Genomic DNA, 53911 nt, shown 5'->3' on the forward strand with positions numbered 1-53911 from the left:
ATCATCCAGCCCCCGGAGCGCCCACCCCCGGAACCGCCCCCGGACCCACCCACCCTCCCGAAAGCCCCCCACCCCACCCCAGCCCCGCGCAGCGGCCCCCCTCTTTTGCCCCACCCCACGACAAGGCGCACGCTGGGTCCGGAGGAACCCCCATGACCACCCTTGAGGAACAGATCGACATCACCGCCCCCGTCCTCGCCGCCTGGGAGCAGCTCCACCGGGTCCACGAGTACCCCCAGTTCGTCGACGGGGTCCGCAGCGCCCACCCCCGCGGCCGCAACCTCGCCCACCTCGGCGTCCGGATCGGAACCGCCGAGCGGTCCGTGGACACCGAGATCACCGACCGCGGACGGGGCCGGGTGATGGCCTGGCGGACCCTGGACTCCGTCCACCTGAGCGGCGCCTTCGCCCTCCTTCCGCTGGACGCCCGGCACACCCGCCTGCAGATCCGGGTGGAGTACGACCCGGAGGCCGTCCACCGCGAGTTCGGCGGACCACGCGGCTTCGCCCAAGCAGGAGCGATCGAACGCACCGTGCGCGAGGACCTCGAACACTTCCGCGACCTCCTGGAGACCCGCATAGCGACCTCCGACGGCGCTCCCCACGACTCCCCCCACACCCCATAAGAACCACATAAGCCCAGCTCAGCACGGGTGGTGAAGCTGTTCACAGCCCCCCGTCCACCCGACCGTTCCAGTTTCAACCTGTGGCAGACTCGGATGCCATGGACATCGGCCCGGTCACCAGGACGCTCCGCGCGGCGGTCTTCGCCGCGCTGGTCGTGCTGCTCGCCGGGCTCGGCCAGGTACTGGTCACCGGCCGTACGCTGCCGGTCGGAACGATGGGCCTGGCCTCGGCGGCCGTCTTCGTCGTCGCCCTCGCCCTGGCCGGTCGCGAACGCGGCTACCCGGCGATCGCGGCGGCCTTCCTGCCCCTGCAGCTCGGCGTCAGCGCCCTGTTCGACCTGGCCCAGCGCTCCTGCCCCTCGCTGCCGCCCGACGCCGGGCAAGGTCTCCGCCCGCTGCTCTGCGGCGGCGGCTCGCTCGGCGGTTTCCTGCTCGGCCACGGCGTGTCCGAGCAGACCGGCGTCCTGGTCCTCCTTCTCCTGCACACGGTGATCGCACTGGTCGGAGCCTTCTGGCTCCGCCGCGCCGACGCCGCCCTCGCCGGCCTCGCCCAGGCGGTCCGGATGCTCGGCGAGTTCCTGCACCTGCACCTCCCGGCGGCAGCCCGCTGGCTGCGCCTGCTGACCGCGCCCGTCCCAGCCCGTCCGGTGCTCCGGGTGCCGTTCCCCCCGGCCAGCCGCCCGCTGGTCCCGGCCGAGGACGTCGTGGTACGTCCGGCCGTCCGGCGCGGTCCGCCGGTGTTCGCCCTGGCCGTCTGAGCATCCTTCCCTCAGCGGTCGTCTCTCCCTCGCGCCGACCCGATCGCCGGTCGCGCCGACCTTCCGCACGCCCGAAATCAAGGGCGCTCAGAGCACAGGACGACACCCCATGAGCAACACCCGCAAGGCCGACCAGAAGACCAACGCCACCGAGCGGATGCGCTCCGCCCGAGCCCAGGCCGAGCGCTCGGACCGGATCCGCCGCCGGGTGGTGGTCGGCGCCGCCTCCGCCGCCGTGCTAGCCCTCGCGGCCGGCGTCGCCTTCGCCGTCGGCGGCACCTCCGACTCCTCCTCCTCGAACGCCGCCGCGAACGGCCCGCTGGTCGTCCCGGCCAACGCCACCGGCCCGAACGGCACCGTGATCAGCTACGGCAAGGCCGACGCCCCGCACACCCTGGAGGTCTACGAGGACTTCCGCTGCCCGTTCTGCGAGCAGCTGGAGACGACCACCGGCAAGACCATCCAGCAGCTCGCCGACAACGGCACCTACAAGGTCGAGTACCACCTGGCGACGTTCCTGGACAAGAACCTCGGCGGCAAGGGCTCGCGCACCGCGCTGGCCGCCGCCGGCGCCGCGCTGAACGAGGGCGTGGACAAGTTCAAGGCCTTCCACGACGTGCTCTACGCCAACCAGCCCGACGAGCGCAGCGACGCCTTCGGCGACGTCAACCACATCCTGGACCTGGCCGGCCAGGTGCCCGGCCTCAAGACCGACGGCTTCGTCAAGGCCGTCCAGGAGGGCACCTACGCACCGTGGGCGGCCAAGGTGAACGAGGAGTTCAACAAGAGCGACGTCACCGGCACCCCGACCGTCAAGCTCGACGGCAAGAAGCTGGACGTCCTGACCAACGGCAAGGCCGTCTCGCCCGAGCAGTTCACCGCCCTGGTCAAGCAGGTGACCGGGTGACAACCACGCCCGCCCCCGCCCCCACACAAACCTTCCCCGCCGGCCGCCCCTTCGCCTGGCTCCTGCTGATCACCGGCGCAGTCGGCCTGTTCGCCTCGACCGTCCTCACCCTGGACAAGCTCCGGCTCCTCAAGGACCCGTCGTACGTCCCCAGCTGCAACATCAACCCGATCATCAGCTGCGGCTCGATCATGCGCAGCGACCAGGCGGAAGCCTTCGGCTTCCCCAACTCGCTGATCGGCCTGGTGGCGTTCGGGGTGGTGGTCGCGATCGGTGCCGGGCTGCTCGCCGGGGCGTCCTACCGGCGCTGGTTCTGGCTCGGCCTGCAGGCCGGGACGGTGTTCGGAATCGGCTTCGTGACCTGGCTGATGTACCAGGCGCTGTACCGGATCAGCGCGCTCTGCCCGTACTGCATGGTGGTCTGGGCCGCGATGATCCCGCTGTTCTGGTACACCACCCTGCACAACCTCCGCTCCGGGGTGATCCCGGTCGGCCCGCGGCTGCGGACGGTCGTACGGGAGGCCGCGCGCTACCACTGGGTCGTTCCGGCGCTCTGGTACGCAGTGATCGCGCTGCTGGTGCTCAACCGGTTCTGGTACTACTGGAGCACCCTGATCTGACGCCCGTTCGCCGCCCCCGTCCTGATGCCGGGGGCGGCGGCCCCTCCTCCGCGCGGGAATCTGGCACGTGACCGTCTTCTCCCGCACCATTCCTGGGCAGTGAGCAGGAGCGAGCCCGCGCACCGGCACGCCCCGAACGGTCTTGGGCGCACTGGTCCCCGGCATACTCGACCCCGTTGGGCGACACGCATCCCGTGCGTGGTCCGTCCCGGGAGGCCGGTTCCCTCACGACCTGGCCACACGGACGCGGTCAGCGGCGACGGGGAGGCCCTGAACCATCACTCCGGTGGAGCAGGGGCCCCGCACGCCGACGCGCAACCCGACGTCCAGATCGCACTCCGAGCGTAGGTGGCTCTCCACCCGCCCCGCAGGCTACCAACGGGACATCACCCGATCGGCCTGCAACGACTTCCCGTGCGCTGCATAGCTCGCATCTATGAACCCCGTCGTCCTCGGCCGCGGCACCCTGCTGTTCCGCCCCACCGCCCACCCCGTCCCGCTCACCCTCGTCGAGACCCTGCACTTCACCAACGGCGTCACCCTGCTGCACTACGCCCGGGACCGCGGCGCTACTTCGGCACCCCGGTGAGCTGGGCGAACGCGGCGGTGCCCGAGTAGCCGACCAGGAAGCCCACCAGCACGCCGCCCCAGAAGTCCTCGACCGTGACGAAGGACGGCGCCTCCGACTTCCGCGCGGCGAACACGATCGCCGCGCCACTGAGGATGACGGCCAGCACGAGCGAGCCGATCGCCGTCCCCAGGTGCTGCTCGACCAGCGCGCCGAGGCTCTGCGCCTCCTGGAGCGAGCGGGCCACGCTGCCGACCAGGCCGCCCGCGACCCCGCCGGTCATCACGTTCCACAGCGCGGCCTTGAGCGGCACGGTCAGCGCGGTGGTGTTGGAGAGCACCCTGCGGCGCTCCGCCCCGGGCGGCGGTGCGGCGTCCTGCCGCGGGGTCAGCCCGTAGACGACGGTGAACTGCAGGCGGTAGCTGGCCGGGACGAAGAACGGGCTGCGGCCGGTGCCCAGGCGGATGGTCCACACGTCGGTGGATCCGGGTTCCAGCGCCGCCCCCTGCGGGAGGGAGCCGATCAGCGGGACGCGCTCCTGCTCGGCCGGCCGGTCCAGGTACATGGTCAGGGTCGTCCGGTCGTAGGCGTGGACGTTGGTCTGCCCGGCCCGCCCGTGCAGGAACACCGTCGAGTTGCCGTAGGCGTGGAGGTTGAGCTGATCGTCGGCTCCGTCGAGGCGTGCCTGGTCGCGAGCGATCGCCTCGTCCAGCACCGCGATCTCGTCCTCGACCGCCAGCCGTTCCGCGAGCGGCGGATCCGGCGACAGGCGCTGCACCAACTGCCGTCTCCGGCTCCGGAGTTCCAGGATGGAGGCCCGCAACCGTTCGAGCTCCTCCTCCGGAACCACCGGGACCGCAGCCTCCGACGGTTTCTCGGGCCGCTCCGGCGCCCGCCACTCCAACTGGGTCGGCAGGCTCAGCTCGACCGCGTCGAGCCACACCGGCACCGAGAACGGGTTCTTGACGTGCAGGTAGACCGTGAAGTCCGTGCCCGAGTACACCTGCGGGACGGAGAGGTCGACCGCGAGGTCCAGCAGACCGAACTGGGCCGGGTGCTCCGGCAGTGGGGTGGTCACCCGGACAGGCTAGTGAGACCAGCCTGTCCGGATCAGGGATTCGGCCGGATCCGCTCAGCCCTCGATTCAGCCCTCGATCGGGTCGAAGGTGAACCGCTCGACCTCGGCGAGGAGTTCGGCGCGGCGGTGGTCGTCGAGGAAGGAGGCCCGGAAGGAGTTGGCGGCCAGTCGGCGCAGGGTCTCCTGGTCGAGGGCGAGGGCCTGGCGGACGGCGCGGAAGTTGTCCTCGACGTAGCCGCCGAAGTACGCCGGGTCGTCGGAATTGACGGTGACCAGCAGGCCGGCGTCCAGCATCTCGCGCAGCGGGTGGTCGGCGAGGGTGTCGATGCAGCGCAGCCGGACGTTGGAGAGCGGGCAGAGGGTGAGCGGGACCTGCTCGCGGACCAGTCGGGCGACCAGCTCGCCGTCCTCCAGGCAGCGCAGGCCGTGGTCGATCCGCTCGACGCCGAGGACGTCCAGCGCCTCGGTGATGTACGAGGCCGGGCCCTCCTCGCCCGCGTGGGCGACCCGGCGCAGCCCGGCCTCGGCGGCCCGGCGGTAGACCTCGCGGAACTTCGCGGGCGGGTTGCCGACCTCGGCGGAGTCCAGGCCGATGCCGGAGATCCGGTCGAAGTACGGGCGGGCGGCCTCGAAGGTCTCCAGCGCGGAGTCGGCGGACTCGTCGCGCAGGAAGCACATGATCAGCTGGGTGCTGATGCCGTACCGCTCCTCGCTGCGCGACAGCGCGAGGGCCAGCCCGTCGACGACGACGCCGAGCGGCACCCCGCGCGCGGTGTGCGCCTGGGGGTCGAAGAAGATCTCGGCGTGCCGCACGCCCTGCTCGGCGGCCCGGGCCAGGTAGGCGTCCGCGAGGTCGGCGAAGTCCTGCTCGGTGCGCAGCACGGCCATCAGCGCGTAGTAGAGGTCGAGGAAGGACTGCAGGTCGCTGAAGGAGTACGCCTTCCGCAGTTCCTCGGTGTCGGCGTACGGCAGCGCGACGGAGTTGCGGGCGGCGAGGGCGAAGGCGAGCTCGGGCTCGAGGGTGCCTTCGATGTGCAGGTGGAGTTCGGCCTTGGGGAGCGGCATGTGCGATCTGTCCGAGCTGTCGGGGATTGGGCCTGAAGGTACGAAATTCATCCTATGATCTTTGCGATCTGCAGGGGTGCCGTGGGCAGCTCCCGGAGGGTGCGCAGCGGCGAGAACAGCGGCAGTGCGGCCGCCACCACCAGCAGACCGGCCATCACCCACATGGTCGCCCGCAGGCCGATCGCCGCGCCCAGCGCACCGCCGGCCAGGGCGCCGAGCGGGATGGTGGCGTGGACGGCGAACATCGAGCCGGCCGTCACCCGGGCGAGCAGTTCGGGCGGGGTGTAGGACTGCCGGAAGCTGCCGAGCACCACGTTGCAGAGGACCACCGCCGCGACGACGCCGATCGCGCCGAGGACGTACAGCGCCGTCCCGACCCCCGGTCCGGCCAGCGGCATCAGCAGCCCGAGCGGGACGGCGCCGAGCAGTACGACCCGCACCGCGCGGGCCGTCCCCAGCCGTCCGCACAGCGGTCGGGCCGCCGCCGCGCCGAGCACCCCGCCGACCGCCGCGGCCGAGGCCAGGGCGCCGACCCAGCCGGGGGCGATCCCGGCCGACCGGACCAGGAACAGCGCCAGGATCGACTGGTAGCCCATCAGTGCGAAGTTCGCGGCCGCGCCGAAGCACAGGAAGGCGCGCAGGTACGGGTCGCCCAGCAGGAAGGACAGCCCCTCGCGGACCTGCCCGCGCAGGCCCGCCCGCGCCCGGACCACCGGCTCCGACTCCGACTCCGGCTCCGGCTCCGACTCCGGCTCCGGCTGCGGCTCCGGCTCCGGCTCCGGCTCCGGCCGGGAGCGGATCCGCAGCAGGGTGCCGGCCGCGACCAGGAAGCTCACCGCGTCGAAGAGCAATCCGCTTGCAGCGCCGAGGAGTTGGACGGTCAGACCGGCCAGTCCTCGGCCCGCGACCTCGGCCGCCGAGCCGCTGCCCTGCAGCTTGGCATTGCCCTCGATCAAGTCCTCCGGGGCCACCAGTTCGGGCAGGTACGCCTGGTCGGCGGCGTCGAAGAACACCGAGCAGGCCCCGCCGAGGAAGGCCACGGCGAGCAGCTGCACCATGGTGAGCACACCGAACCACCCCGCCACCGGCACGCTGGCGAACAGCGCGGCGGAGCCGAGGTTGCAGGCGATCATCACGGTCCGCCGGGGCACCCGGCCGACCCACACCCCGGCCGGCAGGCCGAACAGCAGCCAGGGCAGCCAGATCGCACTGGTCAGCAGGCCCGAGGCGAGCGGCCCGGCGTCCAGGGTGAGCACCGCGACCAGCGGCAGCGCGACGGTGGTGACGCTGCTGCCCAGCCGGCTGACGGTCTGGCCGGCCCACAGCAGCCGGAAGTCCCGCTGGGCGAACAGGCCCCGGCGCGACCGGAGTTCGGGGCCCCGGGCGGACGGGGCGAGGGTGGCGGTCACGGCCTGGCCGGGACGCTGTGGGCGAAGGCCAGGACGGTCTCGCGCTCCTGCCCGTCCTCGGGCACCAGCCGCCGCGCCCACTTCTGGATCACCTCGTGGAGGTCGGCGGCCAGCTCCCGGGCCTCCTCGGGGGTGAGCCGCAGCCAGGCCTGGGTGGCCACCGAGCAGCCGTCCCGCCAGTCGGGCCCGTACCCGCCGCGCCGCGCGGACCACTCGCGGACCAGCTCGACCTGGCGTTCCAGCAGGATCGACCCGGCGGCGTCGGCGACCGCCTCGGTGACCGGGTCACCGTCGAAGTCGGCCCTGGTCCAGCTGAGTTCGCGGTCGGCCAGCCGCCACCACCGCTCGCGCCGGTCCCGGGCGAGCTCGGCCGCCTCCTCGATCAGTCCGCTCTCGGCCAGCACCTTGAGGTGGTGGCTGACGTTGCCGACCGCCTGCCCGGTGCGCTCGGCCAGCCGCCCGACGGTGGCCGGGCCGTCGACCTTGAGCAGGTCGATCAGCCGGCGGCGCAGTGGGTGGGTGAGGGCGGCGAGCACCCGGGAGTCCTGGATCTCCCGGGCGCCGCGCGGTTCGTCCGTCGTCTCGTCCATGCCGGGAGGATATCCACAAGAGCTCTTGTACGACATCTCTTTTGCAATTCCTCTTGTCCATCTCCCGGCCGCCACAGACGATCGGGTGCACCCGCGGCGGTCGGCGGGCACCCTGGAGGAAGGGGACTTCCGCCGAGGAGGCACCGCGATGCAGCACGCCGACGACCCGCACATCCGGCCCGCGGGCATCTCCCCGCACGCGCTGGGCAACGACACCCTGCTGCACGAGCTGGAGCAGCTGCACCGCACCCGCCACGAGACCTTCCTGTACGGCTCGGAGGAGGCGCTGAAGCGCCACACCCTGCGCACCGGCCAACTGGAGGCCGAGTACCTGCACCGCTTCCCGCTCCGCCAAGTGACCGCGGCCCGGACCAGGGCCGGCGCCCGGGCCCGGGAGGCGGCGGCCCGGGTGGAGTCGCTTCCGGAGTGACGGACGGGCCGGAGTGACGGACGGGCCCCAGTGACGGACGGCCGCCGCCCGGCGGGACACGCCGGGCGGCGGTGGCGCCCCCGGGGGCGGGGCGTCGGGGAGGGTGTGAGGGCAGACGCACCGGACCCGACCCCCTCTGGGAGCCCCGCATGCCCATCGCCAGCGTCAACCCCGCGACCGGCGAGATCATCCAGACCTTCGAACCGCTCGACGCGGCCGGGATCGAGCGGCGACTGGCCCGCGCCGAAGCCGCCTTCCACGGCTACCGCTCCACCCCCTTCGCCGCCCGCGCCGAGCTGATGCACCGCGCGGCCGACCTACTGGACCGGGACCAGGACGCGCTGGCCCGGACCATGACCGAGGAGATGGGCAAGCCGCTGGCCGCCGCCCGGGCCGAGGCCGCCAAGTGCGCCAAGGCGATGCGCTGGTACGCCGACCACGCCGAGGCGCTGCTCGCCGACGAGCACCCGGCCCCCGCCGACGTGGCCGACAGCGGGGCCTCCCGCGCGTACGTCCGCTACCGGCCGATCGGCCCGGTGCTCGCCGTGATGCCGTGGAACTTCCCGTTCTGGCAGGTGATCCGCTTCGCCGCACCGGCGTTGATGGCGGGCAACGTCGGCCTGCTCAAGCACGCCTCCAACGTGCCGCGCACCGCGCTGGCGATCGAGGAGCTGTTCCGGCGGGCCGGCTTCCCCGAGGGCTGCTTCCAGACCCTGCTGATCGGCTCGGGCGCGGTCGAGGGCGTGGTGCGGGACCGCCGGGTCGCCGCCGTCACCCTCACCGGCAGCGAGCCGGCCGGGCGGGCGGTCGCGGCCGCCGCCGCGGACGAGGTGAAGAAGGCGGTGCTGGAGCTGGGCGGCAGCGACCCGTACGTCGTCCTGCCGAGCGCCGACCTGGACGCTGCGGTGGCCACCGCCGTCCGGGCCCGGGTGCAGAACAACGGCCAGTCCTGCATCGCCGCCAAGCGCTTCATCGTGCACACGGACGTCTACGACCGCTTCACCGCCGCCTTCACCGAGGCGATGCGCGGGCTGCGGATCGGCGACCCGATGGACGAGGCCACCGACGTCGGCCCGCTGGCCAGCCGCCAGGGCCGGGACGACCTGGAGGAGCTGGTCGAGGACGCCCGCACCCACGGCGCCCGGGTCGAGTGCGGCGGCGACCGCCCGATGGGGTGGGACACCGGCTGGTTCTACGAGCCGACCGTGCTGACCGGCATCACCCCGGCGATGCGGATCCACCAGGAGGAGACCTTCGGGCCGGTGGCCACCGTCTACCGGGTCGCCGACCTGGACGAGGCGGTGGCGCTGGCCAACGACACCCCGTTCGGGCTCAGTTCCAACGTCTGGACCACCGACCAGGGCGAGCAGGAGCGCTTCGTCCGCGACATCCAGGCCGGCGGGGTGTTCTTCAACGGCATGACCGCCTCCCACCCGGCGCTGCCCTTCGGCGGGGTCAAGCGCTCGGGCTTCGGACGGGAGCTGTCCGGGCACGGCATCCGGGAGTTCTGCAACGTCACCACGGTGTGGGTCGGCTGAGCCCTCCCGGAGCCGCGACGTCTCCGGTGCGGTGGCGGGCCGGTCGGGTCAGGAGGCCGCCATCCGGTGCTTGCCCCGGCCGGGCGTCGCCCAGCGGGCGACCACGCCGACCAGCGCGATGAAGGTCAGGAACCAGAAGAAGGCCATCAGCCCGATCATCGGATCCCACTCGGTCTGGACCTCGACCATGAGCAGGCCGATCGAGAGCGCGACCATGAAGGTCACCACGGTGGGGCTCAGGCTGAGCAGCCAGTGCCAGGCCCGGTGGCCCAGACTCGGGTTCCGCTCGGCGTCGGGGCCGGTGTCGAGTTCCTTGTAGGTGAGCAGGTCCATGGGGACCGCCTCCAGTGCTGGAAGAGAAGAGGGGAGGGCCCGGCCCGCGCGGTCAGGAGGCCTTGCGCGGAGCCGGGGACTTGCGGGTGGTGGTCTTCTTCGCCGCCGGAGTCTTCTCGGCGGCGGCGTGCGCGGCGGCAGCGGTGGTCTTCTTGGCAGCGGCGGCGGTCTTCTTCGCCGGGGCGCGCTTGCGGGGCGGCGGTTCCTGCTCCTGCTCCCCCTGCTCCGGTGCGGTCGGCGCCCGCCCGCCCCTGGCCTGCTTGAGGCTGCTGCGCAGCGCCTCCATCAGGTCGATCACGTTGTCCGGCGCCTCGCCGGACTCCTCCTCGTGCGGGAGCTCGACGCCCTCCAGCCGGGCGGTGATCACCTGCTGGAGCGCCTGCTGGTAGTCGTCGTGGAGCTGGGAGAGGTCGAAGTCCTCGGAGAGGGTGTCCATCAGCGACCGCGCCATCTTGAGCTCCTGCGGGCGCACCGTCACGTCCTCCTCGGGCGCGATCCCGGCCGCCGGGCGGACCTCGTCCGGCCAGATGCAGGTCTGCAGCACCAGCGTCCCGTCGTGCACCCGCAGCACCGCGGGCGACTCCCGGGTGCGCAGCGCGATCTTGGTGACGGCGATCTGCCCGGAGTCCACCAGCGCGTCGCGCAGCAGGGCGTACGGCTTGGCGGCGGCCTTGTCGGCGACGCCCACGTAGTAGGCCTTGGAGAACATCAGCGGGTCGATCTCGGTGGCGTCCACGAAGGCCAGCACGTCGATGATCTTCTTGCTGGGCAGCGGCAGGTCGGCGAGGTCCTCGTCGCTGAGGGTGACCGTCCGGCCGTCGGGCGACTCGTAGCCCTTGGCGATCTCGGCGTACGGGACCTCCTTCTCCTCCTGCTCGCAGTACCGCTTCATCCGCACCCGGCCGCCGTCCTTGGCGTGCACCTGGTGCAGCGGGACGTCGTGCTCCTGGGTCGCGGAGTAGAGGTGGACGGGGATGCTGACCAGCCCGAAGCTGATCGTCCCCTTCCAGGTGGTCTGCATGGGGTGGCTCCGAGAGACGTCCGAGAATGCCCCGAGACTCCCACTGTGCCCGGGTTCGCCGTGATCGGCCACACCGCGCCCGGGCGGGGGCCCGACGACCGGCCGACTTGAGCCTCCGCAGAGCTCCACGACCGGCCCATATCCTGATGATGCGTCAGATCTGAGCTTTCCATGACACCACTGCACCCGGCCTGACCTGGGCTTTTGCGTTCGGTGAGCGAACAGTTATCAAAGCATTGTTCCGATACTCGGGCGTAGAAGTTAGGTTGCACCGCAATGCGCGGATCTGTCCCCCACCCTGCGGCGCGACGAGCCGAGGGTCATGCCGCGCCGGAAAGGCAGAGGACTCCCCCATGAGTGCGGACACCACCAAGCAGGTGGCGGACACCACCCAGGTCCCCCACCAGCTCGGCCCGGTCGGACACGGTGGCGACGGCCACCTGAAGGCCGGGCTCAAGAACCGCCACCTGTCGATGATCGCCATCGGCGGCGTGATCGGCGCCGGCCTCTTCGTCGGCTCCGGCGCGGGCATCGCGAGCACCGGTCCGGGCATCCTGCTCTCCTACGCCCTGGCCGGCGCGCTGGTCGTGCTGGTGATGCGGATGCTCGGCGAGATGGCCGCGGCCGACCCGCAGAGCGGCTCCTTCTCGGCGTACGCGGACCGCGCGCTGGGCCGCTGGGCCGGCTTCACCATCGGCTGGCTGTACTGGTTCTTCTGGGTCGTGGTGCTCGCGGTCGAGGCGACGGCCGGCGCGAAGATCCTCCACAACTGGGTGCCCGGCGTCCCGCAGTGGGGCTGGGCACTGATCGTGATGGCGGTGCTGACCGCCACCAACCTCTTCTCGGTGTCCTCGTACGGCGAGTTCGAGTTCTGGTTCGCCGGGATCAAGGTGGTCGCGATCGCCGCGTTCCTGGTGATCGGCGCCCTCGCCGTCTTCGGCGGGCTGCCCGACACCCACGCGGTCGGCCTCAGCAACCTGACCGGCCACGGCGGCTTCCTGCCGCACGGCGTGGGCGCGGTGTTCACCGGCATGCTGACCGTCGTCTTCGCCTTCATGGGCAGCGAGATCGTCACGCTCGCCGCCGGCGAGTCGGAGGACCCGCAGAAGGCGGTCACCAAGGCCACCAACAGCGTGATCTGGCGGATCGGCGTCTTCTACCTGGGCTCGATCCTGCTCGTGGTCACCCTGCTGCCCTGGGACTCCGCCGAGGTCAAGGCCAGCGGCCCGTACGTGGCGGTCCTGAACCACGTGGGCATCCCGCACGCGGGCCAGGTGATGGACGTGATCGTGCTGACGGCCGTGCTGTCCTGCCTCAACTCCGGCATGTACACCGCCTCCCGGATGGCCTTCTCGCTCGGCCAGCGCGGGGACGCGCCGAAGGCCTTCGCGACCGTGACCTCGCGCGGCGTGCCGCGGGTGGCGATCCTGTGCTCGGTGGTCTTCGGCTTCATCGCCGTCTTCCTCAACTACTACTCGCCGGACACCATCTTCGCCTTCCTGCTGAACTCCTCCGGCGCGGTCGCGCTGTTCGTCTGGCTGGTGATCTGCGCAACCCAGCTGCGGATGCGCCGGATCCTCGAGCGGGAGACGCCCGAGCGCCTGACCGTGCGGATGTGGCTGTTCCCGTACCTGACCTGGACCGCGATGGGCATGATCGGGTTCGTGATGGCGTACATGTTCACCACCAAGGACGGCCGCGACCAGATGTACCTCTCGCTGGTCGCCGCGGCGGTCGTGCTCGCCGCCTCGGCCGTGGTGGGCCGGCGACGGCGGGCGGCGGTGGCGGCGGGGTCCTGAACCCGTCCGCCCCGCGCGGGAACGCCGGGCCCGGGAGCCGTTGCGGAGGCTCCCGGGCCCGGTGCCGTTGTGCCCCGGCACCACCCCGGCACCACCCCGGCACCGGGCCCGGCACCAGGCGGGCCGCCGGACGGGTCCCGGCGGTCCGACCGGCGTGACCGGCCGGTCGCGCTGCGTCGATGTCCGTGCCGTGAACGTGTGAGCCCGCCCACAGGGGGTTTCGCATCTACTGCCCCGGATAGTTGTCACGGCCGGCGCTTCCGGCCCGCGACGCCGGTCGCCGCGCCCCGGCGGCCCGCCCCGGCGCCGGATCCGCCCCGAAGAACGCAGGCCACCGACCCTTCCGGCCCCGCTTTCCGTCGGCGCCCCCGATCCGCGACCCCCGAACACCAAAACCGGACAAATCCCTGCAAAAACCTTGGCGCGCCCGGTCCCACCCACCGCTGAGCCACTACTCCGCGTAGTAGCGAGCGCCTTTGCCACCCGTCCTCGGCCCTGCCAAGAATGGCCCGTCGCCAGGCAGCGCCGGCCGGCCCCGTCCGCCGTGCGCAGCCCGCCCGCCCCGCCGCTCACCGCCGGGGCGCCACGACCGTCCCGGACGGCCGCGCGGGCCCCGCTCACCCGGAGCCCGTGCGATGCCCCGCGCCCAGTGCCCCGGCACGGTCCCCGACGGAAAAGGATTGTCCGCTCCATGCAGCTCAGCCATGCCCGCCGCAACTCCCTGATCACCGGCGTCGCCACCCTCGTGGTCGCGAGCGCCGCCACCGCCGCGCTCGCCATCCCGCAGGTCGGGAACACCGCCGAGGCCGCCGCCCCGGCAGCCGCCGTGGTGGTGGACGGCAAGCCGGTGGCGGACCAGGGACAGGCCGACACCGCTGCCGCTGCCCAGCAGGCCGCCCAGGACGCCCAGGCGGCCCAGGCGAAGGCCGAGGCGGACGCCAAGGCCCAGGCCGACGCCCAGGCCCAGGCCGCGGCCGACGCGAAGGCCCAGGCGGACGCCAAGGCGCAGGCCGACGCCGCCGCCTCCCGCTCCCAGCAGCGCCAGGCCCTCGCCGCCCCGAGCGGCACCCCGCAGCAGATCGCCGCCCAGATCGTCCCGGCCGGCCAGCTGCAGTGCTTCAGCAACATCGTGTCCCGCGAGAGCAGCTGGAACCCGATGGCCGTCAACGCCTCCTCCGGCGCCTACGGCCTGGTCCAGGCGCTGCCGGGCTCCAAGATGGCCTCCGCCGGCTCGGACTGGAAGACCAACCCGGCCACCCAGATCAAGTGGGGCCTGGACTACATGAACTCCCGCTACGGCAGCCCCTGCGGCGCCTGGGCGTTCTGGCAGAGCCACCACTGGTACTAGGCCGACCCGGCTCCGCCCCCTCCGTACACGCCCTGGGCCCGCGACGCACCCGCGTCGCGGGCCCAGGGCGTGTCTTGTGGGTTTTGGCCCCGGCAACGACCCGCAGGACACGCCCTAAGCGCATGGCCACCTGGCGTGGACGCGTCCGGAAGGCGGCGTGAAGATATGGCGCACGCTCGTACGATTTGACCTGATTGCTCGTCATTACGCACCGTCAGCCCTTTGCCACGGTTCGCCCGCCCTCTTACGCTCCCGCGTCATGGCCTCACCCCTGATCAGCGTCGTGCTCCCCGCCTACGACCAGCACGGACAGCTCGCCGACTGCCTGGACTCGCTGCTCGCCCAGACCCTGGCGGACGTCGAGGTGATCGTGGTCGCCGACCGCTCCCCCGAGACCGCGGGCGGGCTGGCCGACGCCTACGCGGCCCGGCACCCGCGGGTGTCCGTGCTGCACCTCAACGCGGCCGTCGGGGTCGGGGTGAGCCGGAACGCGGGTGCGGCGCGGGCCACCGGCGAGCACCTGCTGTTCCTCGACGCCGACCACCTGCTGCCCCGGGACGCCCTCCAGGCGCTCGCCGACCGGCTCCAGCAGACCGGCCAGGTCGACGTCCTGCTGTTCGGCCACTCCCGCCGCCACAACGACCGCGACTGGCCCGGCGGCGCCGAGGCGCTGCTCGCCGAGACCGGCCCCGAGCCCTTCGCGCCCTTCGACCGGCCCGAGCTGTTCGGCGCGCCGCCGCTGATCTGGGACCGGCTGATCCGCCGCGGCCACTGGGAGGAGCTCGGGCTCACCTTCCCCGACGGCCGCTACGAGGAGATCCCGGTGGTGCACGCGGCCCTGCTCGGCGCCCGCAAGGCCGCCGTCCTGGCCCGCGAGTGCGTCCAGCTGCGCCGCCGGGAGACCGTCCACCCGGCCGGCGGACCGGGCAGCAGCGTGTTCGACCTCTTCGACCAGTACGAGCGCAGCTTCGCCCTGCTGGAGGACCAGCCCCACCTGTACTCGGTCCGCGACGCCCTGTTCATCCGGATGATCCGGCACTACCTCTTCGTCTTCGACCTCGCCGGCTGCGTCACCCGGGCGGAGCGCCCCCAGTTCTTCCACCGCGCCGCCGAGCACCACCGCCGCTTCCTGCCGCCCGGCCACCGCAAGCCGGCCGGCCGCGAGGGCATCAAGTTCTCCCTCCTGGCCGGCGGCGCCTACCCGGCCTTCGAGGTCGCCAAGCTCTCCCACATCGCCCGCGGCACCCTCACCGGGCGGAAGTAACCCGGCTCAGACGTGCGCCGTACCGCCCTCCGCCGCCATCGCGGCGGCGATCCGGCGGGCCCGCTCGGCCCACACCCCGGCGGGCAGCGGCGGCAGCACGTCCATCCACAGCGGCAGGGTGGAACCGCGCAGCTGCGTCAGGCCCTCGGGCCGGGCGATCAGCCACAGGTGCAGATGGGCGCCGCCGTCGCCCCAGCGGTTCACATGGACCCGGCCGATGCCGCCCAGCGACAACACAGCCCGCTCGACGCGCTGGAGCATCGGCCCGAGCCGGGCGGACAGCTCGGCCGGCAGGTCCAGCAGGTCGTGGTGGGCGCGCGGCTGGAGCAGCACGGTGGCGGGCAGGCCGCCGGGGGTGTCGGCGCCGCTCAGCCGCCAGTGCTCGTCGGTCCAGAGGAAGTCGGAGTCCGGGCGGGCGCACTGCCCGCAGCTCTCCGGGCCGTCCTCGCCGTGGCGGGGCGGCTCGGGCAGGACCGGCGGCTGGAGCACCCGGACGGTCAGCTCGCCCTCGTACGGGAAGACGTCCCAGGACGGCGCGCCGTCGGTCGGGACGGCCGGGCGCTCGCCGATCGGCAGCCGGGCGAGGTAGGCGTCGGGACCGGCCGGGTCCGCGGAGTCGTCGATCACGACGGCCGAGCCTGTCACATGACACCCCGTCGGCGGTAGCCCGGTCGCGCCCCGGCCCGGTGCGGCGCCCCGGCTGCGATCATCGGCGGAGTCCACTTCCTGGGAGGCCATGGTGAGCCGTCCGTCCGCCGCGCCCGGGGCCGAACTGGCCCGCGAGCTGGCCGCCGTGCTGCGCGGGGAGGTCCGGTTCGGCGCCGCCGAGCGCACGGTGTACAGCCAGGACGCCTCCAACTACCGGCAGTTGCCGCTCGGGGTGGTCAAGCCCGCCGACCTGGACGACGTGCGCACCGCGCTGGCGCTGTGCCGGCAGTACGGCGTGCCGGTGGTGCCGCGCGGGGCCGGGACGAGCGTCGGCGGGCAGGCCATCGGCCCGGGCGCGGTGGTGCTGGACTTCCGCCGCCACCTCGGCGCGGTGCTGGAGGTCGACCCGCAGACCCGCACCGCACGCGTCCAGCCCGGCACCGTGCTCGACGACCTCCAGCGCGCCGCCCGGCCGTACGGGCTGCGCTTCGGCCCGGACCCGTCCACCCACAGCCGTTGCACGCTTGGCGGCATGATCGGCAACGACTCCTGCGGCTCCCACTCGCTCGCCTGGGGCCGCACCTCGGACAACGTGGAGCGGCTGGAGCTGCTGCTCGCCGACGGCACCGAACTGACCGTCGGCGGCCGGCTCACCGCGGCCGAGCGGGCGGCGCTCCGCTCGACCCCCGGGCCGGTCGGCCAACTCCACACCCGGCTGCAGGACTTCACCGACCGCAACCTGGCCGTCATCCGGCAGGGCATGCCGCAGCTGCCCCGCCGCACCTCCGGCTACCCGCTGGACGCGCTGCTGCCCGAGCACGGCCACCACCTGGCCCGGACCCTGACCGGCACCGAGGGCACCTGCGCGCTGCTGCTGGGCGCCACCGTCCGGCTGGTCGAGGACCCGCCGGCCCGCGCCCTGGTGGTGGCCGGCTACCCCGACGAGGGCGCCGCCGCCGACGCCGTCCCCGCGCTGCTGCCGTACGGTCCGCTGACCGCCGAGGGCATGGCCGCCGACCTGATCGCCGCACTGCTCGCCGCCGGCCCGCGCCCGCCCGCCCTGGACCGGCTGCCCGCGGGCGAGTGCTGGCTGTTCCTGGAGACCGGCGGCGCCACCGCGCTGGCGGCCTACCAGGCGGCCCGCCGACTGGCCGACGCGGTGCGCCGGGAGCCCGCGGCCCGTGTCTCCCTGGTCACCGACCCGGTCGAGCAGCGCCAGCTGTGGGCCGTCCGGGAGGCCGGCGCCGGGATCGTCACCCGGCTGCCGGGAGGCGGGGAGGCCTGGCCCGGCTGGGAGGACTCCGCCGTCCCGCCCGAGCGGCTCGGCGACTACCTGCGCGGGCTGCGCGCCCTGCTGCGCCGGCACGGCCTGCGCGGCGTCCCGTACGGGCACTTCGGCGACGGCTGCGTGCACCTGCGGATCGACTTCCCGCTGGACCGGCCCCAAGGCGCCCCGGTCTTCCGGGAGTTCCTGGAACAGGCGGCCGATCTGGCGGTCTCGTACGGCGGTTCGCTCTCCGGCGAGCACGGCGACGGACAGGCCCGCGCCGAACTGCTGCCGCGCATGTACCCGGCCGAAGTCATCGCCCTGTTCGGCGAGTTCAAACGGATCTGGGACCCGGAGAACCTGCTCAACCCCGGCGCCCTGGTGGACCCGCGCCCGCTCGACACCGACCTGCGCTTCGTCACCGCCCCACGCCGCCCGCTGCCGCTCGCCCTGCCGTACGAGCAGGACGGCGGCAGCCTGATCAAGGCGGTGCACCGCTGCGTGGGCGTCGCCAAGTGCGTGGACCCGAGCACCGGGGTGATGTGCCCCAGCTACATGGCCACCGGCGAGGAGCGGCACTCCACCCGGGGCCGGGCCCGGCTGCTCGCCGAGATGCTGCGCGGGGACGCCGTCCCGGACGGCTGGCGCTCGGCGGAGGTGCGGGAGGCCCTCGACCTCTGCCTGAGCTGCAAGGGCTGCGCGAGCGACTGCCCGGTGCACGTCGACATGGCGACCTACAAGACCGAGTTCCTGCACCAGCACTACCGGCACCGGCCGCGCCCGCTAGCCCACTACTCGATGGGGTGGCTGCCGCTGTGGCTGCGCGCGGTCGCACTGGCACCGGCGGCGGCCAACACGCTGGTCCGCTCCCCGGTTGGCACCCTGCTCAAGCGGGTCGGCGGGATCGACCGGCGCCGGGTGCTGCCGGTCTTCCCGCCCGAGACCTTCACCCGCTGGTACCGGCGCCACCGCGCCGGCAGCGTCAACTCGGACGGGCCGTCCCCGGCGGGTGCCCGGCCGGTGCTGCTCTGGCCGGACACCTTCACCGACCACCTCCAGCCGGAGGTGGCGCGCTCGGCCGTCGAGGTACTGGAGCACCTCGGCTTCGACGTCCGGCTGCCGGACGGGCCGGTGTGCTGCGGCCTCACCTGGTACTCCACCGGCCAACTCGGCGCCGCACGCCGGGTGTTGCGGCGCAGCCTGGCAGCGCTGGCGGCCACCGGGCTCCCGGCCGACACCCCCGTGATCGGCCTGGAGCCCAGCTGCACCGCCACCCTGCGCGAGGACTTGCCCCGACTGCTCGGCGCCGACGGCCGCCCGCTCTCCGAACGGACCCGCACCTTCGCCGAGTTCATCGACGAGTACGCCCCGGACGCCCCGCTCCCCCGGGTCCGGCCGGCCGCCGTCACCCAGACCCACTGCCACCAGCACGCGGTGCTCGGCAGCGCCGCCGACCGCCGGGTCGAGGCCCGACTCGGCCTGGACAACCGGGTGTTGGACTCCGGCTGCTGCGGGCTGGCGGGCAACTTCGGCTTCGAACAGGGGCACTTCGAGGTGTCCGAGGCGATCGCCGAACGCGTCCTGCTGCCCGAAGTCCGGGCGGCCGGGCCCGACACCGCGATCCTGGCCGACGGCTTCAGCTGCCGCACCCAGATCGCCCAACTCGCCGACGGCCGCCGCGCCTTGCACCTGGCCGAGCTGATCGCCCGGGAGCTGCGGGAGCAGCGGGAGCTTCGGGCCGAGCGGGCCGAGTGAGCCAGGCGTGCTCGGCGAGGAACGCCCCGGCGTGAGCGGCGGCCTCGTCCCGGGTCGGGTGACCGGCGGGGCCTGGTCCGCGGCCGACTCGACCGTTCCGCCGAACAGTCGAGCGGGCCGGGCCCAGTCGATGCCGTAGGAGCCGGCGGTGGCGCGCGGATCGAGCACGCCGAGGAGGGCATCGACCCACGCATCGACCCAGGCGCCCTCACCGCCCCGATCGATCCGACCCGAGCGGCGACTTCCAGCCCTGCCTCTCGGGCGCGAACGGAGTCCCGGAGGTCAGTCCGCGGTAGCCGACCACCAGTGCCTCCCCCAGGAAGCCCACACCGATGGACAGTTGGACCGGCCGGGCGTCCGCCGCCAGGCCGCTGTGCTCGGCGAGCACTGCGAAGCCCGCCATCACGGCGAGCGAGAGCGCGGCGACCAGGAAGGTCCGCCCGGTGTAGCGCTGCCACAGCACGCCCTCCCGCTCGTAGACCCGGATGGTGGCGCCGCGCAGCGCTCCGAAGGCGACGCCGAGCGCGGCGCCGGCGCCGATCCAGACGCAGTCCCCCACCCCGAGGCCGTGCCGCTGCGACAGCGCCCACAGCCCGAGGCCGGTGAGCACCACCGGCGGCGCGAAGAGGTCCCGCGCGTTGAGCGGTTCGCCGCGCAGCCGCCGGACCACCACCACGACCACCACGGCGGCGATCAGCGCCACGTGCACCCAGTTGTTCATCCCCGCTCCCCGAGTTTTTATAGCTTGCCCGTGCTAAATCAGCACAGCGGCAATTTAGCTCGCTCGTGCTATAACGGCAACATGCCGAAGATCGTCGACCCCGTCGAACGCCGCCAGGCCGTCGCCGACGCCGTCCTGCGCGTCGCCGCCCGGGAGGGCCTGGAGCACGCCTCCCTGCGCAACGTCGCCGACGAGGCCGGACTCGCCATCGGCTCGGTCCGCCACTACTTCGCCGGCAGCTCCGAGTTGATGCTCTTCGCGATGCAGGAGCTGGCCCGTCGGATCGACGCCCGGATCCACACCCGTGCCCGCGATCTGCTCGACCCGGACCCCGCCCCCGGCACCGACCGGCGCGAGCAGACCGTCCGGCTGCTCGCCGAGACCCTCCCGCTGGACGCCGAGCGCCGGGAGGAGTCCGCGCTCTGGCTCTCCTTCGTCACCGCCGCCCGCACCCGGCCCGAACTACGGCCCCGCGCCGCCGAGTTGCAAGCCGGCCTGGACGCACTGGTGCGACGCGTCCTGGCCGAGTCGGAGCGCTGCGGCGCCCTGCTCCCCGGTCTCGACCTCGACCTCGAGACCCGCCGCCTCTCCGCGCTCCTGGACGGCCTCACCCTGCAAGCCGTCCAGCACCCCCACCTGGTCGGCCCGGACGACCTGCGCGCCGTGCTCCGCCGCCACCTGGACACCCTGGCAACCGCCTGACAGCACGCCGACGCCCTCGACACAATGGCGCCATGACCCTCACCCCCGCCGAGGCGGACGCGATCCTGGCCGAGAACTTCGCCCCCTGGGTGCTGGACCTCGGCCTCAGCACCACCGAGACCGGCGAGCGGCACGCCGTGCTGCGGCTGCCCTGGTCCGAGCGGCTCGCCCGCGAGGGCGGCGGACTGTCCGGTCAGGCCCTGATGGCCGCCGCCGACACCGCCTGCGTGATCGCGCTGTCCGCGGCCCGGGGCGGCTTCGCGCCGATGGCCACCGTCCAGCAGTCCAGCAGCTTCCAGCGCGCCGTGGCCGGTCAGGACGTCCTCGTCCACGCCCAGGTGACCAAGCTCGGCCGCCGGATCGCCTTCCTCGACGTCACCCTCACCGCCGAGGGTGCCGAGGGTGCCGAGGGCACCGAGGAGCCCGCCGCCCGGGCGACCTCGGTCTACGCCCTGGGCTGACGCGCCCGCCGGGCTGATCCGCCCGCGACCTCCCAGCCGGGAGCCGGGTCAGCCCTGCAACGCCTCCTTCTTCGGCGGCTGGTCGGCGCAGACCGCCGAGACGAACTCCGCGAGCCGGGCCTGCGGCAGCCCGCGCGCGATGTCGGCCTCGCTGATCATGCCGACCAGCTTGTGCTCCGGGTGGTTGATCACCGGCAGCCGCCGCACCTGGTACTGCTCCATCACCCGCAGCACCTGCTCGCAGTCCTCGTCCGCCTCCACCGTCATCGGCCGCCCCTGGGCCAGTTCACCCGCTGTCATCCCGGCCGGGTCGCGGCCCTCCGCGACGCACCGCAGCACGATGTCGCGGTCGGTCACGATGCCCAGCAGCCGGTCGTTCTCCCCGCAGATGGGCAGCGCGCCCACGTGTCGTTCCCGCATGATCCGGGCGGCGGCGGCGAGCGTCTCGTGCTCGCGGATGCACTCCGCCCCCGGGTGCATGATGTCGCTGGCGATGGTCATGGTCCGCCTCCTGGCCTGGCTTCCAGCCCCTCGTCCATCCTGGTCCGACCGGGTGAGGCACGCCACCGGGCAGGCCCCGGCCGGACAGCGCTCAGGAGGACGTCTTCGGTTCGGTGCGCTCCCCGGCCCCGAGCTCCGGGTCCGGGCCGTCCGGGTCCGTGCCGTCCAGGCCCGTGCCGTCCAGCGGCGACCTGGTCAACAGCTCTTCCAGCGGCGGCAGTTCGTGCTTGGGCTGCTCGTGCGGAAGCTCCGCCTCCGGCACCTCCCCGCGCGCCACCGCCTGCTCCGCGGACTTCGCGGCGGCGGCGACCGCGGCGGCCGCCAGCAGGTCCCGCTGCTGGGACTCCGTCGCGCTGTCCAGGAACCGCAGCAGCTCCACCGGGAACGGCAGCACCAGCGTCGAGTTCTTCTCCGCCGCCACCTCCACCACGGTCTGCAGCAACCGCAGTTGGAGGGCAGCCGGGGTCGCGCTCATCACCGCTGCCGCCTCCGACAGCCGGGCCGAGGCCTGGAACTCGCCGTCCGCCGTGATGATCCGCGCCCGCCGCTCGCGCTCGGCCTCCGCCTGGCGGGCGATCGAGCGCTTCATCGACTCCGGCAGGGCGACGTCCTTGATCTCCACCCGGTCGATCTGGATGCCCCAGCCCAGCGCCGGGCTGTCGATCATCAACTCCAGCCCCTGGTTGATCGGTTCGCGGTTGGCCAGCAGGTCGTCCAGCTCGCTCTTGCCGATGATGGAGCGCAGCGAGGTCTGCGCGACCTGGGAGATCGCGAAGTTGTAGTCCTGCACGTTGACCGTCGCCTTCACCGGGTCCTCGACCCGGTAGTAGACCACCGCGTCCACCCGCACGGTCACGTTGTCCCGGGTGATGCCCTCCTGTGCCGGGATCGGCATCGTCACGATCTGCACGTTCACCCGGCGCAGCCGGTCCGCGACCGGCATCAGCGCGACCAGGCCCGGCTCCCGGACCTCCTCGCGCACCTTGCCGAAGCGGAACACCACGCCCTTCTGGAACTGCTGGACCACCCGGATGCTCAGCCCCGCCCACAGCGCCCCCAACCCGGCCAGCCCCCCGAGTGCACCCAGCACCGCATCGACGATCATCGCGGCCTCCTCGCGGCCTCCGCGCACACCGGCGCGCCCGGCCACCGCCGACCCGGCGAGGACCGGGGGCCACCGGAGCAACTGCTTCCAACGCTACGCCTGCGCGGATCCCGCCGGAGCGGACGGACCGGACGCCGGACACGCCCTAGGATCGGGCCCATGCAGCCGGCCCCCGCCGATGACCCCGGCGACCCCCGTCACCCGGCCGAGGCCGCCGCCCGCGCCACCGGGCTCACCGTCCTCGACCGGGTCGTCACCGACTGCCGGGCCTGCCCGCGCCTGGTCGCCTGGCGCGAGGAGACCGCCCGCACCAAGCGCGCCGCCTACCGGGACTGGGACTACTGGGCCCGCCCCATCCCCGGCTTCGGCCCACCCGACGCCCCGCTCGTCCTGGTCGGCCTCGCCCCCGCCGCCCACGGCGCCAACCGCACCGGCCGGATCTTCACCGGCGACCCGTCCGGCGACCTCCTCTACGCGGCCCTGCACGAGCTCGGGCTCGCCAACCGCGCGGAGTCCGTCCGCCACGGCGACGGCCTGGAGCTGTACGGCGTCCGGATCACCGACCCGGTCCGCTGCGCCCCGCCCGACAACAAGCCCAGCACCGCCGAACGCGACACCTGCCGCCCCTGGATCACCCGCGAACTGCAGCTGCTGCGCCCCACCGTACGGACGGTCGTCGCCCTCGGCGGCTTCGCCTGGCAGGCGATGCTGCCGGTGATCGCCGACGCCGGCTGGCTCGTCCCCCGCCCCCGCCCGGCCTTCGGCCACGCCTCGCAGGTCACCCTCCCGGCCCGTGACGGCGGCCCCGCCCTGCGGCTCTACGGCTGCTACCACGTCAGCCCGCGCAACACGAACACCGGCCGGCTGACCACCGCGATGCTGCACGACCTGCTCCGCGAGGCGGCCCGCTCGGCGGGGCTCAGCCCCCGCTAGGGTCCCTCGCCGGGCGCCGTTCAGTCTCCGGGCGCCGCTCAGTCGAACCGCCGGGTGGCCGTGATCCCGCCGTCCACCGGCAGGGTCACGCCCGCCACGTACGAGGCCCGGTCGCTCAGCAGCCAGGCCGCCGCCTCCGCCACCTCGGCCTCCAGGCCCGGGCGGCCCAGCGGCGTGGAGCGGGCGACCAGGGCGGCGAAGTCCGGACCGGCCGCGAAGTACGCCTCCGTCCCGGGCGTGCGGACCACGCCGGGGGCGACGGCGTTGACCCGGATCCCGTGCCGGGCGTAGTCGGCGGTGGCCGCCTTCACCAGGCCGGTCAGGCCGTGCTTGGCGGCCTGCTGGGCGCCATCGCCGAAGCCCCCGACCAGCGCGCCCACCCCGGAGTTGAGCACCACCGAGCCGCCGCGCCCGGCCGCCGCCATCGCCCGCAGCTGGGCGCGCAGGCAGAGCCAGTTGCCCCGCAGGTTGAGCGCGTGGGTGTCGTCCCACTCGGCCTCCGTGCGCTCGGCGAGCGGGGCGGGCACCAGGCCGTTGCCCGCGTTGTCGAAGGCCGCGTCCAGCCGGCCGAAGGCCTCCAGCGCGGCGTCCACCGTGCGCTGGGCGCCGTCGGCGGTGGTCAGGTCGGCGGCCACCGCGACCGCCCGGGCGCCGTCGGAGCGCAGTTCGGCGGCCAGTGCCTCCACCTCGGGGGCGGAGCGGGCGGCCAGCACCAGCAGCGCACCCTCCCGGGCGAATAACCGGGCGGCGGTGGCGCCGATGCCCCGCCCGGCACCGGTGACGATCGTGACCTTGTCCTCGAGGAGTCCCATGCGCCGAGCCTGCCGCCGGGCCCGTCGACCCACCAGCGGCCGGTCCTTCCCCGGACCGCCCGACCGACGGACCACCCGACCCCCGGACCGCCCGACCAGGGACAACCAGGTCCTGGTTGCCCCGGCCCGGCTGTGGCAACCTGGCGCGCATGCCCGAGACCCCGCTGGGCGCCTTCCTGCGCGCCCGCCGTGCCCGACTCGCGCCCGCCGACGCGGGCCTGCCCGCGGCCGGCCGCCGCCGCGCCCCGGGGCTGCGCCGCGAGGAGGTCGCCGCCCGCGCCGGGATCTCGGCCGACTACTACGCCCGGCTGGAACAGGGCCGCCAACGGGTGCCCACCGGGCCGGTCCTGGACGGCCTCGCCGAGGCCCTGCACCTGAGCGCCCCGGAACGCGCCTACCTGCACCGACTGGCCGCCCGGCGCGACCGCCCGGCCGCACCACCCGCCGAGGCCCCGGCCGTCCCGGCGGCCACCCTGGCCCTGCTGGACACCCTGGACGCCGCCCCCGCCTTCGTCACCGGTCCGACCTTCGACCTGCTGGCCTGGAACCGACCGGCCGCGCTGCTGCTGGCCCGGCCCGAACGGCGTCCGGCGCACGAGCGCAACCTGCTCTGGCAGGTCTTCTGCTGCCCGTACCGGGACCGCTCGCCGGGCAACACCGCCGCCGACCGGTCGATCGGCGCCGACCTGGTCGCCTCCCTGCGCGCCCACCACGCCGACCGCCCCCGCGATCGGGGGCTCCTCGCACTGGTCCAGCAACTCTCCACGGCCAGCCCGGACTTCGCCGCCCGCTGGGACGACCACCGCGCCGAGCCGCCCCGCCCCGGCCGGCTCCACGTCCGCCACCCAGCGCTGGACACCCGCGTCCTCGACTACACCGTCCTGCCCCTCCCCGAGGAGGGCCGCCACGTCTTCGCCTTCCTCGCCCCGCCGGACAGCCCCACCCGCCGCGCCTTCGCCGCCGCACGCGGGAGCACCAGCACCGCCCCCGCGCGCTGAGCCGACGCTTGATGCCTGGCGCGCCCTAGCCGAACCGCGCCAGCTTGCGCCCCGCGGCCCCCGCCCACACCTCCGGCAGCCGCTCCCGGGCCGTCTCCGCCGCCGCCAGCTGGCCCGCGTAGAGCACGCCGTAGGCGAAGGGCTCCCCCGCCGCAACGGGCCTACCGGCCAGGGCCGCGGCGGCGACCACCGCGTCCTGGTGTTCGCCCAGCACCTCCTGGACGGCCTTCATCCGCTCCGCGTAGCGCTCCGCCGCCGCGCCGACCGCGGGAACCGCCGCCTCACCGGCGTACCGGGCGCGCTTGGCGGCCTTGCGGGCCTCGTGCAGGGCGCCGTCGCGCTCCGCGGGCCCGGCCGCGAGGGCGGTGTGGACCCGGGCGGCGGTGCGGCGCTGTTCCCGGGCCGCGATCCGGGAGAGCTCGGGGACGGCGGCGCGGGCGGCGCGCGGGCGCAGCGGCGGGTCGGCGAGCAGGGTGGTCAGGGCTTCGCCCAGGGCCCGGCGGCGGGGGCTGTCGAGGGCGGCGACCACCTCGGGCCGCGCCCGGCGGTACTCGGCCTCGCCCCAGTGCCGCAGCGCCACCGCGACCCGCTCCGGTCCGCAGGCGGCGGGCAGCTCGCGGGCCCGGGCGGCCAGCCGTTCGGCGAGCACCTCGCCGTCCCGGGCCCGGCCCAGGGCGGCGCCCAGCCAGCGCAGGTCGGCGACCAGGGTGTCGGTGGCGCCGGGGTCGAGGAGGCGCCGGAAGGTCCGAAGCGCGCTGCGCAGCCGTCGGCAGGCGACCCGCATCCGGTGGACCGCGTCGGGTTCGTCAACCCGGACGGCGTCGTCCAGCCCGGCCAGCACCACCGCCTGGGCCTCGACGCGGTCGAGCAGCACTTGTCCGACCGTGGTCTCGGGCCTCGCCATGGACGCGCACCCCCTCGTCGGGGTCACCGGCTCGTCGGGGTCACCGGTGATGCCTTCCAGGGTAGGCACCGGGCGGCGGCTGTCGACCCCGCACGGTCGCGGCCGACCGCCCCCGGAGGTCAAGGGCCGTACGCACCCTCGTGCCCGGTGCGAGGGGCATGGCATACTCCGGAGCGTGCTGACCTCCACCCATGCGACCAGGGCCCTGCGGGCCGCGGTGTTCACCGCGCTCGCCGTGCCGATGGCCGCGTTGGGCCAGGTGGTCATCACCGGTCGCCCGCTGTCGCTGTCGCTGGTGGCCACCGCGAGCGCCGTCGTCTTCCTGCTCGCGGCCGCGCTGGCCGGCGGGGAGCGCCGGCTGCTGCACATCACCGCGGTGATGGTGCCGGTCGAGCTACTGCTGAACACCACCTTCAACCTGGGTCAGACCGCCTGTGGGCCGGTGCTGTCCGAGCACGTGTCCGCGCGCGGGGTGAACCTGCTGGTCTGCGGCGGCGGTTCGGTGGACGGCTCGCTGCTCGGCGGGCCGCTGGGCCACGCCGGGGAGCTGGCGCCCGCCGCGACCCAGCTGCTGCTCCTGGTGGTGCACCTGGCGATCGCGCTGGCCGCCTCCGCCTGGCTGCGGCTGGGCGATGCGGCGCTGTCCGGCCTGGCCCGGGCGCTGCGCGCGCTGCACCACTCGCTGGCCCGCCCGCTGCGGGCCCTGCTCCTGCTGCTGGTCCCCGCCCCGGTGCGCCCGGTGCTGCGGGTGCCGCTGCCGGTGTCGGACCACGAGCGGCCGCGCCGCGAGGACGTGGTGCTGAGCCCGGCCCCCCGGCGTGGTCCGCCGGTCCTCGCGCCTGCCTGCTGAGCGCGTACCCCTTTTCCGTACGTTCTCCGTACGTTCCGTGCGTTTTCCGTACGTTCCGTACGCCCGCAGGCAGTGCGCCCGACTCCCGCGTTCACCGCCCCCGCCGCACCCGTGCGTGCGGCTCCCCGCGCGCACCCGCGCGCCGCGTACAGGAGTTGACTTCCCCATGGCCCAGAACCCCACCAAGCGCGAGGCCCAGCGCATCAGTGCCCGCGAGCGGATCCAGGAAGCGCAGCGCCGCGAGCAGCAGGCCGCCAAGCGCCGTCAGCTGATCGTCGTGTCGGTCTCCGCCGTCGTCGTGCTGGCCCTCGCCGGCGGTGTCGCGCTTGCTATCAACACCGGTTCGAAGAACGACGACAAGGCGTCCTCGGCGGCCTCCTCGGCCCCGCTGGTCGTCCCGGCCAACGCCACCGGCCAGGACGGCACGGTGATCACCTACGGCAAGGCCGACGCCCCGCACACCATGGAGGTCTACGAGGACTTCCGCTGCCCGGTCTGCAAGCACTTCGAGGCGGCGAACGGCCAGACCGTCAAGGAGCTCACCCAGGACGGCCAGATCAAGGTGGAGTTCCACCTGGCCGCCTTCCTGGACAAGAACCTCGGCGGCAAGGGCTCGCGCACCGCGCTGGCCGCCGCCGGGGCCGCGCTGAACGAGGGCGTGGACAAGTTCAAGGCCTTCCACGACGTGCTGTACGCCAACCAGCCGGACGAGCGCGAGGACGGCTTCGGCGACGTCAACCACCTGCTGGACCTGGCCGGCCAGGTGCCCGGGCTGAAGACGGACGCCTTCGTGAAGGCGGTCACCGACAAGACCTACGCGCCCTGGGCGGCGAAGGTGGCCGAGGCGTTCAACAACAGCCAGGTGACCGGCACCCCGACGGTCAAGGTGGACGGCAAGACCATCAACCTGTTCACGGGCAACGCCACCGCGACGCCGGAGCAGTTCACCGCCCAGGTCAAGCAGGCCGCCGGCCTGCAGTAGGCCGCAGCGTCCCGCACCGCCCCGTCCCGCCCCCGCACCGCACGGCACCACCGGCCCGGCCGAACTCCCGGCCGGGCCGGCCCCTCCCAGCCAGCCACCGGAGTGAGCTGCCATGACCGCCGCGACCACCGTGCACCCCTCCCCGCCCGCCCCCGACGCCACCGGCCGGGGCCCGATCGGCGCGAGCCGGGCCCTCGCCCTCCTGCTGTTCCTCGGCGGGCTGGTCGGCCTGGCCGCCTCGGCGGTCCTGACCTTCGACAAGCTCCGCATCCTGGAGAACCCGTCGTACGTCCCCAGCTGCAACATCAATCCGGTGATCAGCTGCGGCTCGGTGATGCGCACCGAGCAGGCGGAGGTGTTCGGCTTCCCGAACCCGCTGATCGGCCTGGCCGCGTTCGGCGCGCTGGCGGCGATCGGGGCGGGGCTGCTGGCGGGCGCCGCCTACCGGCGCTGGTTCTGGCTGGGCCTGCACGCCGGGACGGCGCTGGGCGTGGTGTTCGTGCACTGGCTGGTCGACCAGGCGCTGTACGAGATCGGCGCGCTGTGCCCGTACTGCATGGTGGTGTGGGCGACGGTGGTGGCGCTGTTCTGGTACACCACGCTGCACAACCTGCGCACCGGGGTGATCCCGGCGGGGCCGCGGCTGCGGACGGTGGTGCGGGAGGCGGCGCGCTACCACTGGGCGCTGCCGGTGCTGTGGGCGGCGGTGATCGCGCTGATGGTCCTCAACCGGTTCTGGTACTACTGGAGCACCCTGCTCTGACGGACCGTCAGCCCACGTACCCCGCCGAGTGCAGCAGCGCGGCGGCGCCGGTCCGCCGGGCCTCCAGGGCCCCGGTGAGCCGGCGCGCCGCGCAGGGGTTCAGCAGGGCGGCCGCCCGGGCGGGGGTGAAGTAGCCGTGGTCGGCGACCTCCTCCGCCTGCAAGCGGATCGCCGTACCCGGCGCGACCGCGCCGCCGTCGAACATGAAGTGCACGGCCGGGTGGGCGTGCCGGCCCTGGTCGGGGATCGCCTCGCGCCACTCCACCACCAGCAGCCGCAGCTCGCCCGCCAACAGCCCGGTCTCCTCCCGCAGTTCGCGGGCCGCGCACTCGGCGGGCCCCTCCCCCGGGTCCATCCCGCCGCCGGGGAACTGCCACTGGTCGAGGTAACTGGCCTTCAGCAGCAGAACCTTGTCGTCCTCGTCGGTCAGCAGCACGCTGCAGCCGATGTAGGCGCGCACTATCCGGGCGAGCCACTCCTCCTCCGAGAGTGCCCAGGTCTCCGTCATCGCGCCTCCTCCGCCGGCCGCTGCCCGTCGCAGCCACTCTGCCCCAATCGCCGCCGCACCGAAGGTGGTTCGTACCTAATCCACCCGATCGGGTGCCGCCCCGGACAGGCCGAGAACATCGGCTACCCGAAGACCGCCCGCCGGAAGGCGTTGCGCAGGTCGGTCAACGGCTGGACGGTCCGGTCGTAGTGCACCTTGTTGGTGAGCAGCAGGGCCCAGCGGCCCTGCCGGCGGGACACCCAGAAGCCGGTGCCGGTGAAGCCGTAGTGGACGAAGGTGCCCTCGGCCGGGTCGGTGCCGGCCGCGAACAGCCAGGACAGGCCGCGCGCGGGGGCCAGGCCGCCGGTCTGCTCGCGCAGCGATTCGGTGATCCACGGCCCGCCCCAGGGGAGTTCGGCCGGCGGGGCGAGCACGGCGGCGAGGAAGCGGGCGAGGTCGCGGGCGGTGGAGAAGGCGCCGGCGTTGCCGGAGACGCCGCCGAGCAGCCGGGCCGACGGGTCGTGCACGACACCGCACAGGTGGGCGCCGGTCGGCTCGTGGTACTCGGTGGGCGCGGTGCGGGCGGCTTCCGCCGCACCGAGCGGCCCGTACCGGGTGTCGGCCATGCCGAGCGGCCGCCAGGTCCAGCGCGCGGCGAGCACGTCCAGCGGCGCGCCGCCGAGGTCCTCGACCAGGTAGCCGAGCAGCACGGCGGCGCGGTCGGTGTACTCCACGGCCGCCCCCGGTGCGCGGTCCAGCGGGGCGGCGAGCACCCCGGCCCGGATCGCGGCCGGCTCCCGCCCGTAGAGCTGCTCGAAGCGGGTGTACGGGAGCATCCCGGCGGTGTGGGCCAGGAGTTGACGGACCGTCACCGCACCGACCGGCCGCCCGGCGGCGGGCGGCCACCAGCGGCCGAGCGGTTCGTCCAGCGGCAGCCGCCCGGACTGCCACAGCACTCCGGCGCAGGGCCAGAGCGCCACGACCTTGGTGAGGCTGGCGAGGTCGTACCGGGTGTCCGGCCCGGGTGCGAGCCGCGCGTACCGGCCCTGCCCGAGCGTGCCGTGGCTGCCGCCGCCGAGCGTGCCCCCGGCGTCGCCGACGGCCCAGACGGCGCCCGCGCCCACGGTGCGCGCGCCGTCCCGGACCAGCCGGTCCAGTTCCCCGCCCGGCGCGGCCAGCGCGGGGAGGTGTTCCGCTTCGGGTGCTCGTTGGCTCACCAGGGGTGTCTACCCGGCGCGCCCGCCGCTCAGACCGTCGCCGGAGCTTCCGGGAGCTCCTTGCCGAGGCAGATGCTCAGCGGGTGGTCCTTGTAGATGCCGAACTTGCGGATCGCCGTGTAGCCCTCGGAGCCGTACAGCGCGATGGCCTCGGGCTGCTCGCTGCCGGTCTCCAGGATGACGCGGGTGTGCCCGGCCTCGACCGCGGTCTCCTCCAGCCGGTGCAGCACCGCCCGGGCCAGGCCCCGGCCGCGGGCGGCGGGGACCACGAACATCCGCTTGAGCTCGACGTCGCCGTCGCGCAGCCCGTTCGGGCCGGCCTGCTTGGCCCGCCAGCCGCCGCAGGCGACCGGTCGGCCGTCCAGGTAGGCGATCATGAACAGGCCGGCCGGGGCCTCGAAGTCCTCGGGGTGCATCACGGTCTCGTCCGGGTCGCCGTAGCGGCGGACGTACTCCTGCTGCACCTCCGCCGACAGGGCCTGCGCGTCGGGGTGGGCGTACCCGGTGATGCGGAACTCGACGGTGCTGGCGGCCTGCTCGGCGGTGCTCTCCATGGTGGAAAAGCCTACGGCCCGTCCCTACTGGGCCTCGAACCGGGCGAGCAGCTCGGCCTTGCCGAACATCGCGGCGGCGTCGACGGCGGAGGGGACGCCGGCCCTCGGGTCGGCGCCGCCGGCCAGCAGGGCGTCGACGACGTCCGCACCGCCCTTGAAGACGGCGCCGGCGAGCGGGGTCTGGCCCTTGTCGTTGGCGCGGTTCGGGTCGGCGCCGCGCTGGAGCAGGGCTTCGACGGTGGCCGCATGGCCGTGGTAGGCGGCCAGCATGACGAGGGTGTCGCCGCTGCCGTTGGTGAGGTCCGCGGAGACGCCCGCGTCGAGCGCGGTGGCCAGGGTGGCGGTGTCACCGGCCCGGGCGGCGTCGAAGAGCTTCCCGGCGAGCGCGATCACCTCGGCGTCGGGGGCATCGGTCATGGCGGACTGCCTTTCCTGAGGGAGGGCTGGTGCGTACCGCACCGTAGCGGCCGGTGCCGCCGCCGGACCAGCGGGCGTCCGGAATCCGGACGGCCCCACCACCCCGGGACGCGGTACGACGAGCGGCGGCGCGGGTCGCGCCGCCATTCGAGCGAACTTCCGGGACCCCCCGGAAACTTCCCGCCCACCCCCCGGGAATGCCTCGCTGCACCGATTCCACCCGGCTTCCGCGCGACCCCAGGCCCCCACCCCGGCCGGTTCGCACACCGCCGTCCGGCTCACCCGACGGCAATGAACGGCAGAACCACCCGTTTGCACCGTTCCATCATCTATTACTTTTTGTCACGATTAGGGCACTTTCGGTAACACTGCCCCTGTCCCCCTCCCCGAGGAGCAGAAGTGATCCTCTCGATTTCCGGCATCGTCCTGTTCGGCACCATCGCCTTTCTGTTCTTCCGCAGGGACGGACTAAAGGTCTCCCACGCCATCGTCTGCGCCCTCCTCGGCTTCTACATCGCCGGTTCCTCGATCGCCCCCAGCATCACCGCCGGCGGCGCCAGCCTGGCCAGCCTGCTCGGCGGCATTCGGTTCTAGGCGCCGTCACTCCCCCACCGGCCCGGGCGCGGATCCCACCGCCCCGGGCCCCGTCGTACCACGAGCAGTCCCCCCTCACCCCACCCGTCCCACTCGTCCGGGGAGTCAAGGAATGCCGCTCCACCGCCAGCTCGGCAAGGGCCGCGAGATCGCCCGAACCGCCGGGGACCACGCCACCGACATGTTCGCCCCGCTCACCGTGATCGGCCGCGGGCTGCGCCACCACGCCGGCTGGGCCAAGGGCCGCTGGCAGGCCACCCCGAAGGAGCGCCGCGGGCCCACGCTGTTCCTGTCCGCCGCGATGCTGATCGGGATCTACCTGCTGCCGCACGGACTGCTGTTCGCGCTGATCGCCCTGATGGCCAGCGCCGCCTGGGCCGGCCGCGCCCCCAAGGCGGCCCCCGCCCCGCCCGCGCCCGACGTCGCCGACGTCAAGCTCAGCGCCCTCTACTCCGCGCTCACGCCGTACCTGTGCGGCCCCGAGGACGCCAACCCGCTGTACCACTTCGAGGGCAGCTACAAGAGCGCCTTCGGCTCCTGGGAGTTCGACGGCGAGGGCCGGCTCTCCCGGCTGGAGCTCAGCTACCCCGCGTACTTCACCGACACCGAGCCCACCGCCCGGGCCCGGATCGAGCAGGTCGTCCAGGGCAAGGCCGGGCGGGCCCGGGAGTACCGCTTCGACTGGGACGAGGAGTCCAACCGGCTGCGGATCACCGCGCTGGCCCCGCTGCCCACCGACATCGCCGCCCAGCGCTTCGTCGCGGCCCCCGGCGAGATCGTGCTCGGCTTCACCGACGAGGACGGCACCGCCCGCACCATCCCGGTCCACCAGGGCGGGGCCACCGCCCAGCAGCCGCCGGTGGTCTGGCGCACCGGCCCGCGCTCCTCCGAGCCGCACCTGCTGGCCCTCGGCGTCGCCGGCTACGGCACCTCCAGCCTGATCCGCTCGATCGCGCTCCAGGCGCTCCCGTACGGCGACCTGGTGGTGGTCGACGGCGCCGGCACCGGGGAGCACGCCTGCCTGGTCAACCGGCCCGGCGTGCACACCGTGGAGACCAGCCTGCACGGCGCGCTGGCCGCGCTGGAGTGGGCCGCCCAGGAGACCGAGCGCCGGCTCGCCGCGCTGAACGCCGCCCGGCACAGCGGCGCCACCCTGCCCGAGGACCTCACCCGGCCGCTGTGGCTGCTGCTGGACCACCCGACCGAGCTGGGCGAGCTCGCCCACGCCGAGGGCCGCCCCGACCCGCAGGAGCTGCTGGAACTGCCGCTGCGGCACGGCCGGGCCGCCCGGGTCACCGTGGTGATCGCGGACGACGTCGAGGCCCGGGACCGGATCACCCCGACCGTCCGGGCCACCACCCGGGCCCGGGTGCTGCTCGGCCCGGCCGGGCCCGAGGAGGGCCACGCCGCGCTCGGCGCGCCGCTGGACATCGTGCCCGCCGCCCTGGCGCCGGTCGGCCGCGGCTACGCCCGGATCGGCAACGGGGCCCCGGTCCGGCTCCAGGTGCCGGCCACCGTCGACCCGCTGGACGAGGACGCCCCGGCCCAGCTGCGGGACGCGGTGATCGCCCTGCTGCCGCACCGCGACAGCCGGACCGAACCCGCCTCCGACACGCCGCCCCGCCCGGACCGCCCCCCGGTGGTCCCGGCCGACGCCCCGCCCGTCCGACCGGTCGACCTGGGCAAGACCGAGCCGATGATCCGTTCCCGACCGATCTCCTGAACGCGCGGGAAGCGGGGGCGGCGGGCGCCGCGGAATCCCCTCCCGGTACGCTCGTCACAGAAAGTCCGCACGCTCACCAGATGTGAAATAGGTGACACCTGGGGTGATATCACCGGCCAGATGTGACAAATCGGGCGACGGTGGGTACAAACAGGGGCGGCACGACAGACGACGCATGTCCCCGGACGGGAATCTTCGTCGGAAGCCGAGCGTTGACCGAACGACGAAGAACAGCGACCACTAGTCCTGTGGGCCATAAGCCCGGGAGGCACGATTCATGAGCGAGCGAGCTCTCCGCGGCACGCGACTCGGGGCCACTAGCTACGAGACCGACCGTGGTATCGATCTGGCTCCCCGCCAGACCGTCGAGTACGCATGTCAGAACGGACACCGATTCGAGGTTCCATTCTCGGTCGAGGCGGAGATCCCTCAGGCCTGGGAATGCCGCTTCTGCGGTCAGGAGGCGGTTCTCCTCGACGGTGACGAGCCTGAGGAGAAGAAGACCAAGCCCACGCGCACCCATTGGGACATGCTGATGGAGCGCCGGACGCGCGAGGAGTTGGAGGAGGTGCTGGCCGAACGGCTGGCCGTGCTCCGCTCCGGCGGGATGAACCTCGCGGTGCACCCGCGGGACACCCGCAAGAGCGCCTGACACATCTCGCTCCCGCCACGAGCGGGAGGACGCGAAAAGGGACCCTGGTCACCAGGGTCCCTTTCGCGTTGTCGGAGGTGGGCGGCCCGGTCAGCCGTTGATCGGCGGCCGGTAGGTGGTGTCCGGGCCCTGCGGGCCGCGCGGACCGGCCTCCGGGTCGACCACCTCGCCCTGGACGACCTTGCCGTCCGGGCGGTGGATGCGCAGCTGCTCCTGCAGCCGCATCGCGTCCGCGAACGCGTCGGTGCCCACGGTGGAGGTGCTGCGCATCGCCTTGTCCGCGACCCTGCGCCCGGCCACCCGCCACAGCGCCCGGGTCGGCGGGAACAGCAGCGTCAGGGCGACCAGGTCGGACAGGAAGCCGGGGACGATCAGCAGCAGCCCGGCCAGCACGGTCATGCTGGTGCCGGTCTGCGGCTGCTGGGACTGCGGGTTCTTGCTCTGCTCGACCGCCGCCGACAGCGCCTTCAGGCCGGCCCGCTTGATCAGCGAGCCGCCGATCACCCCGCCGGCGATGAGCAGCAGCAGGACGGCGAGGCCGCCCAGCCACGAACCCACCAGGACCAGCAGCCAGATCTCCAGCACCAGCCAGGCGGTGATCAGCAACGGCAGCACCCGGCGGAGCCTTCCGCGCGGAACCGGACGGGTCGGGGTAGCTTGCTGGGTCACGGTACGAATCCACTCCAAGCGGTGCAATGCGCGCCGCACGGGAGGTCCGGGCCGGCTACGGCACCACCTGGTCCAACGATTCCCCGGCGGCCGGTGTTCCGCCCGCCGGCTTCCGGCGACGGCCGACCAGCAGGGCGGCGCCGCAGGCCAGCAGGCCGCCGACGGCCAGCGTCCACTCCGGGAGGGCACCGACCCGGTCGGCCACCGTGGTGCCGTCGCGCAGCGGGACGGTGGCGGACAGCTCGGCCGGGGTCAGCTCGGCAGTGCGCTGCTCGACGGTGCCGTCCGGGGCGATCACGGCGCTGATGCCGCTGGTGGCGGCGATCAACACGGCCCGGCCGTGCTCGACCGCGCGCAGCCGGCTCATCGCCAGCTGCTGCTCGGGCTGACCGGTCTCGGCGTAGGTCGCGTTGTTGGTCTGGACCACCAGGACGCGGGCGCCGCTGTCCACGGTGTCCCGGACGATCTCGTCGTAGGCCACCTCGAAGCAGATCACGTCGCCGATCTTCGCCGGGCCAAGCTGCATCACGCCGTTGTGGTCGCCCGGGTAGAAGTCGCGGGCGACCCGCTGGAGGCGGGTGACCACCTTCATCAGCTGGGCGCGGAACGGCACGTACTCGCCGAACGGGACGGGGTGCTGCTTGGTGTAGGAGGCGCCGGGGCCGGTGACCGGGTCCCAGACGATGCCCTCGTTCTGGACGTGCTGCGCGTCCGGGCCGTCCACCAGGGTGCCGACCAGGGTGGGCACGCCGACCGCCTTGACCGCCTCGTCGATGCGCTGGCGGGCCAGCGGGTCGCTGAACGGGTCCAGGTCGGAGGAGTTCTCCGGCCAGATCACCACGTCGGGGCGCGGCACCTTGCCGGCCTGGACGTCCGCGGCGAGGCGCTCGGTGGCCGAGGCGTGGTTGTTGAGCACCATCATCGGGCGGCCCAGGAAGTCCATGCCCGGGTTGGGCACGTTGCCCTGGACGATGGCGACCTTCACGGTGTCGGCCGCGGCCGTGGGCACCGGGACGAGGTAGCCGACCAGCAGCGTGGCCACCGCGCCGAGCGCCGCCAGGGCGGCGGCCTTCGGGGCCCGGCCCGGCCCGCGCAGGCGCAGCGCCGCCCAGGCGAGCAGGGTGCCGGACAGGGCGACCGCGAAGGTCACCAGCGGTGCGCCGCCGAGGGCGGCCAGCGGGGTGTACGGGGTCGCGGTGTTGGCGAAGGCGAGCCGGCCCCAGGGGAAGCCGCCGAGCGGCAGCCGGTCGCGCGCCCACTCCTGGGTGACCCACAGGGCGGCCGCCCAGAGCGCCCAGCCGGGCAGTCGGGAGGTGAGCGCCAGCGCCCCGCCGAGCAGGGCCAGGAACAGCGCCTCGACGACCGACAGGCCGACCGTGGCGTCCCAGCCGACCACCCGCAGCCAGCTGAGCAGCATCAGGAAGAACGGGAAGCCGAAGGCGAAGCCCGTCCAGGCGCCCTGGCGGAAGGTGCGGCCGCGGGTGAGCAGCGACAGCGCGGCGACGCCCAGCAGCGACAGCGGCCACAGGTCGTACGGCGGGAAGGCGAAGGCGAGCAGCAGGCCGGACAGCGCGGCGAGGCCGGTGCGCGGCAGGCCGGCCCGGACCTTGGCGAGCGCGCGGGCGAGGCGGCCGGGGGCCTGGGCCGGTTCCTGTGGCTCGGGAGCGGTCCCGGACCGCTCCTGGGTGACGGGCATGGCCACCGGCGCACCATCTTCCTGGGGCTTGCTGTTCGGACGCTGTGCGAAGAAGGTACCCCGGAACGTCGAGGGCGCGTGAGGTCAGGGTGCTGGGGCCCGTCCTGGGCGGATCAGCGCTCCGAGTAGCGGAAGCGCCCCAGCGGCCAGTGGTCGGTGAGCCAGGCGGAGACGGCGCGGTACAGCGGGGCGTCCAGCTCGGCGCGGTCGGCGCGGACCCAGGAGCTGACCGAGACCGCGGACGGGTCCTCGCGGTCCGGGTAGATGTACAGGCAGCCGATCACCTCGTCCCGGTCCGGCTCCAGGACGGTGTAGGTGAAGCCGCGGCGGGCCTCGAAGTCGGCGGCGTGCCGGCGCAGGTCGGCGAGGTTGTCCTCCGGGGTCATGCCGTCGACGGGCGGCCAACCGCGGCCGGCCCAGCCGGGGGTGGCGCTGATGTGCTCAATACTGCCTGTCCAGGCGGCGTGGTCGGAGGCGTTGTGCTGCTCGCCCAGGGGTTCCAGGCGGAACTCCGGGGCGAGCAGCTCGCGCGGGACGGTGAAGTCGGCGGGGACGAGTTCGGTCATGGCCCGCACCCTATGAGGGTGATCGCCCGCCGTTCATCCGAATTACCGCTCGTACACGGTGCGGCCGCGGACCACCGTCCGCAGGCAGACCGGGAGTTCGTGGCCCGGGGTGAGGTCGGGCAGGCCGGGGGTGCCGGAGCGCGGGTCGGTGGACCAGCCCGCCACCCGGGAGTCCGGGGCCTGGACGACCAGCTCGTCGGCGGCCCAGAGCGCGTAGTTGGCGACCGCGCCGGGCACCAGCACGCCGTCGTGGTCGCGGCCGATCGCGCGCCAGCCGCCGCGGGTGTGGGCGGTGAAGGCGGCACGGACCGAGATCCGGTGCTCCAGCGTCCGGTGGAAGGCCGCGGCGCGCACGGTGCCCCACGGGTCGAGCGGGGTGACCGGGGCGTCCGAGCCGAAGGCCAGCGGGACGCCGGCCCGCAGCAGCGCGGCGTACGGGTTGAGGCCGGCCGCCCGCTCGGCACCCAGGCGCTGCGCGTACATGCCGTCCGGGCCGCCCCAGGCGGCGTCGAAGGCGGGCTGGACGGAGGCGGTCAGGCCGAGTTCGGCGAAGGCCGCGATGGCCTCGTCGTCCAGGGCCTCGGCGTGCTCGACGCGGTGGCGCAGCGCCTTGACCCGGGCGGCGCCGACCCGCTCGCCGGCCGTGCGCACGCCCTCGATGACGGCGGCGAGCGCCGCGTCGCCGATCGCGTGGAAGCCGGCCTGCAGCCCGGCCTCGGTGCAGGCGGCGACGTGGTCGGCGACCTGCCCGGCGGTCAGGTAGGCGGTGCCGGTGTGCTCGGCGTCGGAGTAGGGGGCGTGCAGGCAGGCGGTGTGCGAGCCGAGCGCGCCGTCCACGAAGAGGTCGCCGCCGGCGCCCACCGCGCCGAGCCGGCGGGCCGTCTCGACTCCGCCCAGCTCGCCCCAGTAGCCGAAGACCTCGGGGCCCTCGCCCTCGGCGGCCAGCTCCAGCAGGGCGGCCAGGTCGGCCTCGGCGGAGATCTCCGGGCCGGCGCACTCGTGCAGGGCGCCGATGCCGAGCTCGGCGGCGCGGGCCAGGGTGGCCCGCTGGGCGCGGCGGCGCTGCTCGGGGGTGAGCTGCGCCAGCGCGGTCTGCCGGACGGCGTGGTGGGCGTCCTTGGTGAGCGGGCCCTCGGCGTCGTGGCCGGGGCGCTCGGCGAGGCCCTCGGTGAGGGTGCGCAGCGCGGTGGTGGCGAGCGCGGAGTGCACGTCGGTGCGGGAGAGGTAGAGCGCGGCGCCCCGGGCGGCCGCGTCGAGTTCGGCGAGCGTGGGCGGGCGGCCCTCGGGCCAGCCGGTCTCGTCCCAGCCGTGGCCGATCAGCACCCCGCCGGTCTCCGGCTGCGCCTCGACGAAGGCGGTGACGGCGGCCAGGGCGGCGGCCAGCGAGGGGCTGCCGGTGAGGTCGAGGCCGGTGAGCGCCAGTCCGGTGGCGGTGGCGTGCACGTGGGCGTCGACGAAGGCGGGGGTGACCAGGGCGCCGTCCAGCTCGACGATCTCGTCGGCGGTCGCGGCGTACGCCTCGGCGGCGCCGTCGCTGCCGACCCAGGCGATCTGCCCGCCTTCCACGAGCATCGCGGTGGCGAAGGGGTCGGCGGGGCTGTAGACGGCGCCGCCGCGCAGCAGGACGGTCCGGAGGGTGCGTTCGGTCATGCGGCTAAGTCTGCCCCTTGCTTTTCCCCCCGGGGAGCCGGCCCGGCCTTCAGAGCTTCGGGGGTCGGGCCTCGTACGGGGTGGAGAGCACCACGGTGGTGCGGGTGGAGACTCCGGCGGCGCTGCGGATCCGGGCCAGCAGGTCCTCCAGGTCACCGGGGGCGCCGACCCGCACCTTGAGGATGTAGTTCTCGTCGCCGGCGACGCTGTGACAGGCCTCGATCTCGGGCAGGCCGGCCAGTCTCTCCGGGGTGTCGTCCGGGGCGCTGGGGTCGAAGGGCTTGACCGAGATGAACGCGGTCAGCGCCAGGTCGACGGCGTCGGGGTCGATGATCGCGGTGTAGCCGCGGATCACCCCGCGCTGTTCGAGGCGGCGCACCCGTTGGTGCACCGCCGAGGTGGACAGGCCGGTGGCCTTGCCCAGGTCCGTGTAGCTCATCCGGCCGTCCTCCAGGAGCAGCTGGACGATGCGTTGGTCTAGATCCTCCACAGTCGGCAAACCTACCCGGTCGGGGGCACGGGGGGCGCACGGTGGTTGCACGGGGTAGGACCACAGGTGTCACATGGGCATGTGCCGGGTGAATGTGGCGGGCGGTGTGGCCAAGGACACACCCGGTGCATCACGGTGCACAACTCCGCAGGGTTATGAGCCCGAGTCGGAGGGAAGTGCTGGTTGTGGCCCCAGAGCGACCACGCCGGGCCCGATCCTAGGGGGATCCCCATGCCTGCTACTGACCAGCGTGTGCTGGCCGTCGACGAGACCGACGATCTGACCGGCCGCGACGGCCTCGCGGCCGACCACGCGCCGGGTACCGACCCCGGCGAGGCCGAGACCTGGGACATCTTCCGGGTCCACTGCCCCGAGTGCCGTCGTCCGATCGCCCTGGTGGCGGACGAGGAGCGGCTGCCACAGCACGCACTGCTGCCCACCGCCTGGAACCCCTTCGCCCCCGCGATCTGCCCCGGCTCGGGCACCCTGACCGACGACCTGGCCGAGGTCGAGACCCCGGAGGACGACGAACCGACCGGGTTCGAGGCGCTGTTCAAGCTCCCGAGCGGACTCGACTGGCGCACCCAGCCGTTCTCGCACGCGCTGGTGCACCGCCCGGTGCGCGGTGCGGGCAGCACCGTCGGCGCTCAGGCCAAGGCCGTGCGGCCGATCGCCGCGGCCGTCCCGCTCGCCACCATCCCGGAGCAGCGCCGACGGCTCGCACGGCGCTGACTCCCGCCGTGCGCCGATGAGTTGACGTCCAGTCAGAGAATTGCCCCCGGCTGTCACTCCGCACCCTGGAGTGGCGGCCGGGGGCCGTATCGGGGAGGGCTCCCGCCCTCGTGCCGGACCTCGCGCCGGACGTCGTGCCGGACCTCGGTCCGGCCCTCGGCTCAGCCCTTGGTGAGGTGGCGGCCGATCACCAGGCGCTGGATCTGGTTGGTGCCCTCGACGATCTGCAGCACCTTGGCCTCGCGCATGTAGCGCTCGGCCGGGAAGTCCTGGGTGTAGCCGTAGCCGCCGAGCACCTGGACGGCGTCGGTGGTCACCCGCATCACGGTGTCGGTGCAGAACAGCTTGGCCATCGCCGCCTCCTTGGAGAACGGCCGACCCGCGTCGCGCAGCCGCGCGGCGGCGAGGTAGAGCGAGCGCCCGGCCTCGATCTGGGTCGCCATGTCGGCGAGCATGAAGGACAGGCCCTGGAAGTCGGCGATCGGGCGGCCGAACTGGCGCCGGGTGCGCGCGTAGTCGACCGCGAGGTCGAGCGCGGCCTGGGCGACGCCGATCGCACAGGCGGCGATGCCGAGGCGACCGGAGTCCAGTGCGGCGAGCGCGATCTGGAAGCCCTGACCCTCCTCGCCGATCAGCCGCTCGCGGGCCACCCGGGCGCCGTCGAAGTGCAGCTGGGCGGTCGGCGAGGAGCGCATGCCCATCTTGTGCTCCGGCGGCGCGGCCGACAGGCCCTGCTGGTCGCCGGGGACGAGCAGGCAGCTGATGCCCTTGGGGCCGTCGACGCCGGTACGCACCAGGGCGCTGTAGAAGTCGGCCTGGCCGCCGTGGGTGATCCACGCCTTGGTGCCGTTGACGACGTACTCGTCCCCGTCGAGGTCGGCACGGGTGCGCAGGGCCGCCGCGTCCGAGCCGGACTGCGGCTCGGAGAGGCAGTAGGCGCCGAGCTGCTCGCCGGAGAGCATGCCGGGCAGCCACTTGGCGCGCTGCTCGTCACTGCCGAAGGTGGCCAGCGCGTGGCAGGACAGGGTGTGCACGCTGACGCCGAGGCCGACCGCGAGCCAGCCGGACGCGAGCTCCTCGAGCACCTGGAGGTACACCTCGTAGGGCTGCTCGCCGCCGCCGTACTCCTCGCCGTACGGGAGGGAGAGCAGGCCGGCCTCGCCCAGGGTGCGGAAGACCTCCCGGGGGAAGCGGTCCGCGGCCTCGTCCTCCGCCGCGCGCGGCTGGAGCTCGCGCTGGACCAGGTCCCGGGTGAGGCTCAGCAGCTCGCGGGCCTCCTCGCTGGGCAGCTGGCGCTCCACGGCTTTCACGGGGGAGGGGGTCATGGCGAGGGTCGCCTCCTCGATCGGGCGCCGGGCCCGGGTGGCGGGTGGTCCGGCGCGGGTGTGGCAGGTCGGCCCGACCGGCACCGGGTTGCGGTGAACGGCCGTTCACATGCGTAGCGAAGGCGAGTATGCCCGAAACCCGCGCTGCCGTCACGACCTGCACAGATGATCTGTCCGCAGTGGTGGGCTACGGCACCGTAGGGTTGACGTTGTGGCTGCATCCGAAACCGTCTCCTCCCCCCGTCCGCCGGCTCCGGTCGACCCGCTGACCGGGCGCGACGCGGCAGACGCGGTCGGCGGGGCCGATGCGCTGACCGGGCGCGATGCGGCAGACGCGGCCAACGGGCGCGACGCGGTGGCCGGGCGCGACGCGGTGGCCGGGCTGGCGGCGGAGCTGCGGGAGCTGCCGCCCTCCTGCGGGCCGGTGCGGCTGGTCGCGGTGGACGGGCACGCGGGCTCCGGCAAGACGACCTTCGCCGGGCGGCTGGCAGCGGCGCTCGGCGGGGCCCCGGTGGTCCACCTCGACGACCTGGCCACCCACACCGAGCTCTTCGGCTGGACCGGGCGGCTGCGCGAGCAGGTGCTGGAGCCGCTGGCGGCCGGCCGGGACGCCGAGCACCGGGTGTACGACTGGACGCTGCGCCGCTTCACGGGCACCGCCCGGGTGCCGCTCGCGCCGGTGGTGCTGGTGGAGGGGGTCGGGGCCGGGCGCCGGGAGGTGCGGCCGTGGCTGGCCCGGGTGATCTGGATGGAGTTGGACGCCGCCGCGGCCCGTCGGCGCGGCGAGGAGCGGGACGGGCCGGAACTCGCCGGATTCTGGGCCGGTTGGGCCCGCGCGGAGGCGGCGCACTTCGCCGCCGACCCGAGCCGTCCGCACGCCGCCACGAGGGTCGACGGGGTGACCGGACGGATCGTGCCGAGCACCGTCGGTGAACCTTCAACTAGCCCCTTGACCTGCGACATCACCAGGATTTAGGTTCTCCTCAGTCGCCGGAACCCACCGTTCCGGCCGCTTCGGACCCGGCGCCCCCGGCTTGTTCCCCCGTGAGCCGGGGGCGCCGTCCGGTCCCCTCCCCCAGCCCGCCCGGCCAGCGGTTTTTCGGCCATCCGGCCGCTCAACCACCCTGTGCGCGATCGTATTTGACCCTGTGCGGCACCCTTCCGGATCAGCCCCGCGCCGGTACGATTCCCGGTAGGCGCATATGCGCCCCGGGGGCTCGACGACCACCGGCCCGGCTGCGCACGGGCGATCCGCCGGCCGACCCCCGGGCCACACCGCGGGGGGCGTGAGTGACGACGGTGGACAGTTCCGACAGCACGGCGGGCGGCCCGGACCGGCTCGCCGACCGGGCCTGGCTGCGGGCCATGGACGCCTACACGGCCGGCGCCTACGCCCGGGCCGAGGAGGAGTTCCGGGCGGCCGTCCGACTGGACCCCGGCATGGCCGACGCCTGGCTCGGCCTGCACGCCCTGCGCAGCGACACCTCGGCGGCCCTGCTCGCCATGTACCGCAACCAGGCCCGCTTCGGCGAGCAGCGCAGGCTGCACCGCCGCCCGCTCAGTTCCTGGTACTGGCTGGGCTGGTGGGTCCAGCCGGTGCTGGAGGACGCCCGCGACCTCGCGCTGGCGCACGCCTCGCACTGGCTGGACGGCCGCCATCTGGCCGAGCTGGACCGGGCGTTGGAGCAGTGCCCGGCGCCCAGCGAGGATCCGTCCGCCCAGTTCCTGTACGCCTGCCGGTCCTACCTGCTCAAGGACTGGGAGCAGTTGATCCGGGACACCGACCGGCTGCTGGACGACCCGCTGCTGGGCATCGAGGCCGGGCTCTTCGCCGGCATGGCCCGGGTGCGGCTGGACATGTGCGCCCAGGCGCAGGGCCCGCTGGCCGCCTCGCTGGCCCGCTGCCGCTCCGAGCAGCCGCAGCGCAAGGAGCTGCGGTACTGGCTGGCCCGGGCCTACGAGGGGGCCGGGCGCAGTGCGGCGGCGCTGCCGCTGTACCGGGCGGTGCACCGGGCGGATCCGGCCTTCATGGACACCTCGGCCCGGTTGGCGGCGATCTCGGCGGAGGACGCGCTCGCGGACGGGCTGCTCGCGGACGGGCGCTCGGGCGGGCTGGACGGGGTCGGACTCGACAGCGCCGGACTGGACGGGGCCGGACTCGACGGCACCGGCCTGGACGGTGTGGGTCTGGACGGGGCCGGGCCGGGCGGTGAGACGGGCTACCAGGAGGACCCCGGCTACGCCGAAAGCCCGCTCTATGACGCCGAGTTCGGCACCGGCGCCGGCGCCGGACCCGGCACCGCCCCGGCCGGCGGCGGGCCCTCGGTGGACGCGACGCTGATGGACGGCCCGCTCGCCGGACCGGCCCCGGACACCGCCCCCACGGACGGCGCGCCGCAGACGGCCGGCGAACGCTCCGGCTCGGGCGCCCCGGCCGGCCCCGTCGCGCCGCCTCCGCCGCTGCCGGTGCGCGGCGAGGCCCAGCCCCGGACCGCCGCCGCCCCGGTGCCCCAAACTGCGGGCGGCGAACGGGAGTTGGACGCGGCCCTGGCGGAACTCTCGCTGATGGTCGGCCTGGAGCCGGTCAAGCGCCAAGTCCGGGCGCTGTCCGCCCAGTTGAGAATGTCGAGGCTGCGGGCCGAGCAGGGGCTGCCGGTTCAGCCGCCGAAGCGGCACTTCGTCTTCTCCGGCCCGTCCGGCACCGGCAAGACCACCGTGGCGCGGATCCTCGGCCGGGTCTTCCACGCCCTCGGCCTGCTCTCCGGCGACCACCTGGTGGAGGCCCAACGAGCAGACCTGGTGGGCGAGTTCCTCGGCCAGACCGCCGTCAAGGCGAACGAGCTGATCGACTCCGCGCTGGACGGTGTGCTGTTCATCGACGAGGCGTACAGCCTCTCCAACTCCGGCTACACCAAGGGCGACGCGTACGGCGACGAGGCGCTCCAGGTGCTGCTCAAGCGGGCCGAGGACAACCGGGACCGGCTGGTGGTGATCCTGGCCGGCTACCCCGAGGGGATGAACCGGCTGCTCGCCACCAACCCCGGCCTCAACTCCCGCTTCACCACCCGGGTCGACTTCCCCAGCTACCGGCCGAACGAGCTGACCGCGATCGGCGCCGCCCTGGCCGGCCGGGACGGCGACGGCTGGGACGAGGACGCGGCCGAGGAGCTGGCCAGCATCTGCGTCCACGTGGTGCGCGAGGGCTGGATCGACGAGTTGGGCAACGGCCGGTTCATCCGTACCCTGTACGAGAAGTCCTGCGCCTACCGGGACCTGCGGCTGTCGCTGCTGCGCGAGCCGCCGGGCCGGGAGGACCTGGCGACGCTGCGGCTGCCGGACCTGGTGCAGGCGTACGGGGAGCTGATCGACGGCCGGGGCTGACGACCGGCTCCCCCTCCGGGCCTCCAGGCCTCAGCCCTCGAGCAGCCTCGCCTCGCGCTCGGGGTCGAGCCCGACGTTCGGCCGGTCGGCGCGCTGCGGGGCCTCGCCGCCGATCGACCGCAGCCAGGCCCAGGTGTCCTCGACCGTCTCGGCGACCGGGCGGCAGCGCAGCCCGGCGTCGACGGCGCGGGCGACCGAGGCGCCGTGCAGGAAGTCGTAGAGCTCGCCGGGCGCCAGCCAGATCGGCAGCTCCGTCCACGGCTCCACGCCGGCCGCCGTGATCCGCTCCGGGTCGGTCCAGCGCAGCTCGGCGTCCGAGCCGGTGGTCCGGACGCAGGCCTCCAGCAGCCCGCCCATGGTGGTGTGGCCGGCCGGGCTGACCACGTTGTACGGGCCGCTCAGCCGGGCCGCCACCGCGTCCAGGGTCCACCCGGCGAGGTCGCGGCCGTCGATGTACTGGAGGGGCAGCTCGCGCGGGCCGGGGGCGAGCACCGGGCCGCCGCGGGCGATCCGGTTGAGCCACCAGGGCAGTCGGCCGATGTTCTCGTACGGGCCGAGGATCAGTCCGGCGCGGACCAGCAGGGCGCGCCCGCCGTACTCCGCCTCCAGGGCCAGTTCGGCGCCACGCTTGGCCTCGGCGTAGCCCACCTCGCCGGTGAGGTCCGGTGCGGAGTCGACCACCGGTGCCGTCTCGTCGGCCCCGGCGCGCAGCGGGTAGTCGTACACCGAGCGGCTGGAGACGTACGCGTAGTGGCCGACCCGGCCGTTCAGCCGCCGGGCGCTGTCACGCACGGCCGCCGGGGCCCAGGACCAGGTGTCCACCACGGCGTCCCACTCCCCCGTGCCGAGCGCGGCCAGGCCGTCCTCGGCGGTGCGGTCGCCCAGCAGCACCCGGACGCCCTCGGGCGCGGGCTGCGTGCCGCGATTGAGGGCCGTCACCTCCCACCCCCTGGCCAGCGCCTCCTCGGCGACGGCCCGTCCGACGAACTTCGTTCCACCCAGCAGCAGGAGTCTCATGCCGACCACCCTCCTCCGAGGGTGGTCGGCCTGGGAACCGCTGCATGCTGTGGGCAGAATCGCCCTCGGCGAACGGTGTTTTCCGGTGGCTAGGCGGTCGTCCGGTGGTCCGGGTCGTGCATCTCGCCGACCAGTTCCTCCAGGACGTCCTCCAGCATCACCACGCCGATCGTGCGGCCGTCCTGGTCCAGCACGGCGGCCAGGTGGCAGGTGGCGCGGCGCATCGCGCCGAGGGCGTCGTCCAGCGGGAGGCTGCCGCGCAGCACCGTGATCGGCCGCCACAGCCGGGCCGGGACGGGCGCCGACGGGTCGTCCACGTCGAGGATGTCCTTGAGGTGGAGGTAGCCCAGGTAGCCGTGGCCGGCCGGGTCCCCGTCGGTGACCGGGAAGCGCGAGAAGCCGGTGCGCAGGGCGAGCTCCTCGACCTCGGCGGCGGTCGCCTTCGGGTCCACGGTGACCAACTGCTCGGGCCGCAGCAGGACCTCGGTGACCGGGCGGCGGCCCAGCTCCAGCGCGTCCTCCAGGCGCTCCTGGCGGTCCTCGTCGAGCAGGCCGGCGTCCCGGGAGTCGACCAGCAGGTACATCAGCTGCTCGGTGGTGAACACCGACTCGACCTCGTCCTTGGCCTCGACCCGGAACAGCCGCAGCACGCCGTTGGCGCAGGCGTTGAGCGCCCGGATCACCGGCGCGAGCCAGCGGGCCAGCCGGTCCAGCGGCGGGCCGAGCAGCAGCGCGGCCCGCTCCGGGCCGGCCATCGCCATGTTCTTCGGCACCATCTCGCCCATCACCATGTGCAGGAAGACCACGAGGGCCAGCGAGATCCCGTACGAGAGCGGGTGCATCAGGCCGGACGGGACGCCGATCGCGTGGAACGGGCCCTCCAGCAGGGCGGCGATGGTCGGCTCGGCGAGCGCACCGAGGCCCAGCGAGCAGACGGTGATGCCGAGTTGGGCGGCGGCCAGCATCGCGGAGACGTTGGACAGCGCGTGCAGCACGGTGCGGGCGCGCTTGTGCCCGGCCTCGGCGAGCGGCTCGATCTGGCTGCGGCGCACCGAGACGACGGCGAACTCGGCGCCGACGAAGAAGGCGTTGCCGAGCAGGAGCAGGACGGCGACGGCGAGTTGGAGGACGGTCATCGGACGTCATCCCCGCTCTCGCCGAACAGGCCGGGCGCGCTGGTGCGCTGCACCCGGACCTGGCTGGTGCGGTGCCGGTCGACGCCGGTCACGGTGAACCGCCAGCCGGGCAGCTCGGCCTGCTCGCCCACCACGGGCAGCTTGCCGAGCAGGTCGGAGACCAGGCCGGCCAGGGTCTCGTACGGGCCGTCCGGGGCGTTCAGGCCGATCGCCTCCAGCTGGTCGAGCCGGGCGCGGCCGTCGGCCTCCCAGGCGGGCAGGCCGTCGACGGCCGGCAGCGGGAGCAGGTCGGGGTGGTCGGCCGGGTCGTGCTCGTCCTGCACCTCGCCGACGATCTCCTCGACGATGTCCTCGACGGTGACGACACCGGCGGTGCCGCCGTACTCGTCGACCACGATGGCCATCGGCTGGAGGCGGCGCAGCTGGTCGAGCAGCCGCTCGGCGGGCAGGGTCTCGGGCACCAGCAGCGGCGGCGAGGACAGCTCGGCGACCCGGACCAGGCCGCGGCGGGCGGCCGGGACGGCGAGGGCGTCCTTGAGCGTCACGATGCCGGTGATCTCGTCCACGGTGTCGGTGTAGACCGGGAAGCGGGACAGGCCGGTGGCCCGGGTCAGGTTGATGACGTCGGAGGCGGTGGCGTCGCGCTGGAGGGCGGCGACGTCGATCCGCGGGGTCATCACCGACTCGGCGGTGAGCTCGCCGAGGCCGAGGGTGCGGACGAACAGCGTCGCCGACTCCTCGTCTATCGCGCCGGCCCTGGCCGAGTGCCGGGCCAGCGAGACCAGCTCGGCCGGGGTGCGGGCGTGGTCCAGCTCCTCCTGCGGCTCGATGCCGAAGGCGCGGACGGTGCGGTCCGCGGCGCCGTTCAGGAAGCTGATCAGCGGGCGGCAGGCGAAGGAGAAGGCCATGTGCGGGGCGGCGACCGCGCGGGCCACCTGGAGCGGGCGGGAGATCGCCCAGTTCTTCGGGACCAGCTCGCCGATCACCATCTGCACGACGGTGGCCAGCACCATGCCGACCACCACGGCGACGCCGCGGGCGGCCGAGTCCGGCACCCCGATGCCCGACATCACGGGCTGGAGCAGGGTCGACAGGGCCGGCTCCGCGAGCATGCCGACCACCAGCGAGGTGACGGTGATGCCCAGCTGGGCGCCGGAGAGTTCGAACGAGAGGTGCCGCAGCGCCCGGGAGACCCGGCGGGACTTGGCGTCGCCGGTCTCGGCGGAACGTTCCACCGCGCCCCGGTCGGCGGTCACGAAGGCGAATTCGGCGGCCACGAAGAGGCCGTTGGCGAGGATCAGGAGCAGGGCGGCGAGCAACAGCAGCCAGGCGGTGATCACAGTGCCGCCTGCCTTCCGGGGGTCGGAAGCGAGGCGGCGCGGGTACTACCGGACGGATCGTCCATCGAGGGGGAGTGTCACTCCTCAGGTCGTTTCGGTGCAGGTCGTTCTGGGGTGGGACCGGCGGGGCCGAAGTTTTGCCCCGCTTTTACCAGCGTAGACCATATCGGCCCGACGGTCGGAGGTGTGTTCGGGCCGGCGGGTACACCGGCTCACCGGTCCGCCGCGCTCCGCCGCCGCGCCCTCCCGCGCCGGCCGCCGTCAGACCTGGGCGTGGTGTTCGACCAGGTCGCGCAGGGCGCGGGCGTCCGCGATCGCCTGGTCCTTGCCGACGCCGGACTGGATGCCGACCGCCGCGAGCGAGGTGCCGTCGGCGAGGTCGAGGGTGGCCCACGGGTCGCCCTGACGGAAGTTGACCCGGACGATCTCCGGCCAGGACAGCCGGCGGCTGCGGACGAAGTTGACCACCGTCACACCCTCGGCGTCGGCGCTCACCCGGGGGCGGGCCAGCATCAGGCCCACGGTGGCGAACAGCACGCCGCTGGCGACCATCGCGATCCGGTCGTTGAGCTGCCAGTTCGCGGGGAGCAGCACCGCCAGCACCACGAACAGCGCCACGAGCATGGCGCAGACCGGCAGCAGCACCGCGCGGGTGCGGCGGGGCGCCCAGGTGACGGGGAACTCGACGGGCGGCGTGGACACGTGGGGTCTCCGGTGGTTCTGGGTTGCGACGGTCGCGACAGCACGAGGGCGGGGACGCCGGTCGGCGTCCCCGCCCCATTGAACCGTTCTTTACTCTTCGCCGTGCACGCAGGTCAGCGCCGTGCGAGCGGTTCGGAGGCGTGCACGCAGGTCAGCGGCGTGCGGTGGGCCGGCGGCGTGGTGGGTCAGAGGCGTGCGGTGGGTCAGAGGCGGCAGGCGTGGATGTTGGTGACCAGGATCGCCCGGGCGCCGATGCCCCACAGGTCGTCCATGATCTGCTGGGCCTCCTTGCGGAGCACCATCGACCGGACGGCCACCCAGCCCTCGGTGTGCAACGGGGAGACGGTCGGCGACTCCAGGCCGGGGGTGAGCGCCACGGCGGCGCCGACCTTCTCGGCCCGGATGTCGTAGTCCATCAGCACGTAGCGACGGGCCACCAGCACGCCCTGGAGGCGGCGCAGGAACTGCTCGACCCGGGCGTCCTCGCCCGCGCCCTTGGGGCGGATCACCACGGAGTCCGAGACCAGGATCGGCTCGCCGAAGACCTCCAGGCCGGCGTTACGCAGGCTGGTGCCGGTCTCCACCACGTCGGCGATCACGTCGGCCACGCCCAGCTGCACCGCGGTCTCGACCGCGCCGTCCAGCTTGGTGACCGTCGCCGTCACGCCGTGGTCGGCCAGGTGCTGCTCGACCAGGCCGGTGTAGGAGGTCGCGATCCGCAGCCCCTCCAGGCCCTGCACGTCCTTGACGTCCACGCCCTCGGGGCGGGCGAAGCGGAAGGTCGACCCGGCGAAGCCGAGGGCGAGCACCTCCTCCGCGTTGGAGTGCGAGTCCAGCAGCAGGTCGCGGCCGGTGATGCCGACGTCGAGGCGGCCGGAGCCGACGTAGACGGCGATGTCGCGCGGGCGGAGGAAGAAGAACTCGACCTCGTTGTTCGGGTCGACGAGGACGAGCTCCTTCGGGTCCTTCCGCTGGCGGTAGCCGGCCTCATGGAGCATCTCCGCCGCGGGACCCGAGAGCGAACCCTTGTTGGGGACGGCGATGCGCAGCATGGGAAGTCGGTTCCTTACCTGTTGGGGAGGGGTGCTGTCGGGAGCGGTTAGAGGTACTTGTAGACGTCGTCGAGCGTCAGCCCACGGGCGATCATCATCACCTGAAGGTGGTAGAGGAGCTGCGAGATCTCCTCAGCCGTCTGCTCGTCCGACTGGAACTCGGCGGCCATCCAGACCTCGGCGGCCTCCTCGACGACCTTCTTGCCGATCGAATGGACGCCCTGCTGGACGAGCTGGGCGGTACGGGAGGACGAGGGGTCGCCGGTGGCGGCCTTCTGCTGGAGCTCGGCGAAGAGCTCCTCGAATGTCTTCGAAGCCATGATGGGGCCACCTTACGGCGTGCGGGCGGACGGACGGTAAACGGTCCCGGACCGTGGACAGTCCGATGGACGTCCACGGTCCGGGACCGTACGGCCTGCCGTCAGCGGGCGTCGCGCAGGACGACGACGGTGGCGACGGCGGCGGTGAAGGCCTGCCGTCAGCGGGCGTCGCGCAGCACGACGGCGGTGGCGACGGCGGCCGTGACGGCCTCGTGGCCCTTGTCCTCGGCGGAGCCCGGCAGGCCGGCCCGGTCGAGCGCCTGCTCCTCGTTGTCGCAGGTCAGCACGCCGAAGCCGACCGGCACGCCGGTGTCCACGCTGACCTGGGTGAGGCCGGAGGTGGCCGCCTGGCAGACGTAGTCGAAGTGCGGGGTGCCGCCGCGGATGACCACGCCGAGGGCGATCACGGCGTCGTAGCCGCGGTCGGCGAGGCGCTTGGCGGCGACCGGCAGCTCGAAGGTGCCGGGCACGCGCAGCACGGTCGGCTCGGCGACGCCCAGCTCCTTGAGCGCCCGGTGGGCGCCGTCCAGCAGGCCGTTCATCACCTTGTCGTGCCACTGGGCGGCGATGACCGCGACCTTGAGGTCGGCGGCGCCGTCGATGGTCAGCTCGGGGGCTCCGTGGCCGCTCATGTCGCTACTTCCTGTCCTTGGGAGGGGGGTTCGGGTGTTCAGCGGGTGGTTCGGCGGGTGGCTCAGGAGCCGAGGCCGGGCAGGTCGTGGCCCATCCGGTCGCGCTTGGTGCGCAGGTAGCGCAGGTTGTGCTCGCCGGGCGCGATCTCGACCGCCTCGCGCCCCTTGACCTTGAGGCCGTGGTCGGTGAGCGCGGTCAGCTTCTGCGGGTTGTTGGTCAGCAGGGTGAGCGAGCGGACGCCGAGGTCCACCAGCATCTGCGCCGCGATGCTGTAGTCGCGGGCGTCGGCGGGCAGGCCCAGGTCCAGGTTGGCGTCGACGGTGTCGCGGCCCTGCTCCTGCAGCTCGTACGCGCGCAGCTTGTGGGCCAGGCCGATCCCCCGGCCCTCGTGGCCGCGCAGGTAGAGCACCACGCCGCGGCCGGCCTCGGCGACCCGCTGGAGCGAGGCCTCCAACTGCGGGCCGCAGTCGCAGCGCAGCGAACCGAAGACGTCGCCGGTCAGGCACTCGGAGTGCACCCGCACCAGCACGTCCTCGCCGTCCGGCAGCCGGCCGTCGGCCCCGAGGCCGCCGGCCACCAGCGCGATGTGCTCGACGCCGTCGATGGTGCCCTGGTAGCCGACGGCGGTGAACTCGCCGTGCACGGTGGGCAGGCCGGTGGTGGCGGCCCGGTCGACGTGCAGCTCGGTGCGGCGGCGGTAGGCGATCAGGTCCTCGATGGAGATGATCGCCAGGCCGTGCTCGCGGGCGAAGGCGACCAGCTCGGGCAGCCGGGCCATGGTGCCGTCGTCGTTGACCACCTCGGCGATCGCACCGGCCGGCGCCAGCCCGGCCAGCCGGGCCAGGTCGACGGCGGCCTCGGTGTGCCCGGGGCGGACCAGCACGCCGCCCTCGACGGCGCGCAGCGGGAAGACGTGGCCGGGCCGGGTGAGGTCCCCCGGCTCGGTGCCGGGCGAGGAGAGCAGCCGGACCGTACGGGCGCGGTCGGCGGCGGAGATGCCGGTGTCCACCCCCTCGCGGGCGTCCACCGAGACGGTGTACGCGGTGCCCTTGCGGTCCTCGTTGACCTGGGTCATCGGCGGGAGCTTGAGGCGGTCCAGCTCCTCCCCGGTCATCGGGGCGCAGATCACGCCGGAGCTGTAGCGGATGGTGAAGGCCATCAGCTCGGGGGTCGCGGCGGAGGCGGCGAAGACGATGTCGCCCTCGTTCTCCCGGTCCTCGTCGTCGACCACGATCACCGCGCGGCCGACCGCGATGTCGGCGATCGCCCGCTCGACCGGGTCGAGGACGAGCTCGTCACCGTCGCTGCCGGGCCGGGCGCCGGGCTGGGTCTGGTTCTCGGTCATGCCGTGACTCCCTGCGGGACGTTGGAGGACGTGACTCGCGGCTCACGGGTGCTCAGCCACCAGGAGCGCAGGCCGAGCAGCACCAGGACGAAGTAGACGGAGTAGGTGAGGCCGGAGAAGGTGTAGCCGCTGTTGAAGGCGAGCGGGACGCCGACCACGTCGACCGCGATCCAGGCGAACCAGAACTCCAGCCAGCCGCGCGCCTGGGCGACCATCGCGGCGAGCGTGCCGACGAAGATGTAGGCGTCCGACCAGGGGCTCCAGGACAGGCTGGGGTAGGCGGAGAACAGCGACGCCAGCGCGACGGTGCCGACCGCGGTGCCGGCCACCAGCGCGGCCCGCTCGGGCCAGTTGGCGAACCGGACGGAGATCGTGCCGGTGTCGCGGCGCCCGCGCCGCCACTGCGACCAGCCCCAGGCGGCGGTGACGATGACGATCAGCTGCTTGCCGATCAGGCCGGGGACGTGGCCCCCGAGGTAGGCGGCGATCAGGACGGCGCCGGACAGGAGTTGGACCGGCCAGCTCCACACCGAGCGGCGCCAGCCGAGTGCCAGGCCGCCGAAGCCGAGCAGGTTGCCGATCATGTCGGCCCACTTCACGTGTTCACCGAGGACGGTGAACGCCTCTCCGCTGAGCCAGCTCATTCGTTGTCCCCCGTGCTGTGCGTGGTGTGTGCGGTGTCCGCGGTGGTCTCTGCGGTGTGGGGCAGGTTCGGGAGGTTCGGGAGGTTCGGGAGGGTGCGCGATTCGAGCAGCCGCTCCACGTACTTGGCGAGTACGTCCACCTCCAGGTTGACGCTCTCGCCGAGGGTCTTCGCGCCGAGCGTGGTCAGCGCCAGGGTGGCCGGGATGAGGCTGACGGTGAAGCTGTCGCGGGCCGCCTCCACCACGGTGAGGCTGACGCCGTCGACCGTGATCGAGCCCTTCTCCACCAGGTAGCGGGAGATGGACTCCGGCAGCGAGAAGCGCAGCACCTCCCAGCGCAGGTTGCCGGCCGCGTCCCGCTCGCCGGGCTCGCGGCTCAACAGCCGTCCGGTGGCGTCGACATGGCCCTGGACCAGGTGTCCGCCGAGCCGGGCGCCGAGCGCCATCGCGCGCTCCAGGTTGACCGGGGAGCCGGGCTTCAACTCGCCCAGGCTGGAACGGTGCAGCGTCTCGGCCATCACGTCGGCGCTGAACTCGGCCGTCTCTGCGGCCAGTTCCTCGGCACTGTCGACCACGGTCAGACAGACGCCGTTGACCGCGATGGAGTCCCCGTGCCGCGCGCCGGCACGAACCACCGGGCCACGCAGGCGAATGCGCGAGGAGTCGCCGATCTCCTCGATCGACACGACCTCGCCGAGCTCTTCGATGATGCCGGTGAACACCCGGGTTCTCCTCGCGCTTGGGGCGCGGACTCCGGGGCGGCATGGGGAGATGACACGGACGGGCAACGGTGCACAGAACTGTCGACACGAC

The 53911-nt window shown here is 73.9% G+C and carries 56 protein-coding genes; 24 read left to right on the forward strand and 32 right to left on the reverse strand.

All coding sequences use genetic code 11. From position 1 onward, the window contains the following. Nucleotides 1-152: 152 nt before the first annotated feature. The 5 genes from ACFVXG_RS34960 (at nt 153) to ACFVXG_RS34980 (ending at nt 3500) form a co-directional block, all read left to right on the forward strand. Nucleotides 153-626, forward strand: coding sequence for an SRPBCC family protein (locus ACFVXG_RS34960; protein ID WP_387933506.1), 474 nt, complete (start codon nt 153-155; stop codon nt 624-626). 98 nt (nt 627-724) lie between these two features. After that, nucleotides 725-1384 carry a hypothetical protein gene (locus tag ACFVXG_RS34965; protein ID WP_387933507.1) on the forward strand — a complete coding sequence of 220 codons (660 nt, stop codon included), beginning with the start codon at nt 725-727 and terminating at the stop codon, nt 1382-1384. 109 nt (nt 1385-1493) lie between these two features. Next, nucleotides 1494-2291: a DsbA family protein gene (locus ACFVXG_RS34970; protein WP_387933509.1), complete on the forward strand. Its 798-nt coding sequence runs from the start codon at nt 1494-1496 to the stop codon at nt 2289-2291. After that, nucleotides 2288-2911 (forward strand): vitamin K epoxide reductase family protein, encoded by a 624-nt coding sequence (locus ACFVXG_RS34975; RefSeq protein ID WP_387933510.1) that lies wholly within the window; start codon nt 2288-2290, stop codon nt 2909-2911. Before ACFVXG_RS34970 ends, ACFVXG_RS34975 begins: the two co-directional genes overlap by 4 nt. Nucleotides 2912-3347: 436 nt before the next feature. Beyond that, nucleotides 3348-3500: a hypothetical protein gene (locus tag ACFVXG_RS34980; RefSeq protein ID WP_387933512.1), complete on the forward strand. Its 153-nt coding sequence runs from the start codon at nt 3348-3350 to the stop codon at nt 3498-3500. Here ACFVXG_RS34980 and ACFVXG_RS34985 read toward each other — a convergent pair. The 4 genes from ACFVXG_RS34985 to ACFVXG_RS35000 all read right to left on the reverse strand — a co-directional run bounded on the left by ACFVXG_RS34985 (nt 3481) and on the right by ACFVXG_RS35000 (nt 7621). After that, complete coding sequence (locus ACFVXG_RS34985) at nt 3481-4557, reverse strand: hypothetical protein (protein WP_387933513.1); 1077 nt, start codon at nt 4555-4557, stop codon at nt 3481-3483. The two genes, ACFVXG_RS34980 and ACFVXG_RS34985, sit on opposite strands and share 20 nt — an antisense overlap. Nucleotides 4558-4623: 66 nt before the next feature. Next, complete coding sequence (locus tag ACFVXG_RS34990) at nt 4624-5622, reverse strand: adenosine deaminase (protein ID WP_387933515.1); 999 nt, start codon at nt 5620-5622, stop codon at nt 4624-4626. Nucleotides 5623-5669: 47 nt separating this feature from the next. Further along, nucleotides 5670-7031: an MFS transporter gene (locus tag ACFVXG_RS34995; protein ID WP_387933517.1), complete on the reverse strand. Its 1362-nt coding sequence runs from the start codon at nt 7029-7031 to the stop codon at nt 5670-5672. Beyond that, entirely contained in the window at nt 7028-7621 is a 594-nt protein-coding gene (locus ACFVXG_RS35000; protein ID WP_387933519.1) for an ArsR/SmtB family transcription factor, read from the reverse strand. Before ACFVXG_RS35000 ends, ACFVXG_RS34995 begins: the two co-directional genes overlap by 4 nt. A gap of 148 nt (nt 7622-7769) precedes the next feature. Here ACFVXG_RS35000 and ACFVXG_RS35005 point away from each other — a divergent pair, with 148 nt between their 5' ends. Continuing rightward, entirely contained in the window at nt 7770-8051 is a 282-nt protein-coding gene (locus ACFVXG_RS35005; RefSeq protein ID WP_360239748.1) for a DUF6158 family protein, read from the forward strand. Between the two features lie 149 nt (nt 8052-8200). After that, complete coding sequence (locus ACFVXG_RS35010; protein ID WP_387933521.1) at nt 8201-9589, forward strand: NADP-dependent succinic semialdehyde dehydrogenase; 1389 nt, start codon at nt 8201-8203, stop codon at nt 9587-9589. Nucleotides 9590-9637: 48 nt separating this feature from the next. Here the strand turns inward: ACFVXG_RS35010 and ACFVXG_RS35015 are convergent, their stop codons facing one another. Next, a complete protein-coding gene (locus ACFVXG_RS35015; protein ID WP_387933523.1) occupies nt 9638-9922 on the reverse strand; it encodes a hypothetical protein in 285 nt (94 codons plus the stop codon). 52 nt (nt 9923-9974) lie between these two features. Next, the gene (locus ACFVXG_RS35020) at nt 9975-10943 is read right to left on the reverse strand and encodes a Ku protein (protein WP_387933525.1); all 969 of its coding nucleotides are present in this window, start codon (nt 10941-10943) and stop codon (nt 9975-9977) included. 353 nt (nt 10944-11296) lie between these two features. Here ACFVXG_RS35020 and ACFVXG_RS35025 point away from each other — a divergent pair, with 353 nt between their 5' ends. The 3 genes from ACFVXG_RS35025 (at nt 11297) to ACFVXG_RS35035 (ending at nt 15354) form a co-directional block, all read left to right on the forward strand. Then, on the forward strand, nt 11297-12742 hold the full coding sequence (locus ACFVXG_RS35025) for an amino acid permease (protein WP_387933527.1): 1446 nt from the start codon (nt 11297-11299) through the stop codon (nt 12740-12742). 691 nt (nt 12743-13433) lie between these two features. Next, nucleotides 13434-14090, forward strand: coding sequence for a transglycosylase SLT domain-containing protein (locus tag ACFVXG_RS35030; protein WP_387933529.1), 657 nt, complete (start codon nt 13434-13436; stop codon nt 14088-14090). 259 nt (nt 14091-14349) lie between these two features. Then, complete coding sequence (locus tag ACFVXG_RS35035; protein ID WP_387933531.1) at nt 14350-15354, forward strand: glycosyltransferase family 2 protein; 1005 nt, start codon at nt 14350-14352, stop codon at nt 15352-15354. Nucleotides 15355-15360: 6 nt separating this feature from the next. Here the strand turns inward: ACFVXG_RS35035 and ACFVXG_RS35040 are convergent, their stop codons facing one another. Beyond that, nucleotides 15361-15981, reverse strand: coding sequence for an HIT family protein (locus ACFVXG_RS35040; RefSeq protein WP_387933533.1), 621 nt, complete (start codon nt 15979-15981; stop codon nt 15361-15363). A 109-nt stretch (nt 15982-16090) separates the two neighbouring features. On the opposite strand from ACFVXG_RS35040, the gene ACFVXG_RS35045 reads away from it, so the two are divergent. After that, nucleotides 16091-19024: an FAD-binding and (Fe-S)-binding domain-containing protein gene (locus ACFVXG_RS35045; protein ID WP_387933535.1), complete on the forward strand. Its 2934-nt coding sequence runs from the start codon at nt 16091-16093 to the stop codon at nt 19022-19024. Between the two features lie 208 nt (nt 19025-19232). Here the strand turns inward: ACFVXG_RS35045 and ACFVXG_RS35050 are convergent, their stop codons facing one another. Then, a complete protein-coding gene (locus ACFVXG_RS35050) occupies nt 19233-19745 on the reverse strand; it encodes a DUF1453 domain-containing protein (protein ID WP_387933537.1) in 513 nt (170 codons plus the stop codon). 81 nt (nt 19746-19826) lie between these two features. Here ACFVXG_RS35050 and ACFVXG_RS35055 point away from each other — a divergent pair, with 81 nt between their 5' ends. Both ACFVXG_RS35055 and ACFVXG_RS35060 read left to right on the forward strand, forming a co-directional pair. Continuing rightward, a complete protein-coding gene (locus tag ACFVXG_RS35055; protein ID WP_387933539.1) occupies nt 19827-20447 on the forward strand; it encodes a TetR/AcrR family transcriptional regulator in 621 nt (206 codons plus the stop codon). Nucleotides 20448-20479: 32 nt separating this feature from the next. Next, entirely contained in the window at nt 20480-20908 is a 429-nt protein-coding gene (locus ACFVXG_RS35060) for a PaaI family thioesterase (RefSeq protein WP_387933540.1), read from the forward strand. Nucleotides 20909-20956: 48 nt separating this feature from the next. On the opposite strand, the gene ACFVXG_RS35065 is transcribed toward ACFVXG_RS35060, so the two are convergent. Continuing rightward, on the reverse strand, nt 20957-21409 hold the full coding sequence (locus ACFVXG_RS35065; RefSeq protein ID WP_387933541.1) for a CBS domain-containing protein: 453 nt from the start codon (nt 21407-21409) through the stop codon (nt 20957-20959). A 91-nt stretch (nt 21410-21500) separates the two neighbouring features. Next, the gene (locus ACFVXG_RS35070; RefSeq protein WP_387933543.1) at nt 21501-22514 is read right to left on the reverse strand and encodes a slipin family protein; all 1014 of its coding nucleotides are present in this window, start codon (nt 22512-22514) and stop codon (nt 21501-21503) included. 159 nt (nt 22515-22673) lie between these two features. Here ACFVXG_RS35070 and ACFVXG_RS35075 point away from each other — a divergent pair, with 159 nt between their 5' ends. Beyond that, nucleotides 22674-23447, forward strand: a complete 774-nt coding sequence (locus ACFVXG_RS35075; RefSeq protein ID WP_387933545.1) for a uracil-DNA glycosylase — start codon at nt 22674-22676, stop codon at nt 23445-23447. 38 nt (nt 23448-23485) lie between these two features. Here the strand turns inward: ACFVXG_RS35075 and ACFVXG_RS35080 are convergent, their stop codons facing one another. Then, nucleotides 23486-24259 carry an SDR family NAD(P)-dependent oxidoreductase gene (locus ACFVXG_RS35080; protein WP_387933547.1) on the reverse strand — a complete coding sequence of 258 codons (774 nt, stop codon included), beginning with the start codon at nt 24257-24259 and terminating at the stop codon, nt 23486-23488. Nucleotides 24260-24408: 149 nt separating this feature from the next. Here ACFVXG_RS35080 and ACFVXG_RS35085 point away from each other — a divergent pair, with 149 nt between their 5' ends. Continuing rightward, the gene (locus tag ACFVXG_RS35085; protein WP_387933549.1) at nt 24409-25257 is read left to right on the forward strand and encodes a helix-turn-helix domain-containing protein; all 849 of its coding nucleotides are present in this window, start codon (nt 24409-24411) and stop codon (nt 25255-25257) included. A gap of 25 nt (nt 25258-25282) precedes the next feature. On the opposite strand, the gene ACFVXG_RS35090 is transcribed toward ACFVXG_RS35085, so the two are convergent. Beyond that, the gene (locus tag ACFVXG_RS35090; RefSeq protein WP_387933551.1) at nt 25283-26161 is read right to left on the reverse strand and encodes a CHAD domain-containing protein; all 879 of its coding nucleotides are present in this window, start codon (nt 26159-26161) and stop codon (nt 25283-25285) included. A gap of 175 nt (nt 26162-26336) precedes the next feature. Between ACFVXG_RS35090 and ACFVXG_RS35095 the strand changes: the two genes are divergently transcribed. From ACFVXG_RS35095 to ACFVXG_RS35105, 3 genes are all read left to right on the forward strand, one after another. Beyond that, nucleotides 26337-27011: a hypothetical protein gene (locus ACFVXG_RS35095; protein ID WP_350506359.1), complete on the forward strand. Its 675-nt coding sequence runs from the start codon at nt 26337-26339 to the stop codon at nt 27009-27011. A 166-nt stretch (nt 27012-27177) separates the two neighbouring features. Further along, nucleotides 27178-27993, forward strand: coding sequence for a DsbA family protein (locus tag ACFVXG_RS35100; protein ID WP_387933553.1), 816 nt, complete (start codon nt 27178-27180; stop codon nt 27991-27993). 112 nt (nt 27994-28105) lie between these two features. Further along, nucleotides 28106-28756 carry a vitamin K epoxide reductase family protein gene (locus ACFVXG_RS35105; protein ID WP_387933554.1) on the forward strand — a complete coding sequence of 217 codons (651 nt, stop codon included), beginning with the start codon at nt 28106-28108 and terminating at the stop codon, nt 28754-28756. Nucleotides 28757-28763: 7 nt separating this feature from the next. Here ACFVXG_RS35105 and ACFVXG_RS35110 read toward each other — a convergent pair whose 3' ends face one another. The 4 genes from ACFVXG_RS35110 to ACFVXG_RS35125 all read right to left on the reverse strand — a co-directional run bounded on the left by ACFVXG_RS35110 (nt 28764) and on the right by ACFVXG_RS35125 (nt 31431). Beyond that, nucleotides 28764-29264, reverse strand: a complete 501-nt coding sequence (locus ACFVXG_RS35110) for an NUDIX domain-containing protein (RefSeq protein ID WP_387933556.1) — start codon at nt 29262-29264, stop codon at nt 28764-28766. A 122-nt stretch (nt 29265-29386) separates the two neighbouring features. Next, nucleotides 29387-30460 carry a serine hydrolase domain-containing protein gene (locus ACFVXG_RS35115; protein WP_387933558.1) on the reverse strand — a complete coding sequence of 358 codons (1074 nt, stop codon included), beginning with the start codon at nt 30458-30460 and terminating at the stop codon, nt 29387-29389. A 29-nt stretch (nt 30461-30489) separates the two neighbouring features. Then, nucleotides 30490-31014 carry a GNAT family N-acetyltransferase gene (locus ACFVXG_RS35120; RefSeq protein ID WP_387933560.1) on the reverse strand — a complete coding sequence of 175 codons (525 nt, stop codon included), beginning with the start codon at nt 31012-31014 and terminating at the stop codon, nt 30490-30492. A 24-nt stretch (nt 31015-31038) separates the two neighbouring features. Beyond that, nucleotides 31039-31431, reverse strand: coding sequence for an ankyrin repeat domain-containing protein (locus ACFVXG_RS35125; protein ID WP_387933561.1), 393 nt, complete (start codon nt 31429-31431; stop codon nt 31039-31041). Nucleotides 31432-31830: 399 nt separating this feature from the next. Here ACFVXG_RS35125 and ACFVXG_RS35130 point away from each other — a divergent pair, with 399 nt between their 5' ends. The 3 genes from ACFVXG_RS35130 (at nt 31831) to ACFVXG_RS35140 (ending at nt 34400) form a co-directional block, all read left to right on the forward strand. Continuing rightward, complete coding sequence (locus tag ACFVXG_RS35130) at nt 31831-32025, forward strand: hypothetical protein (RefSeq protein ID WP_189917198.1); 195 nt, start codon at nt 31831-31833, stop codon at nt 32023-32025. A 112-nt stretch (nt 32026-32137) separates the two neighbouring features. Beyond that, on the forward strand, nt 32138-33748 hold the full coding sequence (locus ACFVXG_RS35135; RefSeq protein ID WP_387933563.1) for a hypothetical protein: 1611 nt from the start codon (nt 32138-32140) through the stop codon (nt 33746-33748). 277 nt (nt 33749-34025) lie between these two features. Then, nucleotides 34026-34400 (forward strand): RNA polymerase-binding protein RbpA, encoded by a 375-nt coding sequence (locus ACFVXG_RS35140; protein WP_350506367.1) that lies wholly within the window; start codon nt 34026-34028, stop codon nt 34398-34400. 90 nt (nt 34401-34490) lie between these two features. Here ACFVXG_RS35140 and fxsA read toward each other — a convergent pair whose 3' ends face one another. The 5 genes from fxsA to ACFVXG_RS35165 form a co-directional block, all read right to left on the reverse strand. After that, nucleotides 34491-35069: an FxsA family membrane protein gene (gene fxsA, locus ACFVXG_RS35145; protein WP_387933564.1), complete on the reverse strand. Its 579-nt coding sequence runs from the start codon at nt 35067-35069 to the stop codon at nt 34491-34493. 55 nt (nt 35070-35124) lie between these two features. Beyond that, nucleotides 35125-36765 carry an apolipoprotein N-acyltransferase gene (gene lnt, locus ACFVXG_RS35150; RefSeq protein ID WP_387933566.1) on the reverse strand — a complete coding sequence of 547 codons (1641 nt, stop codon included), beginning with the start codon at nt 36763-36765 and terminating at the stop codon, nt 35125-35127. A 113-nt stretch (nt 36766-36878) separates the two neighbouring features. Next, nucleotides 36879-37331 (reverse strand): N-acetyltransferase, encoded by a 453-nt coding sequence (locus tag ACFVXG_RS35155; RefSeq protein ID WP_387933568.1) that lies wholly within the window; start codon nt 37329-37331, stop codon nt 36879-36881. Between the two features lie 42 nt (nt 37332-37373). After that, on the reverse strand, nt 37374-38981 hold the full coding sequence (locus ACFVXG_RS35160) for an amidohydrolase (RefSeq protein WP_387933570.1): 1608 nt from the start codon (nt 38979-38981) through the stop codon (nt 37374-37376). Nucleotides 38982-39030: 49 nt separating this feature from the next. Continuing rightward, nucleotides 39031-39471, reverse strand: coding sequence for an Lrp/AsnC family transcriptional regulator (locus ACFVXG_RS35165; protein WP_045694655.1), 441 nt, complete (start codon nt 39469-39471; stop codon nt 39031-39033). 231 nt (nt 39472-39702) lie between these two features. On the opposite strand from ACFVXG_RS35165, the gene ACFVXG_RS35170 reads away from it, so the two are divergent. Beyond that, complete coding sequence (locus ACFVXG_RS35170) at nt 39703-40203, forward strand: hypothetical protein (RefSeq protein ID WP_387933571.1); 501 nt, start codon at nt 39703-39705, stop codon at nt 40201-40203. A 161-nt stretch (nt 40204-40364) separates the two neighbouring features. Here ACFVXG_RS35170 and ACFVXG_RS35175 read toward each other — a convergent pair whose 3' ends face one another. After that, nucleotides 40365-41528 carry an acyl-CoA dehydrogenase family protein gene (locus ACFVXG_RS35175; protein WP_387933573.1) on the reverse strand — a complete coding sequence of 388 codons (1164 nt, stop codon included), beginning with the start codon at nt 41526-41528 and terminating at the stop codon, nt 40365-40367. A 355-nt stretch (nt 41529-41883) separates the two neighbouring features. On the opposite strand from ACFVXG_RS35175, the gene ACFVXG_RS35180 reads away from it, so the two are divergent. Beyond that, on the forward strand, nt 41884-42504 hold the full coding sequence (locus ACFVXG_RS35180; RefSeq protein WP_387933669.1) for a uridine kinase: 621 nt from the start codon (nt 41884-41886) through the stop codon (nt 42502-42504). Between the two features lie 389 nt (nt 42505-42893). Beyond that, entirely contained in the window at nt 42894-44909 is a 2016-nt protein-coding gene (locus ACFVXG_RS35185; RefSeq protein ID WP_387933670.1) for an AAA family ATPase, read from the forward strand. A gap of 30 nt (nt 44910-44939) precedes the next feature. On the opposite strand, the gene ACFVXG_RS35190 is transcribed toward ACFVXG_RS35185, so the two are convergent. The 10 genes from ACFVXG_RS35190 to ACFVXG_RS35235 form a co-directional block, all read right to left on the reverse strand. After that, nucleotides 44940-45926, reverse strand: a complete 987-nt coding sequence (locus tag ACFVXG_RS35190) for an NAD-dependent epimerase/dehydratase family protein (RefSeq protein WP_387933575.1) — start codon at nt 45924-45926, stop codon at nt 44940-44942. 89 nt (nt 45927-46015) lie between these two features. Next, the gene (locus ACFVXG_RS35195; protein WP_387933577.1) at nt 46016-47062 is read right to left on the reverse strand and encodes a hemolysin family protein; all 1047 of its coding nucleotides are present in this window, start codon (nt 47060-47062) and stop codon (nt 46016-46018) included. Continuing rightward, nucleotides 47059-48402: a hemolysin family protein gene (locus ACFVXG_RS35200; protein WP_387933578.1), complete on the reverse strand. Its 1344-nt coding sequence runs from the start codon at nt 48400-48402 to the stop codon at nt 47059-47061. The genes ACFVXG_RS35195 and ACFVXG_RS35200 overlap by 4 nt, the downstream gene beginning before the upstream one ends. Nucleotides 48403-48663: 261 nt before the next feature. Then, nucleotides 48664-49104, reverse strand: coding sequence for a PH domain-containing protein (locus ACFVXG_RS35205; protein ID WP_387933580.1), 441 nt, complete (start codon nt 49102-49104; stop codon nt 48664-48666). Between the two features lie 203 nt (nt 49105-49307). Beyond that, complete coding sequence (gene hisG, locus ACFVXG_RS35210) at nt 49308-50156, reverse strand: ATP phosphoribosyltransferase (RefSeq protein ID WP_387933582.1); 849 nt, start codon at nt 50154-50156, stop codon at nt 49308-49310. A 47-nt stretch (nt 50157-50203) separates the two neighbouring features. Then, entirely contained in the window at nt 50204-50476 is a 273-nt protein-coding gene (locus ACFVXG_RS35215) for a phosphoribosyl-ATP diphosphatase (RefSeq protein ID WP_030279806.1), read from the reverse strand. Nucleotides 50477-50634: 158 nt separating this feature from the next. Then, entirely contained in the window at nt 50635-51108 is a 474-nt protein-coding gene (gene ribH / locus ACFVXG_RS35220; protein ID WP_387933584.1) for a 6,7-dimethyl-8-ribityllumazine synthase, read from the reverse strand. 62 nt (nt 51109-51170) lie between these two features. Beyond that, nucleotides 51171-52454, reverse strand: coding sequence for a bifunctional 3,4-dihydroxy-2-butanone-4-phosphate synthase/GTP cyclohydrolase II (locus ACFVXG_RS35225; RefSeq protein WP_350506379.1), 1284 nt, complete (start codon nt 52452-52454; stop codon nt 51171-51173). Further along, nucleotides 52451-53098 carry a nicotinamide riboside transporter PnuC gene (locus ACFVXG_RS35230; RefSeq protein ID WP_387933586.1) on the reverse strand — a complete coding sequence of 216 codons (648 nt, stop codon included), beginning with the start codon at nt 53096-53098 and terminating at the stop codon, nt 52451-52453. The genes ACFVXG_RS35225 and ACFVXG_RS35230 overlap by 4 nt, the downstream gene beginning before the upstream one ends. Further along, nucleotides 53095-53820 (reverse strand): riboflavin synthase, encoded by a 726-nt coding sequence (locus tag ACFVXG_RS35235; RefSeq protein ID WP_387933588.1) that lies wholly within the window; start codon nt 53818-53820, stop codon nt 53095-53097. The genes ACFVXG_RS35230 and ACFVXG_RS35235 overlap by 4 nt, the downstream gene beginning before the upstream one ends. Nucleotides 53821-53911 lie beyond the last annotated feature (91 nt).

Origin of the sequence: Kitasatospora sp. NPDC058162 (genome assembly GCF_042884005.1) — a bacterium.
Classification (GTDB): domain Bacteria; phylum Actinomycetota; class Actinomycetes; order Streptomycetales; family Streptomycetaceae; genus Kitasatospora.

Coding starts and splice junctions, on each gene's coding strand:
- ACFVXG_RS34960 (WP_387933506.1), top strand. CDS start 153: ATGACCACCCTTGAGGAACAGATCGACATCACCGCCCCCGTCCTCGCC.
- ACFVXG_RS34965 (WP_387933507.1), top strand. CDS start 725: ATGGACATCGGCCCGGTCACCAGGACGCTCCGCGCGGCGGTCTTCGCC.
- ACFVXG_RS34970 (WP_387933509.1), top strand. CDS start 1,494: ATGAGCAACACCCGCAAGGCCGACCAGAAGACCAACGCCACCGAGCGG.
- ACFVXG_RS34980 (WP_387933512.1), top strand. CDS start 3,348: ATGAACCCCGTCGTCCTCGGCCGCGGCACCCTGCTGTTCCGCCCCACC.
- ACFVXG_RS34990 (WP_387933515.1), bottom strand. CDS start 5,622: ATGCCGCTCCCCAAGGCCGAACTCCACCTGCACATCGAAGGCACCCTC.
- ACFVXG_RS35000 (WP_387933519.1), bottom strand. CDS start 7,621: ATGGACGAGACGACGGACGAACCGCGCGGCGCCCGGGAGATCCAGGAC.
- ACFVXG_RS35005 (WP_360239748.1), top strand. CDS start 7,770: ATGCAGCACGCCGACGACCCGCACATCCGGCCCGCGGGCATCTCCCCG.
- ACFVXG_RS35010 (WP_387933521.1), top strand. CDS start 8,201: ATGCCCATCGCCAGCGTCAACCCCGCGACCGGCGAGATCATCCAGACC.
- ACFVXG_RS35015 (WP_387933523.1), bottom strand. CDS start 9,922: ATGGACCTGCTCACCTACAAGGAACTCGACACCGGCCCCGACGCCGAG.
- ACFVXG_RS35020 (WP_387933525.1), bottom strand. CDS start 10,943: ATGCAGACCACCTGGAAGGGGACGATCAGCTTCGGGCTGGTCAGCATC.
- ACFVXG_RS35025 (WP_387933527.1), top strand. CDS start 11,297: ATGAGTGCGGACACCACCAAGCAGGTGGCGGACACCACCCAGGTCCCC.
- ACFVXG_RS35030 (WP_387933529.1), top strand. CDS start 13,434: ATGCAGCTCAGCCATGCCCGCCGCAACTCCCTGATCACCGGCGTCGCC.
- ACFVXG_RS35035 (WP_387933531.1), top strand. CDS start 14,350: ATGGCCTCACCCCTGATCAGCGTCGTGCTCCCCGCCTACGACCAGCAC.
- ACFVXG_RS35045 (WP_387933535.1), top strand. CDS start 16,091: ATGGTGAGCCGTCCGTCCGCCGCGCCCGGGGCCGAACTGGCCCGCGAG.
- ACFVXG_RS35050 (WP_387933537.1), bottom strand. CDS start 19,745: ATGAACAACTGGGTGCACGTGGCGCTGATCGCCGCCGTGGTGGTCGTG.
- ACFVXG_RS35055 (WP_387933539.1), top strand. CDS start 19,827: ATGCCGAAGATCGTCGACCCCGTCGAACGCCGCCAGGCCGTCGCCGAC.
- ACFVXG_RS35060 (WP_387933540.1), top strand. CDS start 20,480: ATGACCCTCACCCCCGCCGAGGCGGACGCGATCCTGGCCGAGAACTTC.
- ACFVXG_RS35065 (WP_387933541.1), bottom strand. CDS start 21,409: ATGACCATCGCCAGCGACATCATGCACCCGGGGGCGGAGTGCATCCGC.
- ACFVXG_RS35070 (WP_387933543.1), bottom strand. CDS start 22,514: ATGATCGTCGATGCGGTGCTGGGTGCACTCGGGGGGCTGGCCGGGTTG.
- ACFVXG_RS35075 (WP_387933545.1), top strand. CDS start 22,674: ATGCAGCCGGCCCCCGCCGATGACCCCGGCGACCCCCGTCACCCGGCC.
- ACFVXG_RS35080 (WP_387933547.1), bottom strand. CDS start 24,259: ATGGGACTCCTCGAGGACAAGGTCACGATCGTCACCGGTGCCGGGCGG.
- ACFVXG_RS35085 (WP_387933549.1), top strand. CDS start 24,409: ATGCCCGAGACCCCGCTGGGCGCCTTCCTGCGCGCCCGCCGTGCCCGA.
- ACFVXG_RS35090 (WP_387933551.1), bottom strand. CDS start 26,161: ATGGCGAGGCCCGAGACCACGGTCGGACAAGTGCTGCTCGACCGCGTC.
- ACFVXG_RS35100 (WP_387933553.1), top strand. CDS start 27,178: ATGGCCCAGAACCCCACCAAGCGCGAGGCCCAGCGCATCAGTGCCCGC.
- ACFVXG_RS35105 (WP_387933554.1), top strand. CDS start 28,106: ATGACCGCCGCGACCACCGTGCACCCCTCCCCGCCCGCCCCCGACGCC.
- ACFVXG_RS35110 (WP_387933556.1), bottom strand. CDS start 29,264: ATGACGGAGACCTGGGCACTCTCGGAGGAGGAGTGGCTCGCCCGGATA.
- ACFVXG_RS35120 (WP_387933560.1), bottom strand. CDS start 31,014: ATGGAGAGCACCGCCGAGCAGGCCGCCAGCACCGTCGAGTTCCGCATC.
- ACFVXG_RS35125 (WP_387933561.1), bottom strand. CDS start 31,431: ATGACCGATGCCCCCGACGCCGAGGTGATCGCGCTCGCCGGGAAGCTC.
- ACFVXG_RS35135 (WP_387933563.1), top strand. CDS start 32,138: ATGCCGCTCCACCGCCAGCTCGGCAAGGGCCGCGAGATCGCCCGAACC.
- ACFVXG_RS35140 (WP_350506367.1), top strand. CDS start 34,026: ATGAGCGAGCGAGCTCTCCGCGGCACGCGACTCGGGGCCACTAGCTAC.
- lnt (WP_387933566.1), bottom strand. CDS start 36,765: ATGCCCGTCACCCAGGAGCGGTCCGGGACCGCTCCCGAGCCACAGGAA.
- ACFVXG_RS35155 (WP_387933568.1), bottom strand. CDS start 37,331: ATGACCGAACTCGTCCCCGCCGACTTCACCGTCCCGCGCGAGCTGCTC.
- ACFVXG_RS35160 (WP_387933570.1), bottom strand. CDS start 38,981: ATGACCGAACGCACCCTCCGGACCGTCCTGCTGCGCGGCGGCGCCGTC.
- ACFVXG_RS35170 (WP_387933571.1), top strand. CDS start 39,703: ATGCCTGCTACTGACCAGCGTGTGCTGGCCGTCGACGAGACCGACGAT.
- ACFVXG_RS35175 (WP_387933573.1), bottom strand. CDS start 41,528: ATGACCCCCTCCCCCGTGAAAGCCGTGGAGCGCCAGCTGCCCAGCGAG.
- ACFVXG_RS35185 (WP_387933670.1), top strand. CDS start 42,894: ATGGACGCCTACACGGCCGGCGCCTACGCCCGGGCCGAGGAGGAGTTC.
- ACFVXG_RS35190 (WP_387933575.1), bottom strand. CDS start 45,926: ATGAGACTCCTGCTGCTGGGTGGAACGAAGTTCGTCGGACGGGCCGTC.
- ACFVXG_RS35195 (WP_387933577.1), bottom strand. CDS start 47,062: ATGACCGTCCTCCAACTCGCCGTCGCCGTCCTGCTCCTGCTCGGCAAC.
- hisG (WP_387933582.1), bottom strand. CDS start 50,156: ATGCTGCGCATCGCCGTCCCCAACAAGGGTTCGCTCTCGGGTCCCGCG.
- ACFVXG_RS35215 (WP_030279806.1), bottom strand. CDS start 50,476: ATGGCTTCGAAGACATTCGAGGAGCTCTTCGCCGAGCTCCAGCAGAAG.
- ribH (WP_387933584.1), bottom strand. CDS start 51,108: ATGAGCGGCCACGGAGCCCCCGAGCTGACCATCGACGGCGCCGCCGAC.
- ACFVXG_RS35225 (WP_350506379.1), bottom strand. CDS start 52,454: ATGACCGAGAACCAGACCCAGCCCGGCGCCCGGCCCGGCAGCGACGGT.
- ACFVXG_RS35230 (WP_387933586.1), bottom strand. CDS start 53,098: ATGAGCTGGCTCAGCGGAGAGGCGTTCACCGTCCTCGGTGAACACGTG.